The sequence below is a fragment of the Microbacterium sp. JAI119 genome (genome assembly GCF_013410135.1).
GTDB classification, from domain to species: Bacteria; Actinomycetota; Actinomycetes; order Actinomycetales; family Microbacteriaceae; genus Microbacterium; species Microbacterium oxydans.
In genome coordinates, this window is sequence record NZ_JACCCK010000003.1 from 53,018 (window position 1) to 107,970 (window position 54,953).

General features: G+C 69.0%; 58 protein-coding genes (2 of these 58 running past the window's edge). 31 read left to right on the forward strand and 27 right to left on the reverse strand.

Annotated features, from left to right (window positions below; genetic code table 11):
• Both HDC31_RS14680 and HDC31_RS14685 read left to right on the forward strand, forming a co-directional pair.
• Positions 1-241: the 3' portion of a hypothetical protein gene (locus HDC31_RS14680; protein ID WP_147251164.1), read on the forward strand. The gene continues 5 nt to the left of window position 1, outside the view; the window shows 241 of its 246 coding nt (coding positions 6-246); its start codon lies beyond the left edge, outside the window; its stop codon occupies positions 239-241.
• Between the two features lie 101 nt (positions 242-342).
• Positions 343-546, forward strand: a complete 204-nt coding sequence (locus tag HDC31_RS14685; RefSeq protein ID WP_113680285.1) for a hypothetical protein — start codon at positions 343-345, stop codon at positions 544-546.
• Between the two features lie 36 nt (positions 547-582).
• On the opposite strand, the gene HDC31_RS14690 is transcribed toward HDC31_RS14685, so the two are convergent.
• The 4 genes from HDC31_RS14690 to HDC31_RS14705 all read right to left on the reverse strand — a co-directional run bounded on the left by HDC31_RS14690 (position 583) and on the right by HDC31_RS14705 (position 6,104).
• The gene (locus HDC31_RS14690) at positions 583-2,136 is read right to left on the reverse strand and encodes a zinc-ribbon domain-containing protein (RefSeq protein ID WP_147251165.1); all 1,554 of its coding nucleotides are present in this window, start codon (positions 2,134-2,136) and stop codon (positions 583-585) included.
• Between the two features lie 149 nt (positions 2,137-2,285).
• A complete protein-coding gene (locus tag HDC31_RS14695) occupies positions 2,286-3,332 on the reverse strand; it encodes a TniB family NTP-binding protein (RefSeq protein ID WP_179516278.1) in 1,047 nt (348 codons plus the stop codon).
• On the reverse strand, positions 3,329-5,371 hold the full coding sequence (locus tag HDC31_RS14700; protein WP_179516279.1) for a Mu transposase C-terminal domain-containing protein: 2,043 nt from the start codon (positions 5,369-5,371) through the stop codon (positions 3,329-3,331). The genes HDC31_RS14695 and HDC31_RS14700 overlap by 4 nt, the downstream gene beginning before the upstream one ends.
• Positions 5,364-6,104 carry a hypothetical protein gene (locus HDC31_RS14705; RefSeq protein WP_179516280.1) on the reverse strand — a complete coding sequence of 247 codons (741 nt, stop codon included), beginning with the start codon at positions 6,102-6,104 and terminating at the stop codon, positions 5,364-5,366. The genes HDC31_RS14700 and HDC31_RS14705 overlap by 8 nt, the downstream gene beginning before the upstream one ends.
• A gap of 291 nt (positions 6,105-6,395) precedes the next feature.
• On the opposite strand from HDC31_RS14705, the gene HDC31_RS14710 reads away from it, so the two are divergent.
• The 3 genes from HDC31_RS14710 to HDC31_RS14720 all read left to right on the forward strand — a co-directional run bounded on the left by HDC31_RS14710 (position 6,396) and on the right by HDC31_RS14720 (position 9,276).
• Positions 6,396-6,785: a helix-turn-helix domain-containing protein gene (locus HDC31_RS14710; RefSeq protein WP_113680289.1), complete on the forward strand. Its 390-nt coding sequence runs from the start codon at positions 6,396-6,398 to the stop codon at positions 6,783-6,785.
• 2 nt (positions 6,786-6,787) lie between these two features.
• Positions 6,788-7,765, forward strand: a complete 978-nt coding sequence (locus HDC31_RS14715; protein ID WP_113680290.1) for an SRPBCC family protein — start codon at positions 6,788-6,790, stop codon at positions 7,763-7,765.
• 158 nt (positions 7,766-7,923) lie between these two features.
• A complete protein-coding gene (locus HDC31_RS14720) occupies positions 7,924-9,276 on the forward strand; it encodes an NAD(P)/FAD-dependent oxidoreductase (protein WP_179516281.1) in 1,353 nt (450 codons plus the stop codon).
• On the opposite strand, the gene HDC31_RS14725 is transcribed toward HDC31_RS14720, so the two are convergent.
• The 5 genes from HDC31_RS14725 to HDC31_RS14745 all read right to left on the reverse strand — a co-directional run bounded on the left by HDC31_RS14725 (position 9,267) and on the right by HDC31_RS14745 (position 13,069).
• The gene (locus tag HDC31_RS14725; protein ID WP_113680291.1) at positions 9,267-9,992 is read right to left on the reverse strand and encodes a Pr6Pr family membrane protein; all 726 of its coding nucleotides are present in this window, start codon (positions 9,990-9,992) and stop codon (positions 9,267-9,269) included. The genes HDC31_RS14720 and HDC31_RS14725 overlap by 10 nt on opposite strands.
• An 80-nt stretch (positions 9,993-10,072) precedes the next feature.
• Positions 10,073-10,462 (reverse strand): DoxX family membrane protein, encoded by a 390-nt coding sequence (locus HDC31_RS14730; RefSeq protein ID WP_046746984.1) that lies wholly within the window; start codon positions 10,460-10,462, stop codon positions 10,073-10,075.
• 29 nt (positions 10,463-10,491) lie between these two features.
• Positions 10,492-11,220: a ribonuclease H gene (locus HDC31_RS14735; RefSeq protein ID WP_061015394.1), complete on the reverse strand. Its 729-nt coding sequence runs from the start codon at positions 11,218-11,220 to the stop codon at positions 10,492-10,494.
• A gap of 34 nt (positions 11,221-11,254) precedes the next feature.
• Positions 11,255-12,037, reverse strand: coding sequence for an ABC transporter ATP-binding protein (locus tag HDC31_RS14740; protein ID WP_046746936.1), 783 nt, complete (start codon positions 12,035-12,037; stop codon positions 11,255-11,257).
• Between the two features lie 78 nt (positions 12,038-12,115).
• Positions 12,116-13,069 carry an ABC transporter substrate-binding protein gene (locus tag HDC31_RS14745; RefSeq protein WP_058632060.1) on the reverse strand — a complete coding sequence of 318 codons (954 nt, stop codon included), beginning with the start codon at positions 13,067-13,069 and terminating at the stop codon, positions 12,116-12,118.
• A gap of 40 nt (positions 13,070-13,109) precedes the next feature.
• On the opposite strand from HDC31_RS14745, the gene HDC31_RS14750 reads away from it, so the two are divergent.
• Genes HDC31_RS14750 through HDC31_RS20520 form a run of 3 tightly spaced genes read left to right on the forward strand, consistent with a single transcriptional unit; the run spans position 13,110 to position 16,004 of the window.
• On the forward strand, positions 13,110-14,159 hold the full coding sequence (locus tag HDC31_RS14750) for an iron ABC transporter permease (protein WP_061015396.1): 1,050 nt from the start codon (positions 13,110-13,112) through the stop codon (positions 14,157-14,159).
• Positions 14,156-15,205 (forward strand): iron chelate uptake ABC transporter family permease subunit, encoded by a 1,050-nt coding sequence (locus HDC31_RS14755; protein ID WP_061015397.1) that lies wholly within the window; start codon positions 14,156-14,158, stop codon positions 15,203-15,205. Before HDC31_RS14750 ends, HDC31_RS14755 begins: the two co-directional genes overlap by 4 nt.
• Positions 15,198-16,004, forward strand: a complete 807-nt coding sequence (locus HDC31_RS20520) for a siderophore-interacting protein (RefSeq protein WP_061015398.1) — start codon at positions 15,198-15,200, stop codon at positions 16,002-16,004. Before HDC31_RS14755 ends, HDC31_RS20520 begins: the two co-directional genes overlap by 8 nt.
• A gap of 23 nt (positions 16,005-16,027) precedes the next feature.
• Here the strand turns inward: HDC31_RS20520 and HDC31_RS14765 are convergent, their stop codons facing one another.
• From HDC31_RS14765 to HDC31_RS14775, 3 genes are all read right to left on the reverse strand, one after another.
• Positions 16,028-16,273, reverse strand: a complete 246-nt coding sequence (locus HDC31_RS14765) for a hypothetical protein (RefSeq protein ID WP_061015399.1) — start codon at positions 16,271-16,273, stop codon at positions 16,028-16,030.
• Positions 16,274-16,354: 81 nt separating this feature from the next.
• Positions 16,355-16,660 carry a protealysin inhibitor emfourin gene (locus HDC31_RS14770; protein ID WP_061015400.1) on the reverse strand — a complete coding sequence of 102 codons (306 nt, stop codon included), beginning with the start codon at positions 16,658-16,660 and terminating at the stop codon, positions 16,355-16,357.
• The gene (locus HDC31_RS14775) at positions 16,635-17,705 is read right to left on the reverse strand and encodes a M4 family metallopeptidase (RefSeq protein WP_061015401.1); all 1,071 of its coding nucleotides are present in this window, start codon (positions 17,703-17,705) and stop codon (positions 16,635-16,637) included. Before HDC31_RS14775 ends, HDC31_RS14770 begins: the two co-directional genes overlap by 26 nt.
• Before the next feature lie 242 nt (positions 17,706-17,947).
• Between HDC31_RS14775 and HDC31_RS14780 the strand changes: the two genes are divergently transcribed.
• Positions 17,948-18,358 carry a hypothetical protein gene (locus HDC31_RS14780; protein WP_113680292.1) on the forward strand — a complete coding sequence of 137 codons (411 nt, stop codon included), beginning with the start codon at positions 17,948-17,950 and terminating at the stop codon, positions 18,356-18,358.
• A 61-nt stretch (positions 18,359-18,419) separates the two neighbouring features.
• Here HDC31_RS14780 and HDC31_RS14785 read toward each other — a convergent pair whose 3' ends face one another.
• Positions 18,420-18,863: a hypothetical protein gene (locus tag HDC31_RS14785; RefSeq protein WP_230977981.1), complete on the reverse strand. Its 444-nt coding sequence runs from the start codon at positions 18,861-18,863 to the stop codon at positions 18,420-18,422.
• Between the two features lie 161 nt (positions 18,864-19,024).
• Between HDC31_RS14785 and HDC31_RS14790 the strand changes: the two genes are divergently transcribed.
• From HDC31_RS14790 to HDC31_RS14810, 5 genes are read left to right on the forward strand one after another with little or no spacing between them, the layout of a single operon-like run.
• A complete protein-coding gene (locus HDC31_RS14790; protein ID WP_052748624.1) occupies positions 19,025-20,341 on the forward strand; it encodes a sugar ABC transporter substrate-binding protein in 1,317 nt (438 codons plus the stop codon).
• A gap of 2 nt (positions 20,342-20,343) precedes the next feature.
• Positions 20,344-21,306, forward strand: a complete 963-nt coding sequence (locus tag HDC31_RS14795) for a carbohydrate ABC transporter permease (protein ID WP_052748623.1) — start codon at positions 20,344-20,346, stop codon at positions 21,304-21,306.
• Positions 21,303-22,247, forward strand: a complete 945-nt coding sequence (locus HDC31_RS14800) for a carbohydrate ABC transporter permease (protein ID WP_113680294.1) — start codon at positions 21,303-21,305, stop codon at positions 22,245-22,247. The genes HDC31_RS14795 and HDC31_RS14800 overlap by 4 nt, the downstream gene beginning before the upstream one ends.
• The gene (locus HDC31_RS14805; protein ID WP_218867848.1) at positions 22,244-23,881 is read left to right on the forward strand and encodes an amylo-alpha-1,6-glucosidase; all 1,638 of its coding nucleotides are present in this window, start codon (positions 22,244-22,246) and stop codon (positions 23,879-23,881) included. The genes HDC31_RS14800 and HDC31_RS14805 overlap by 4 nt, the downstream gene beginning before the upstream one ends.
• 48 nt (positions 23,882-23,929) lie before the next feature.
• Positions 23,930-24,439, forward strand: coding sequence for a GNAT family N-acetyltransferase (locus HDC31_RS14810; protein WP_113680296.1), 510 nt, complete (start codon positions 23,930-23,932; stop codon positions 24,437-24,439).
• Positions 24,440-24,477: 38 nt separating this feature from the next.
• Here the strand turns inward: HDC31_RS14810 and HDC31_RS14815 are convergent, their stop codons facing one another.
• The 4 genes from HDC31_RS14815 to HDC31_RS14830 all read right to left on the reverse strand — a co-directional run bounded on the left by HDC31_RS14815 (position 24,478) and on the right by HDC31_RS14830 (position 26,855).
• On the reverse strand, positions 24,478-24,750 hold the full coding sequence (locus tag HDC31_RS14815) for a DUF6510 family protein (RefSeq protein WP_113680297.1): 273 nt from the start codon (positions 24,748-24,750) through the stop codon (positions 24,478-24,480).
• Positions 24,750-25,475, reverse strand: a complete 726-nt coding sequence (locus tag HDC31_RS14820) for a ferredoxin reductase (protein ID WP_113680298.1) — start codon at positions 25,473-25,475, stop codon at positions 24,750-24,752. Before HDC31_RS14820 ends, HDC31_RS14815 begins: the two co-directional genes overlap by 1 nt.
• A complete protein-coding gene (locus tag HDC31_RS14825) occupies positions 25,472-26,065 on the reverse strand; it encodes a sulfite oxidase-like oxidoreductase (protein ID WP_113680299.1) in 594 nt (197 codons plus the stop codon). Before HDC31_RS14825 ends, HDC31_RS14820 begins: the two co-directional genes overlap by 4 nt.
• Before the next feature lie 133 nt (positions 26,066-26,198).
• Positions 26,199-26,855 carry a GntR family transcriptional regulator gene (locus tag HDC31_RS14830; RefSeq protein WP_046746915.1) on the reverse strand — a complete coding sequence of 219 codons (657 nt, stop codon included), beginning with the start codon at positions 26,853-26,855 and terminating at the stop codon, positions 26,199-26,201.
• A gap of 149 nt (positions 26,856-27,004) precedes the next feature.
• On the opposite strand from HDC31_RS14830, the gene HDC31_RS14835 reads away from it, so the two are divergent.
• Genes HDC31_RS14835 through HDC31_RS14855 form a run of 5 tightly spaced genes read left to right on the forward strand, consistent with a single transcriptional unit; the run spans position 27,005 to position 34,140 of the window.
• Positions 27,005-29,104, forward strand: coding sequence for a beta-galactosidase (locus HDC31_RS14835; protein WP_113680306.1), 2,100 nt, complete (start codon positions 27,005-27,007; stop codon positions 29,102-29,104).
• Positions 29,101-30,480 (forward strand): aminomethyl-transferring glycine dehydrogenase subunit GcvPA, encoded by a 1,380-nt coding sequence (gene gcvPA / locus HDC31_RS14840; RefSeq protein WP_113680300.1) that lies wholly within the window; start codon positions 29,101-29,103, stop codon positions 30,478-30,480. Before HDC31_RS14835 ends, gcvPA begins: the two co-directional genes overlap by 4 nt.
• On the forward strand, positions 30,477-32,063 hold the full coding sequence (gcvPB, locus tag HDC31_RS14845; RefSeq protein WP_113680301.1) for an aminomethyl-transferring glycine dehydrogenase subunit GcvPB: 1,587 nt from the start codon (positions 30,477-30,479) through the stop codon (positions 32,061-32,063). The genes gcvPA and gcvPB overlap by 4 nt, the downstream gene beginning before the upstream one ends.
• A gap of 5 nt (positions 32,064-32,068) precedes the next feature.
• Entirely contained in the window at positions 32,069-33,331 is a 1,263-nt protein-coding gene (locus HDC31_RS14850; RefSeq protein WP_179516282.1) for an ATP-NAD kinase family protein, read from the forward strand.
• 50 nt (positions 33,332-33,381) lie between these two features.
• Complete coding sequence (locus tag HDC31_RS14855) at positions 33,382-34,140, forward strand: SDR family NAD(P)-dependent oxidoreductase (RefSeq protein ID WP_179516283.1); 759 nt, start codon at positions 33,382-33,384, stop codon at positions 34,138-34,140.
• Here HDC31_RS14855 and HDC31_RS14860 read toward each other — a convergent pair.
• Positions 34,137-34,538 (reverse strand): VOC family protein, encoded by a 402-nt coding sequence (locus tag HDC31_RS14860; protein ID WP_113681689.1) that lies wholly within the window; start codon positions 34,536-34,538, stop codon positions 34,137-34,139. The two genes, HDC31_RS14855 and HDC31_RS14860, sit on opposite strands and share 4 nt — an antisense overlap.
• Positions 34,535-34,816: a helix-turn-helix transcriptional regulator gene (locus HDC31_RS14865; protein WP_171010931.1), complete on the reverse strand. Its 282-nt coding sequence runs from the start codon at positions 34,814-34,816 to the stop codon at positions 34,535-34,537. Before HDC31_RS14865 ends, HDC31_RS14860 begins: the two co-directional genes overlap by 4 nt.
• A gap of 70 nt (positions 34,817-34,886) precedes the next feature.
• On the opposite strand from HDC31_RS14865, the gene HDC31_RS14870 reads away from it, so the two are divergent.
• From HDC31_RS14870 to HDC31_RS14880, 3 genes are read left to right on the forward strand one after another with little or no spacing between them, the layout of a single operon-like run.
• A complete protein-coding gene (locus HDC31_RS14870; RefSeq protein WP_113681690.1) occupies positions 34,887-36,407 on the forward strand; it encodes an SDR family NAD(P)-dependent oxidoreductase in 1,521 nt (506 codons plus the stop codon).
• 32 nt (positions 36,408-36,439) lie between these two features.
• Entirely contained in the window at positions 36,440-38,350 is a 1,911-nt protein-coding gene (locus HDC31_RS14875; RefSeq protein ID WP_147251353.1) for a hypothetical protein, read from the forward strand.
• Positions 38,286-39,311, forward strand: coding sequence for a tetratricopeptide repeat protein (locus tag HDC31_RS14880; RefSeq protein ID WP_179516284.1), 1,026 nt, complete (start codon positions 38,286-38,288; stop codon positions 39,309-39,311). The genes HDC31_RS14875 and HDC31_RS14880 overlap by 65 nt, the downstream gene beginning before the upstream one ends.
• Before the next feature lie 8 nt (positions 39,312-39,319).
• Here HDC31_RS14880 and HDC31_RS14885 read toward each other — a convergent pair whose 3' ends face one another.
• Positions 39,320-39,658, reverse strand: a complete 339-nt coding sequence (locus HDC31_RS14885; RefSeq protein ID WP_113681692.1) for a helix-turn-helix domain-containing protein — start codon at positions 39,656-39,658, stop codon at positions 39,320-39,322.
• 77 nt (positions 39,659-39,735) lie between these two features.
• Between HDC31_RS14885 and HDC31_RS14890 the strand changes: the two genes are divergently transcribed.
• On the forward strand, positions 39,736-40,392 hold the full coding sequence (locus HDC31_RS14890; RefSeq protein ID WP_113681693.1) for an FMN-dependent NADH-azoreductase: 657 nt from the start codon (positions 39,736-39,738) through the stop codon (positions 40,390-40,392).
• Between the two features lie 81 nt (positions 40,393-40,473).
• On the opposite strand, the gene HDC31_RS14895 is transcribed toward HDC31_RS14890, so the two are convergent.
• A complete protein-coding gene (locus HDC31_RS14895) occupies positions 40,474-41,553 on the reverse strand; it encodes a HAMP domain-containing sensor histidine kinase (protein WP_046746905.1) in 1,080 nt (359 codons plus the stop codon).
• Between the two features lie 10 nt (positions 41,554-41,563).
• Positions 41,564-42,235 carry a response regulator transcription factor gene (locus HDC31_RS14900; protein WP_046746904.1) on the reverse strand — a complete coding sequence of 224 codons (672 nt, stop codon included), beginning with the start codon at positions 42,233-42,235 and terminating at the stop codon, positions 41,564-41,566.
• Between the two features lie 87 nt (positions 42,236-42,322).
• Between HDC31_RS14900 and HDC31_RS14905 the strand changes: the two genes are divergently transcribed.
• From HDC31_RS14905 to HDC31_RS14920, 4 genes are read left to right on the forward strand one after another with little or no spacing between them, the layout of a single operon-like run.
• Positions 42,323-42,985 carry a M15 family metallopeptidase gene (locus tag HDC31_RS14905; protein WP_113681694.1) on the forward strand — a complete coding sequence of 221 codons (663 nt, stop codon included), beginning with the start codon at positions 42,323-42,325 and terminating at the stop codon, positions 42,983-42,985.
• Positions 42,982-44,106, forward strand: a complete 1,125-nt coding sequence (alr, locus tag HDC31_RS14910; protein WP_113681695.1) for an alanine racemase — start codon at positions 42,982-42,984, stop codon at positions 44,104-44,106. Before HDC31_RS14905 ends, alr begins: the two co-directional genes overlap by 4 nt.
• Positions 44,103-45,050, forward strand: a complete 948-nt coding sequence (locus HDC31_RS14915) for a D-alanine--D-alanine ligase (RefSeq protein WP_061018644.1) — start codon at positions 44,103-44,105, stop codon at positions 45,048-45,050. Before alr ends, HDC31_RS14915 begins: the two co-directional genes overlap by 4 nt.
• Before the next feature lie 53 nt (positions 45,051-45,103).
• On the forward strand, positions 45,104-45,493 hold the full coding sequence (locus HDC31_RS14920; RefSeq protein WP_046746974.1) for a VOC family protein: 390 nt from the start codon (positions 45,104-45,106) through the stop codon (positions 45,491-45,493).
• A gap of 79 nt (positions 45,494-45,572) precedes the next feature.
• Here HDC31_RS14920 and HDC31_RS14925 read toward each other — a convergent pair whose 3' ends face one another.
• The 5 genes from HDC31_RS14925 to HDC31_RS14945 are packed head-to-tail and all read right to left on the reverse strand — an operon-like array spanning position 45,573 to position 51,510.
• Positions 45,573-46,589, reverse strand: a complete 1,017-nt coding sequence (locus tag HDC31_RS14925; RefSeq protein WP_046746898.1) for an ABC transporter substrate-binding protein — start codon at positions 46,587-46,589, stop codon at positions 45,573-45,575.
• Between the two features lie 10 nt (positions 46,590-46,599).
• Positions 46,600-47,382, reverse strand: a complete 783-nt coding sequence (locus tag HDC31_RS14930) for an ABC transporter ATP-binding protein (protein WP_113681696.1) — start codon at positions 47,380-47,382, stop codon at positions 46,600-46,602.
• Positions 47,379-48,524 (reverse strand): iron ABC transporter permease, encoded by a 1,146-nt coding sequence (locus HDC31_RS14935; RefSeq protein ID WP_197077665.1) that lies wholly within the window; start codon positions 48,522-48,524, stop codon positions 47,379-47,381. Before HDC31_RS14935 ends, HDC31_RS14930 begins: the two co-directional genes overlap by 4 nt.
• Positions 48,521-50,311 carry a prolyl oligopeptidase family serine peptidase gene (locus tag HDC31_RS14940; protein WP_179516285.1) on the reverse strand — a complete coding sequence of 597 codons (1,791 nt, stop codon included), beginning with the start codon at positions 50,309-50,311 and terminating at the stop codon, positions 48,521-48,523. The genes HDC31_RS14935 and HDC31_RS14940 overlap by 4 nt, the downstream gene beginning before the upstream one ends.
• The gene (locus HDC31_RS14945) at positions 50,308-51,510 is read right to left on the reverse strand and encodes a hypothetical protein (protein ID WP_179516286.1); all 1,203 of its coding nucleotides are present in this window, start codon (positions 51,508-51,510) and stop codon (positions 50,308-50,310) included. The genes HDC31_RS14940 and HDC31_RS14945 overlap by 4 nt, the downstream gene beginning before the upstream one ends.
• A 110-nt stretch (positions 51,511-51,620) precedes the next feature.
• Between HDC31_RS14945 and amiA the strand changes: the two genes are divergently transcribed.
• The 4 genes from amiA to HDC31_RS14960 all read left to right on the forward strand — a co-directional run.
• Positions 51,621-51,719 carry a streptamidine family RiPP gene (gene amiA / locus HDC31_RS20320; protein ID WP_017831216.1) on the forward strand — a complete coding sequence of 33 codons (99 nt, stop codon included), beginning with the start codon at positions 51,621-51,623 and terminating at the stop codon, positions 51,717-51,719.
• Between the two features lie 85 nt (positions 51,720-51,804).
• The gene (locus HDC31_RS14950; RefSeq protein WP_179516287.1) at positions 51,805-52,614 is read left to right on the forward strand and encodes a hypothetical protein; all 810 of its coding nucleotides are present in this window, start codon (positions 51,805-51,807) and stop codon (positions 52,612-52,614) included.
• Positions 52,611-53,600, forward strand: a complete 990-nt coding sequence (locus HDC31_RS14955; protein WP_179516288.1) for a CocE/NonD family hydrolase — start codon at positions 52,611-52,613, stop codon at positions 53,598-53,600. The genes HDC31_RS14950 and HDC31_RS14955 overlap by 4 nt, the downstream gene beginning before the upstream one ends.
• Positions 53,597-54,953: the 5' portion of a YcaO-like family protein gene (locus tag HDC31_RS14960; protein WP_113681518.1), read on the forward strand. Its footprint extends 47 nt past the window's final position; only the first 1,357 of its 1,404 coding nucleotides appear in the window; the start codon lies at positions 53,597-53,599; the stop codon falls past the right edge of the window. The genes HDC31_RS14955 and HDC31_RS14960 overlap by 4 nt, the downstream gene beginning before the upstream one ends.

The following is a 54,953-nucleotide window of genomic DNA, read 5'->3' on the forward strand; positions in this document are numbered from 1 at the left end:
TGAGCATCCGACGGCGATGGATCTCGTCCAGAGCGCCCGCAATGGTGAGATGTCGCAAGACGAACTCGTCGCGACGCTGTCGAAATGGCAGTTCGAGCCGACGTACCGCACGACGGGTTTGGCCGATGACTGGGAAGCGCGGCCCAACAGCTTTGACGCTGTCGAGTACGCCTACCTCACCGGACTGCTGGATGAAGACGCCTACCGGTATCTCTTCGAAGCTGTTGGTCGGGATCGTTGACCACCAGCCTGCACGGGTGGTGCGACCTCCAGCCGCGGTTGACCGCGCGCCCGTGCATCGACAGCCGTGTCTCGATTGCCAGTCCTGTGAAGGGAGCACTGATGCCCACCGATGACCCGTCAGACGGATCTGATCGCCTTTACACGCTCGCCGAGGCGGCCGCAGAGTTGCAGCGAATTGCCGACGCGCTCTTCGATAACCCGAGCGACGCTCCTGAACACCTCCTCGCCGCGCTCGACGACCTCCACGCCTCATACATTGCCCCGGGGAGCGAAGAGTCGGACGCCGAGGCAGAGGCGGAGTAGTCGCGACGGTCCGCGTAGCTGTCCCGTGCCTTCCGCCTACTTCGGCCTTCTATAGCGACCAGAGCAGTGCGGGCACCCCCGACCGGCCGAACGGCTATATACCGCGGCTTCCCAGCGATGCCCAGCCGCGCACTGCCAGGCAACCCTTCTGCCTGAGTGGGGAAGTACTTCCTGTGGCTTCAACTCGTTCGAGGCGTCCCATTCCGCCGCGAGATCGGGGCGGACCGTGGCCAAATCGGTGACACCCGCCAAGGCGCGCTTGCGGCTGCAGAACGGACAGCCCTGGCCCGACGAGCGATTGTTGATCGCTGCCTGCCAGCCGTGTCCACACTGACCAACCCACCACACCTTCTTCGCAGACTTTGCACCGACGAACGAAGGCGACGACTCGCCGTTCCGCTCGTAGTCCCATTCGGCCGCAAGATCCGGCATAACGGTCGCCAAGTCCGACTCACCTGGACTCGCCCGGTTGCGCGCGCAGAAGGGGCAGCCCGAGCCGTTTCGGGTGCGGTTGGCGATGCTCGCCTGCCATCGGTGCCCCTGTCCGCACACCCACCGGATGCGACGATTCGACCTCGCGCCGACCCCGTCCGGGTCACCCGCATTCGCTCCTGGAGTTCGGTCCCACTCCGCCGCGAGCTTGGGATACTCGGTACGGAGGTCAGTCTGACCGGGCCACGCCGCTTGTCCGGCGCAGTATCGACACCCCGCGACCGACCGCACGTACGGCGATGTCTCCCAGCGGTGGCCGCGATCGCAAACCCAGCACGCCTTCACGGACGTCCCTTGTTGCCCCCAAGGGTCGCGGTCGCCAGCGTTGCGTGTCCAGTCCCATTCAGCGATCGCCTGCGGAGATCGCTGAATCCACAAAGGGTAGGGGGCAGATACGTCGATGATTGCCGAGGTGTCGACGACCTCCAACGGGACATCGAGGTATTCGATGCGGGTCGCGCATACTTCACGGCGTAGGGGGCGTAGCCACAGCACAATCCGCTCCACGAGAACCTCGATCGGTCCGTCGACAGAGGCCAGAGCGCTCCTGATCGCATGGCGGAGGTCGACCGACGAGCACGCGGCCAGCCGCTGGACTCGTTTCGCGTCGGAAATCACCTCGAGCACAGTGATGGTCTCCGCGTAGAGCGCCGCGCGGCCGCGGACCTCCCGGTCGTCTGCGCAGAGCGATAGTGCTGCGTTCCACCCCTCGGGTCGCGTCAGCCACGCGTTGTCACGCACCATCTCCCATGCCCGAGCGTGCAAGCGCGGGCTGACGTGGCCGCGGGTCACGAGGCGGCGAAACCTGCGCTCGGCTTTAAATAGGGCTCTGTCATGAGACACGATCTGCTGTGTCTCAGTGGTCGTACCTGGACCCACCCAGACCATCTGCCCCGGATGTCGAAGGCACCAGTTCTCGCGATCGTGCGGGATCTGCTCCACCTGATCGCGAGCCGAGCAGAGGCGGCAAAGGAAGCGCTGGGGATAGGTCAAGGAGGGGTTCGGTTGTGCGATATCGCGCAGGCGAAGGTAGTGGCCCTGGGGCCGTCCGGCGGCCGCCTCGACGATTGCGGCGGCCGCACCCTCGTCCTTCCACACCCGGTATATGTATCGCTGCTTCTCGGAGGTGAGCCCTCGCTCCACGTCCTCGAACGGGACCCCCGTAGCTTGGCACTGACGCTGTGCGTACGAGCGTGGTGTCTCCAGTCGGTACCACTTCGGCCGGATCGCCCATGCCCGAGTGTCAGTCACGCCGCCTCAACCAAGTCTTCGATCGTGATCGGGTGCCGAACCGGTGTCGTGTGGCGCAGGCCGTCGAGCACGGTGAAGAGCCGGTGGCGGGTGACCTGCTCGTCGCGCCGGCGGTGGTCGTCGAGAATTGAAGCGACCAGCCGTTCAACGATCAGAGCGAGTACTGCGAGACGCCCGTCGGCGGCCTTCTGCAAAGCCCGGGCATTCCGCGTCAGGGTGCCAGGAGCGTGTTCGCAGAGAGGGAGATTGCGATCGAATGTTGTGACCCAGCGGTCCCATAAAGCGCGCCCGGCATCGGTCTCGTCAGCCCGACGCAGCTCCACCATGTCGCATCGCATCGTGACCTGCAGACCGTCGCCCTTACCGAAAGCCGTTCCGCTGGCGAGGCTGATGCCGACCAAGGCCACCGTCGCTGACGACTCGTTCTGCAACGCCTTGATGATGCTGGAGGGCTCGCTGCCCCCGAGATTGTGAGCCTCATCGATCACGAGAAGCTTCGTGCGGTGGAGGCGCAACAGATCAACGGCGCGGTGCCGGAGTTCGTCTGTGGTGATGCGCGTCGGCAGCGCGATGGTCGGCGTGACGAATCGGATGATCTGCGCGAGCAGGGCCTTACCGGTCGCGTGGTCGGTCATCTCGACCCAGACCACGGGAACTTCGCCGTTGTCGGCGTACTCCGGGTATCGCCTGGCGTGTTCATACTCGACGGAACGAGCCAGAAGCAGGGCAAGTTCGGTCTTTCCGTAGAACATCGGGGCCGAGATCATGAGTCCCCGGCGGGAGTTCTTGCGGCGGGGATTGGAACTGATGAGCTTGGCGAGGATGCCGGCGCTGAGGTCTTGCTCGGGGGTCGGCACCCGCAGCGTCAGTCGCAGAAAGTCATCCCGTGCCTGGTCATACGCTGAGCGATCGTCAGTGGGCAGGGCAGCGTAGTCAGCGAACGAGAGGGCCGGCGGAGGCGGTGGGAGCGAGCTAAAGGCCTCTCGTAGGCCGGGCAGGGTGGTCTTGCGGTCGTGATCCAAGATGAGTGGCTCGACGATCACGAGCGGATGTCCTTGATCGTGACGATGTCGTATGCCGACGAGTTCCAGTCGATGTCGTCTACGTCGACCGGAGCGGCCCACTCTCGCAGTTTGATCGGCGTTGACTCGGCAGATCCTTCAATGGTGTCGCCTGCCATAGCCGGGACGCGTTGATCTCGGAGTTGTCTAGAGCGGGCGCGTTTGTCGCTGCGCGCCCGCCGCTCAACAGAGTCCAAGAACTCTGCAGTCTTCGGAGTCTCACCGCCGTCGCCATCCCCGAACCGCTCAACCAGCTTCACCGCGGTCTCCGCCGCCATCCACGCCGATCGATCATCGAGCGCCGTATCCCAGCACTCGATCCACTCGTTGGTTTCTGGGTGACGTACCCAGACGGCGTTGAGGTTGTACGGGTCGTAACTGATGTCGACCTTGCGGGCACTTCTCGACCCAGGCGAGGCTGTCCCGGTCATCGAGCGCCCCCGGAGATCGGCGAGCAGTTGCGAGTCGTAGGTGCGGTTCTGAAACGCGATGCCTTCGTTGCTGATGACGCGGGGTTTGGTCGGTAGCAGTGCGAAGAAGTCCTCGGCGCGGAACGGCAATTGAACGCCCGGTCCTACCTCGAACAGCGCCGCGTACATCTGGTTCGGCGTCCACTCCCGTCCAGGGAACAGGGGCGATCTCAGTCCGCCGTGTTGAGTGTTGAGGTAGACCGTCGTAATCCAAGTCTCAAACGCGAGGCGCACGGAGTCGAGGGTGAGCGTCGGTGCGTCGCGCTTGCCACGATTGGCTACCGAGTTGCCCGTCGAGCCGGCCAACCATGTCGCGAAGCTCGTCGACGCGGTGCCGAAGTTGCGTTCAACATGCGGCTTCACCGTTGGCGTGTTGGGTGGTGCGAGTACAAGGGTGATGCCGAACGCGCGGCAGGCTGCCTCGAAGGTTGCGGAGCGGTAGTCAGCGCCGCCATCTACGGTGATCGCGTGGGGAAAGATCCACGGGACCGCCAGCGAGTCATCGTCGAGATAGGGGTTGACCCGTTTCATCAGCTCGACCGGGAGCATCGCGGATCCCGATAGTACGGCTGCGGAGGAGCCCGGAATCGCGCGGCGTCCGACGATCGCGCGCGCCAGAAGCAGGGCATGATCGAAACCGTTCGGCGCGTCTGCGTGAATGGCCCACGCGAGGGGAACTCGACTCGCGACGTCGAACAGCACCGTTGCCGTGGGGCGGAACACGTTGCCCTTATCGTCCCAAACCTGCACGTCGAGCTTGGTCGAGTCGATCTCGCAAACCGCGCCGAGACGAGACGCGTTTCCAGAGAAGAACGCGCGATCGGGGCTGTTAGCCGCTGTGCGTCGGGTGGTGGCCTTGGCAAAGCTGTATCGTCCGGCGTCGCGTTCATTTACGTAGCCCTGCAAGGTGCCGTCCTTGATGGTGCAGACAGCATCGCCGGGGTACATGCTTTCCAACGTTCGGCGCACCAGCAACGCGCAGTGGCGTCGAGTGCTGGTCGGCATATCCCTGCGATCGTCGAGTGCGCGATCGATGACGGCAACGAGCCTCGGGTCGGCCTTCGCAATGGCTAGCCGCTTCTTGCTCTTGCGGTGCATTCGAGCGTCAATGCCGGCGGCACCGTGAGTCTGGTACGCGCTCCACAGGTTGTAAAGGGTGCGCCGAGATCGCGCGAGCGACGTGCCCGCTAACTCGGCGGTCTTCGAAGCGATCCGCTGTTCCTGACTCGTCGATGCTGGGTCATAAGGCGGCCGTGGGCTGGTGGCGGTTGCATCCATAGGGACTCCTCGAAAGGCCTCAAGCAGATGCTTCTCCATGTCACGTACGTCACTTGGCCAGGCGCCTTCGCGCGGCCGCAATGGCAGGTCGGTGTTGCGCCGCGCGGTCCCGGCGTGCGAGAGCAACTCCGGGACCGATAGGACTAGCCAGTCGTCGGCGGATCCATCGCGCCGAAGCTTCGCCTCGGTGCCGCGGCGCACTCCCTCCCATACCCAGGTCTCACCGTCGATCTCGACGGCATCGCCTAGCCGAAGCTTGTGATCGTCATGCATTCGCCAACGCTCCTTCCCGGACACGCTCCGAGGTCGTGTAAACGGTGTCGCTGCTGAACGTCGCTGAGAGATCGAGGTCGAGCAGCCCTCGCCACGCGAGGTTGTCGACCCAAGCGCACGCAAGTGGTGGGCACTCCGGCGAGACGATCCGACACAGTTCCCCACGCGTTCTGCCTCCGCGCGCCGCATCCACAATCAGCGTCTCCGCCTGTGCCGTCGGCCTGCAACGGTCGTGACGAGATGCCGATATGCAGTCGAGGTTCCGCGTCGCGAGGGGGTTGTGCCCGGTCAGCACGCGATACTGCCACCCGAGTGCGGCGCAGACCTTCGCCGTCTCGTCGAACTGCAGGCGTGCTCGCTCGTCGACGAGCTCAGCCGGACGAACGTCGAGCAACCCGTAGCTGCCATCGGTGAACTGCGCCAAGAGGTCAGGCACGTGCGAATGCCCGGACAAGCTCGAACCGTGCCCGAACGCGACCGCCATCGGCTGTGACCACAATCGGTCTACCAGGCCGCCGTAGTCCAGCCACAGCACTTCCCAGCGCTCCTCCTGCGACTCACACCACACATGAGTGCGCGAGCGCTGCCAGAAGTAAAGCGCGCCCGTGAAGTAGTGCCGAACGCCCTTTGACGTGCGTACCTGAATCGGATCGATCGCAGCCCAGTCCCGTTCGCCGAGACTTCTGTCGGCGGAGGCATAGTGCTGATGGCCCCCGGCGTGGTCGTCGTTCATACGCGGTATCCAGTGCAGTTCGGTGCGAGCCGAACGGCGCCGGGTTGTGATCTGCTTTGCGATGTCGACCGGTCGCACCTGGATGCCTCCCATCGGGCCCGCAACGCTGCGTGCCTCGTGCTGATGCTTCCGCTGACACAGCGCACTGCTCGGACCCGCGTCGGTGTTTCGCTGCATTCAGTGCAGCGACAACACAGGCCAGTGCAACGAAAAGTGCCTAAATGCAACGGGAACGCGTTCCCGACAAATACTCCTTGACACACCCGCCGCACAGGCATAACGTACAACCAAATGGTTGCACAAAGAGAACTGAGCGAAGCGGAGGTCGACCGTGTCTTCCACGCACTGGCGACGTCGACCCGGCGCGACATCCTGCGCCGGACGATCGAGCGGGAGCAGTCGGTCTCGACCCTCGCCTCCGAATACGAGATGTCGTTCGCCGCGGTGCAGAAGCACGTCGCCGTGCTCGAAGCCGCGAACCTCATCGTCAAGCGCGCCGAGGGACGCGAGCGGCTCGTCCGCGCGAACCCCCAGATGATCGCCCGCGCCAGGGCGCTCCTCGCCCGATACGAAGAGCTGTGGCGGTCGCGCATCGCCCGGCTCGACGATCTGCTGGCCGAGACTCCTCGGTCCAACTCGTCCGACAACAGCGACAGCACGAACACCGAACAAGGAGACTGAACATGCCTGTCACCGACGTCATCACCGATGCCGACAACCTGACCATGACCGTGGTCGCCGACTTCGCCGCCCCCATCGAGAGGGTGTGGAGCGCCTACTCCGACCCGCGGCAGCTCGAGCGCTTCTGGGGCCCTCCCGGATGGCCGGCCACCTTCACCGCGTGGGACCACACCGTCGGCGGTCGTGCGCAGTACTCGATGAACGGTCCGCGCGGGGAGAAGTCGTCCGGGTCGTGGGAGTTCATCTCGATCGATGCGCCGAACGCATTCGAGGTCATCGACTCGTTCGTCGACGAGAACGGCACGCCGCTCGACGGCTTCCCCGCCCAGCGGATGACCTTCGCCTTCGAGTCCACCGCCGACGGCACCCGTATGACCACCACGAGCCACTTCGACTCGGTCGACGCCCTCGAGCAGGTCGTCGAGATGGGCCAGGTCGAGGGGATCAAGATGGCGATGGCGCAGCTCGACACCGTGCTGCAGGATCTCCGCGACTACGCGCAGGGCAAGGGCACGCGACTGGAGCTGCTCGACGACACGCACGTGCGCATCACCCGCCTGGTCGATGGGCCGCGCGAGCTGGTGTGGCGCGCGCACTTCGAGCCCGAGCTCATCCGCAAGTGGATGCTCGGACCCGACGGGTGGGAGATGACGGAGTGCGTCGCCGCCACCGAGGTCGGCCAGTCGTACCGGAACTCGTGGGCGCCGGTCGGCGACACCGAGGGGCAGCCGTTCGGATTCGAGGGGGAGGCGCTCCTGATCGATGCTCCGCGCCGCGCAGTGACCACCGAGCGGATGCAGGGCCTGCCGACCGAGACCCTCAACGATCTGAACCTGTATGAGGAGGACGGCGCGACCCTCGTCACTCTGCTCATCGAGTACCCCGACAAGGAGACGCGCGACATGATCCTCGCCACCGGCATGGTGGACGGCATGGAGTCGTCGTTCGCCCGTCTGGAGCGGGAGCTGCTCGCCGTCTGAGTGTGAACAACTCCTCAGGACCGGCCGGACCCCCGCGGTCCGGCCGGTTCTCCGGCTCTCGGCGCACTGTTCTTGAGGAGTTGTCCACGCGCCGCCTGCCGCACCCGACGCGGAGTCGGCAGGCGGAACCCGATGAGGCGGGATAGGGTGGCGTCACGATGAGGATCACGCGCCGCACTCTGCTCCTCGGCGCCGGAGCCGGTGTCGCTTCGGTGCTGCTCGTCTCCTGTACCCCCGAACCTGCGCCCACGCCCACCCCCACCCGCACGCGTGAGCCGGAGCCTCCGCCCGGGGTTCCCGCCGCGGCAGGGAGCGTGCGCAGCACCTGGACAACGGACCCGTACTCTCTCGGCGCCGTCAGCTTCACCCCGGTCGGTGTGCTGTCCGATACCCGCTCCGCCTTGGCGCGACCCGTCGGCAAGCGGCTGTTCTTCGCGGGCGAGGCGACAGACGTCGACGCTCCCGGCTCGGTGCGCGGAGCCATCGCCTCGGGCACCCGCGCCGCCGAAGAAGTCATGGTCCCGGCGACCTCGGGCGAACGCATCGCGGTGGTGGGCGCAGGACTCGCCGGCGCGACGGTCGCCGCGCTCCTCGCCGAGGGCGGCATGGAGGTCACGGTCTTCGAGGCACGAGACCGTGTCGGCGGGAGGATCCACTCGCGCCTCGACGACTCCTGGCCCGTACCGGCGCAGCTCGGGGCCTGGCTTTTCAACGCGGACGACAGCGAGGTGCTCGATCGCCTGAGCAGCGGGGAGGTCGGGATCGTCGATCTCTCCGGCGAACTCTGGCGTGGAGCCGACGGCGACATCGACCCGGTCGACCCGCAGCCTTTCGACGCCGCGATCACGACGGCCCAGGCTGCTCCCGAAGACACCTCCGTGGCCGACGCGCTGACCGCCGCGGGTATCGACCCTGCTGACCCCGCGACCGCCGCATTGCTCGCGATCCTCGCCGCCCGCACCGGAGCCGGCGCCGACGAACTCTCGAGCTGGTTCGCGCCGCCGTTGCCCACAGGAGACCCGAAGGCGGCGACGGGCGACCTCACGCCGTTCATCGAGAAGACGCTCGACGGCGTCACCGTCGGCCTCAACTCGCCCGTCGCGAGACTGGCGTACGACGACTCGGGGGTGAGCGTGCGTCTCGGTACCGGGGAGGCGCTGTCGTTCGACCGCGTCGTCGTCACCGTGCCGCTCGGGGTGCTGCAGGACCGGAGCATCGAGTTCGACCCGCCCCTGCCCTTCTCCAACCGCGGCGCGGTCTCCGCTCTCGGCATGGGCGCGATCGAGACGGTGTGGCTGCGCTGGGACGAGGCGTTCTGGGACAGCGAGGAGGCGATCTGGCACGCTGTCGGTGCCGATGTGGCGATCCCGACCTGGATCAACCTGCGACCCGCGACCGGGGAGAACGTGCTCGTGGGGATCGTGGGCGGGGCAGCTGCCGCCGACTTCGCGCAACTCGACGAGGACGAGGCCATCGAAGCCGCCCTCGCCTCGCTCTCCCTCTACGTCTGACCGACGCGCTCGTCTGTCGAGGCCTGCACGACCGTCGGAGTCTCCGTGCTCTGCTCGCTCTCCCTGCGCGGCGTTCGCGGCAGCGGCATGCGGCTGATGAGCACGAGCACCGAGGCGACCAGGGCGAACGTCGCGAGGGCGATCGCGGACGACACGAGGAACTCCAGCGGCCCGCTCACCTGTCGCGGGTCGAGGAAGTAGTAGGGGTACCAGCCGATCAGTGGCCCACGGATCATCGTGAACACGCCCCAGAGCACGGGATAGGCGAGCGTCACCGGCACCACCCGCCATGGGACGGAACGGTGCCCGGGGGCGAGTGCCCATGCCGCCACCGTCACTGCGGGCAGCCAGAAGTGGAGCACCTGATCCGACCACGGGACGTCGATGCGGATACCGCGGACCCCGGCCTGCCAGACGAGGATGGCGAACACGAGTCCAGCCGTGATCGTCCAGGTCAGCACGAGAGCCAGCGCGACCGTGAGCCAGCGCGGATCGCGTGCCGTGCGCAGGGCGATCACGCCCGCGATGCTCAACAGCACCACGAACGCGATGTTCGACTGGTTGGTCAGATAGGCGAAGAAGTTCTGGCTGGCGATGGTGTTCGACGCCAGGCCCCAGGCGAGTCGATGGATGAGCGCCACGAGGCAGACGGCGGCGGCGCCGAGGCGGAGCAGGCCGAAGACGGTGCGGGCCTTCACCGCTGCGTCACCACCCATTCCGTCATCCGCCGAGTCTACGGACCGCTCCTCGGAGGAGCCGCCGTGCCGCAGCGGGCGCCCTCACCCGCGACGGTCGCTCAGCGCCGCGGCTCCCGGGTCGACCACAGCGCCAGAGCGACGAGCACGGGCTGGAAGAACAGTCTGACGAAGCGCTTCATGTCGGTGTCGAGACCGAATCCGTCGCGGTGGTGCATCCACTGCGCCACGTTGCCGGGGAACACGGCGACGAAGAACAGGGCGGCGATCGTGCCGACGGTGCGCCGACGGCGGCGTGCCAGCAGCAGAGCGGAACCGAGCGCGACCTCGGCCACGCCGGAGGCCAGCACCGTGGTGTCGGGGTCGAGGGGCAGCGACTCCGGCACCTGCGCCTGGAACTCCTCGCGCGCCACCGTGAGGTGGGAGACGCCGGCGAAGACGAGCGATGCGCCGAGGAAGATACGGCCGATGGTGCGGGCAGGAGTCGACATGGTGCGAGTGTACGCCTCCGCCACTGCGCTCAGATCAGCCGACGGAGTGCCTCTTCGAGCGAGACGCCCTGAGCCTCTGCACGGTCTCGCAGCCTCGCGTGCTCGTCGGACGACAGCGGGATGCGCAGCTCGATCGGGTCGTCCTCCGGCGCATCCAGCCCGTCGAGGAGATCGGAGGCCTCGGCCCACAGGGTCTCTGCGCCGGGCGCCGGTGTTGTGGGAGTGGAGGCCGGAGCCGAGGGGGCGGACGCGGCGACCGCAGCTGAGGCGGCGACCGCAGCTCCGGCATCCGTCGCCATCGTGAAGCCCGGTCCTCGCCGCGGTTCCTGCTCGGCCTGGTACGCCTTCGCTGCCGCGTTCGCCCGCTCGTCGGCGGCCTCGTTCAGGGGGTGACCTGCGTGGCCCTTGACCCAGGAGAACTCGACGTCACGGCCGCGGATGGCTTCGTCGATGCCCTCCAGCAGGTCGCGGTTCAGCACCGGTCCGCCGTCGGACTTGCGCCAGCCCTTGCGCTTCCACCCCGGCATCCACTTGGTCACGGAGTCGATCACGTACCGGCTGTCGCACTCGATCAGCAGCTTCTCGTCGGTGCCGGCCGTCGCGCGCAGCAGTTCCAGCACGGCGCGCAGCTCGCCCTGGTTGTTGGTGCCGTGTGGCGAACCGCCGGCCGCCCAGTTCGCGTCGTCGATGTACCAGGCCCAGCCGTTGGGGCCGGGGTTGCCCAGGGCGGAGCCGTCTGCGGCGGCGGTGATCGTCATCCTTCAACCGTAACGGTGGGGGACGACGCGGAATTCACCGCCGGACCACCATCGGGGTGCCGGTGACCGGATCGGGTGTCACCACCGCGTCGATGCCGAAGACGTCGCCGACGCGCTCTGCCGTGATGAGTTCGGACGGGGTGCCGGTGGCGATCACGTGCCCCTCCTTCATGAGCACGAGGTTGTCCGCATACCGAGCCGCCTGGTTGAGGTCGTGCAGCACCGCGATGACGGTCTTGCCCTGCGTGTTGAGGTCCCGCAGCAGATCGAGCAGCTCGTACTGGTGCGCGATGTCGAGGAAGGTCGTCGGCTCGTCGAGCAGCATCACCGGTGTCTGCTGGGCGAGCAGGAGCGCGACCCAGACGCGTTGCCGCTGCCCACCGGACAGCTGGTCCACGTAGCGCTCGGCGAGGTCGGTGGTGTTGGTCGCGGCGAGAGCCTCGCGCGTGGCGGTGTCATCGGTGGACGTCCACCGCTGCAGTGCGGAGTGGTGCGGATACCTGCCGCGCGAGACCAGGTCGGCGACGCGCATCCCCTCGGGGGCGATGGCGTCCTGCGGCAGGAGTCCCATCCTGCGGGCGAGCTCCTTGGAGCCGTACTCGCCGAGCGCGCGGCCGTCGAACAGTACGTCGCCTGATTCGGGCTTCAGCACCCGGGCGAGGGCGCGCAGCACGGTGGACTTGCCCGAGGCGTTCGGCCCGAGGATCACGGTGAACGACCCCTCCGGCAGCGCCAGATCGACGCCGTCTACGACGACCTTGCCGTCGTAGGCGACGACGAGTCCACGGGCTTCGAGTGCCGGGTGCGGCGTGGTCATTGTTCCTCCGGGTGTTCGAATCGCCCGAATGGTTCCGTTTCCGGGTGGAATGGAACCAATCGAGCGATTCGAAAGGGGTCAGCCGAGCAGGTCTTCGACCTGGTCGATGACAAGGTTGGCACCGATCACGCCGATGCCCACCATCCAGGTGTCGTCCTCCACCTCGAAGGCCTTGTCGCCGGAGGGGCCGGGCTGGGCGCCCCACAGTCCGGTGATCCGCTCCTGCGTGGTCGCGGTGGGGTCTCCGCCGGGGCTCATGTAGAACACCACGTCGCCATCGATCTGCTCGTAGAGCTCGGGGCTGAGCTCCATCATCGAGTACTCGTTCCAGTCGCGGTCGGCTCCCAGGTCGAACCCCATGTCGGTGAGCAGCGAGCCCGAGAACGTGCCGGGCCCGTACAGGCGGAAGTTGTCGGCGCGGAAGCGCACGATCGATGCGGTGGTGCCGTCGGCTTCGACCGCCGAGCCGACCTCGGATGCGCGGTCCTCGACGCCCTTGATGAGCTCGTCCATCTTGTCGCTCTGGTCCACGGCGGCGGCGGTCAGCACGGCCTGCTCGGTCCAGTTGGTGCCGGTGTCCTCCGAGAAGACGGTGGGCGCGATGGCCGACAGCTCCTCGTAGAGCGCCTCGTGCCGCACCTTCGAGCCGATGATCAGGTCGGGGGCGAGGTTCGCGATCGCGTCGACGTCGGGCTCGGCGATGAAGCCGATCGATTCGGTGCCGTCGAGATCATCGGCGAGGTAGGCCGGGAAACCGCGTCCGGCCCCGATCTCCGGTGCGCCGACCGGAGTGATGCCCAGGGCGACCAGCGCGTCCATCTGCGGGGAGTCGAGCACGACGATCCGCTCGGGTACCGACTCGAACTCCGTCTCGCCCATCGCGTGCTCCACGGTATAGCTCGTGTCCGTGGCGGGAGCGGATTCCTCCGCTGCGGGGGTGCTCGAGCATCCTGTGGCGATCAGGGTGATCGCGGCCAGAGAGGCGACAGCGGTGGCGAGCGGACGGAAGCGCGTTCGATGAGGTCTGTTCACGTCTCACAACCCTAGTGATGTTTGGTTAGGCTATCCAAATATGAGTTCCGAACCGGTCGTCGTCGCGCGTCGTCGTGCCCCGCTCGCGGCATCCCGCTTCCCCGTGTGGTTCGGCATCGCCCTGGTCGTGGCCGTGCTGGCGATCTCGCTGGCATTGAGCCTCGCCGTCGGTGCGCGGTTCGTGCCCCTCGGTGAGGTGGTGCTCTCGCTGTTCGGCACGGGGGACCAGAACGTCCTGAACATCGTCGGCGAGCTGCGCGTGACCCGCACCGTCAACGCGGTCATCTGCGGCGTCGCGCTGGGTGCTGCCGGTGTGCTGATGCAGGCGCTCACCCGCAACCCGATCGCGGACCCCGGGATGCTGGGGGTCAGCGCCGGCGCCTCGTTCGGCGTGGTCGCCGGCATGAGCGTGCTGGGCGCCCTCGGCGTCGGCGGCACGATCTGGCTCGCGCTCGCCGGAGCCGCTCTCGCTTCTGCGGTGATCTTCTGGTTCTCGGGCACCCGGTTCGCCTCCGGTTCGCCCGTGCGACTGATCCTCGCCGGCGTCGCGTTCTCGGCCATCCTGGCCGGGCTCTCGCAAGCGATCGTGCTGACGGATGAGACGGTGCTCGACGCGTTCCGCTTCTGGCGAGTCGGCTCCCTCACCGCCCGACCTGTGGAAGAAGCGCTGCCGCTGGTCGTCTTCATCATCGTCGGCGTGATCCTCGCTCTGCTGCTCGGGCCCGCACTGAACCTGATGGCACTCGGCGACGACAGCGCGATCGCCCTCGGGGTGAAGCCCGGTGTCGTGCGCGCGCTCGTGCTCCTCGCCGTCACGCTGCTGTGCGGCACGGCGACCGCGATCGCCGGTCCCATCGCGTTCGTCGGTCTCGTCATCCCGCATCTGCTCCGTCGCCTCGTCGGACCCGACCTCCGCATCGTGCTGCCGCTGTCGCTGCTCGCGGCCCCGGCGATGCTGCTTCTGGCCGACACCCTCGGCCGCGTGATCGGCGGAGGCGGCGAGGTGCAGGTCGGCATCGTCACGGCTCTGATCGGCGGCCCGCTGCTCATCGCCTTCGTGGTCGGCAGGCGGACGGCGGGGATCTCATGAGCCTGCGCACCGTCGCGCTGACGTCCGACGACCGTGTCCTCCGCGGAGAGCGCTGGTCCTTCCGGTTCAGCCATCGCACGGCCCTCGTGTGCGGCATCCTCGCCGGCGTCCTGCTGGTGCTGCTGGTCGCCGCGCTCATGATCGGCGAGTACATCGTCACCCCGGCCGCACTGATCGAGACGCTCCTCGGTCGCCCGCCGGAGCGACTCGACGAGTTCTTCGTCCTCGGGCGCCGCCTGCCGCGAAGCCTCGTCGCGATCGTCGTCGGCGCGAGCCTGGCCGTCGCCGGGGCCGTGTTCCAGAGCCTGACCCGCAACCCGCTCGCCAGCCCCGACGTGATCGGCATCAGCAGCGGTGCCTCGGTCGGCGCGGTGGTCGTGATGCTCGTGCTGGGCGGATCCCTGGCGCAGGCGGCCCTCGGAGCGGTCATCGGTTCCCTCGTGATCGCGGGCGTGATCGTCGTGTTCACCGCGCGTTCCGGGCTCCACGGCGTGCAGCTGATCCTCACCGGTGTCGCGCTGTCGGCCACCGCCATGGCCGTGGTCGACTACGTGCTGACGCAGGTGTTCGTCGCGAGCGCGACCACGGCGCAGACCTGGTTGATCGGATCGCTGCAGGGCCGGGGATGGGGTGATCTGCTGCCTGCGCTGATCGCGTTGCTCCTGATCATCCCGCTCCTCGTCTGGGCGGCGCCGGCTGCGCGGATGATGGCACTCGGCGACAGTGTCTCGACCGCACTGGGCGTGCGGACGGTGCGGGCGCGATGGATCCTGCTCGTCGCCGCGACCCTGCTCGTGGCGGTCGCCGTCGCCACGGCCGGGCCGATCTCGTTCGTCGCGCTGATCGCCCCGCACATCGCCCGGCGTCTGACCGGTGCGACGAGCTTCCTCGCCTCGGGGCTCGTGGGGGCGCTGCTGCTGCTCACGAGCGACCTGCTCGCGCAGAACATCTTCCCGGCGCCGATCCCGGTCGGCGTCGTCACCATCACCGTCGGCGGCGCATTCTTCCTGTGGCTGCTCTGGAGAGAGGGGGCTCGGCGTGGCTGAGCACACCATCGACCGCGTCCGTCCTCCACAGCGTCCTCGCCGTTCCGGAGCTCGCGTCTTCGCCGCCCGCGTCACGGCCGTGCGCGATCTCACCCCGCACATGCGGCGGCTCACCATCTCCGCGGCGGAGTTCGCCGACTACGCGCCCGCGGGACCGGACGAGTACCTCGGTCTGCTGCTGCCCCGCGACGAGAGCGTTCCGCTCGTGCTGCCCGCGAACGATGGGACGGAGAACATCCGTGCGGCTGTCGCGGCCATCCCCGACGAGGAGCGGCCGGATCTGCGGTGGTACACGTTGCGCGACCACCGCCCCGAGGCTCGCGAGATCGACGTCGACTTCGTCGTGCACGGCGACGAGGGCCCAGGAACCCGATTCGCCGGACGAGCGCGCGCCGGGTCGGCCCTCGGCATCCGCGAGTGCACGGCCCTGTATGCCCCACTGCCCGAGACCCGCGCCCGAGTGATCATCGGCGACGAGTCGTCACTGCCCGCGATCGCCCGCATCCTCGAGGCGACGGAAGCTGCGGAGACGCATGTCTTCATCGAGATCGCGGATGCCGCGGAGAAGCAGGATCTCGCGGGCGCCGTCACCTGGGTCGAGCGCCGGGGGGAGTTGCCCGGTGCGCGACTGCAGCAGGCGGTACGGGCTGCTGCGCTGCCCGAGGTGATCGACTATGCGTGGGTGTGCGGAGAGCGACTCGCGGTGCAGGAGCTGCGCCGTCACCTGGTCGACCGTGGCGTCTCGAAGGACCGGATCACGTTCTCGGGCTACTGGCGACTGGGTGAGGCGCGGGGCTGAGGTCGGCGGCTCCGGCCGGTCTGTCAGTCCTTCTCCGGGTCGTCGTCCTGGGGCTCCCGGTTCTCGGTCGCGGTGGCTTCCGGCACGGGAGGGGCGACCGGGAAAAGGACCGAGCTCAGGTCACCGCTGGTCTCTGCGCCGAGTCCGATCGACAGCGGATCGACGACGGGTGCCGTATCGAGGACTTCCGATTCGGAGCGCTCGAGCGGTTCCGAGGGCAGCACCCACTGGTTCTCTTCTTCTTCAGGCTTCTGCTGGAACAGTCCCATGGGGTCCATTGTGACCCCGTGCGGCCGAGACAGGGCCGGATTCACACGCGATTGATCGGATGCCGCCGCGCGCCGGGCGTGTCAGGTGGAGGCCGCGCGCACGGCGTCGACGAGCGCGCGCCAGGGGCCGTCGAGCGCGGAGTCCGGCAGCTCGCGTTCGCGTCTCTCGGACGGCGTGCGCGCTCGGATGCTCCACATGAACCGGTCGGCACCGACGCTGCCGTCCGGTTCCTGGTCCCACGGGCAGCTGTCGATCAGGCCGATCCACTCCACGGCGTCGTCGGGTTCCGCTTCCACACGCCACTGACGGCGGATGCCGGCGATGCCGCCCGTGCGCACCACCGCGATGACGACTTGCGCGTCAGTCGGTGGAGGGGACTCGCTCATCCTCATAGACTCCCACGGTCGTCCACGCCCGTCGAGCGGCTGCGGCTGTGGCGGCATCGATGGTCGTGGCCGCGGCGACGGTGGCGTCGGCGAACTGCGTGAAGTTCGCGGTGCTCGACAGGCCTCCGGTGAGGGCGCGATACCAGACGGTTCCCGCGCGCTCCCAGGCGTTGCCGCCGAGGTCGGTGGCGAAGAGGGCGAACGCACGGTTGGGGATGCCGGAATTGATGTGCACCCCGCCGTTGTCTTCCGTGGTGCGGACGAAGCCGCTCATGTGGTCGGGCTGCGGATCGCGGCCGAGTTCGTCGTCGTCGTAGGCGGTGCCGGGCGCGATCATCGAGCGCAGCGCCGCGCCTTCGACCGCATCGGTGAAGATCTCGGCGCCGATGAGCCAGGTCGCCTGGTCGGCCGTCTGGCCGAGGGCGTACTGCTCGGTCAGGGCGCCGAACACATCGGCGATCGACTCGTTCAGGGCGCCGGGCTGCCCCTGGTACTCGAGGTTGGCGGTGTGCTGCACCACGCCGTGGGCGAGCTCGTGGCCGATGACGGTGAGCGAGCCGGTGAAGTGCTGGAACACTTCGCCGTCTCCGTCGCCGAAGACCATGCGCTCGCCGTCCCAGAACGCGTTGTCATAATCGACGCCGTAGTGCACGGTCGCATCCAGCGGGGCTCCAGCGTCGTCGAGGGAGTTGCGGCCGAACGCCGCCAGGAGCATCTCGAAGGTGGCCCCGAGTCCGTCGTAGGCCTCGTTCACCGCGGTATCTTCGACCGGGGCGTCGTCTTCGCCGCGCACGACAGCGCCGGGCAGCTGCTGAGTGTTGCCCGCGTCGCTGATGGTGCGGTTGGGGGCGTCGGACAGCTGCGCCACGAGGTCGCCGTTCTCGTCGATCGACAGGTCGATGCGGGCGCGGAACGGCGGACGCCCGGCGGTCAGGGTCTGTCGCGCGGCAGCTGCGGCCTTCGGGAAGCGGCCAGACTCGGCCAGACGCGCGAGCAGATAGGAGGGGACCACTCCATGACGTTCTCCGGATGCTGTGCTGCTCATGGTGCGACCCTACGCCGGGGTGCCGACGTTCGGGGGCGTCCGCGGGCGGAGCGTCCTCCCAATCACCGTCACGCGACGACCGCCTCCACCGACGTCTCGCCGTGCTTCATATCGGACAAGGGGCGCAGATTTCCGGGGCGCTGAGGAGATGTCCCCCGAACGGCCGACAGACGCCTCCCCGAGGAGCGGCTACCTTTCGAAGTGTCGCTCGTCGTGTGTCGGGCGGAGGAACGTAGGGGCTCATGCGCATCAAGACACCGGCCGCCAAGGTCGGGTACCTGCTCGTCGTCATCGTCGGGATCACGCTCACCGCGGTTCCGCTCGCAGCCATCAGTTACGAACTCGGATTCGCGTGGGCGACCGTGGCTCTCTTGGTAGTTGTCGTCGTCGCAGCGCGCACCTTTCGAGGCGCCGGCGAATCCGATGCCCCGCGTCCGTGGTGGAAGATGACCAGCACGCGAGGCAGCGCGCTTCTTCTCAGCGCCTTCTTCTTGATCCAGGGAGTCGCCGCGTCATTCGGTGCCTTCGGCATGCCCGATCGGACCTTGGCCCTGGTCGGCGGCGTGGTGGCGCTGGTGATAGCCGGGTTCTACCTGCACTCGGCCCTCCGGGTTCAGCAGCGGGCAGAAGGCGGCGTTCCCGCGGAGAACTGAGCCGAGACGCCTGTATCCGCGAGAGCCCTGCGGGCAGCGCTCGCCCCTCGCGGTCCTCGTCTCAGTCGCGCTCGATGCTCAGCACTGTCGTGCGCAGTCCGTCGGATTCGAACTGCACCGGCATGCCGGGGTGGTCGACAGAGAACCAGAAGACACCGTCGACGGTGTCGTACCTGCGGCAGGTCAGCGCGCCGAGGGGAGTCGTCAGGCTCACCGTCGACACACTCGTGGTCTCGGGATCGAACGCGGAGTGGCCCTGGAGTTCGAGCCAGGTCACCCGGTTCGAGACGACTGCCTTCGGGTCCTCGACCGACCAGCGGTCCAGCGTCGCACCCTCGTCGTCCACGTCGTGATAGCGGTTGACGTGCTCGCCGAGCGGGCCATCCGGACCTTCCAGGAGAAGGTGGATCGTCGTGCCGTTTCCGATGGCGTCGCGGATCTCCGCGGCGGTGAACGGTGTCGGAAGGAGTGCGGGGTCGATCAGGTGCGGATCAGGATCGGTCATGGAGCCAGTCTGCGTCATGCCCCGCTCGTTCGTCACGGGATGGTCTCGATGGCCCGGTCCCCACCACGATTCCTTGACAGGATTGCGTTCTGTATACAGAATACCAGTACGCCCGAAGGGTGTTCCCGACCTGATCTTCCAATGATGAAAGAGGTAGCGAGATGGCACGTGCGAACGTGACGCGGTTTCTGGCACTGGGGGCCGCCGGCGCTCTGGCACTCGGACTCGCCGCGTGCAGCGGTGGAGGTGGAGGAGGCGGTGGAGGCGTCGACGCCGACGGCAACGCCACCGTCGTCTGGTCGACCTGGGGCACGGCCGACGAGCTCACCCGCTATGAGGAGTTCAACAAGGACTTCATGGAGCGCCACCCCGACATCAAGGTCAAGCTGCAGCCCGTGGCGGACTACGGCGACTACCACTCCAAGCTGCTCGCTCAGCTCACCAGCAACACCGCCCCCGACGTGTTCTACGTGGGCGACGACAAGATCGGCCAGTTCGTCGACTCGAACCGGCTCATGCCGCTCAGCGACTTGATGGACTCGAAGGAGAGCAAGACGAAGAAAGACGACTTCTTCCCCGGACTCTTCGGCGCCGCCGAGAACGACGGCGAGGTGTACGCCGCCCCGAACGACTCGAACCCCGACGTGTTCTGGTACGACAAGCAGGCGCTCGCCGCCGCCGGCATCACCGAAGACCCGGCGACCCTGGCCGAGAACGGCGAGTGGACGACCGACAAGTTCCTCGAGATGAACAAGAAGCTCCACGACGCGGGCCTGACGGGAACGATGTACTGGAACTACTGGGCGACGCACTGGAGCTGGCTGTCTTCACAGGGCCTCGACGCCCCGTACGACGACTCCGGTGCGTTCGTCGCGAACAAGGATGCCGACACCGTCGAGTCCGTGCAGCAGCTCGGCGACCTGTTCGAAGACGGCACCTTCGTCGTGGCGGACACCCTGCCGGACGGGGCCGGGGCCGACAGCGTGTTCGTCACGCACAAGGCCGGCTTCTTCGTGCAGGGCCGCTACACGATCGGCACGGTGAGCGCGACGGGCGAGCAGGACAGCTACGACATCGTGCAGTGGCCGACTCCCGACGGCGAAGCCGCTCCGACCGGAGTCGCGACCAGCTTCCTCGCCATCAACGGCAAGACCAAGGTGAAGGACGCCGCGTTCACGTTCTGGACCGAGTTCCTCTCGGCGGAGGGGCAGACCTTCCGTCTGCAGGGCGGCGGCAATGCCGTCCCGTCGATCAAGGGCGCCGATGATGTGGTGCTCGAGGGCGACTACCCCGCGCATGCGCAGACCTTCCTCGACATGCGTGACATCGGATTCGAGGACTACCCCGCCGAGGCGCGCGTGCCTGGCCTGCCGACCGCGATCGCGGACGAGTTCCTGAAGCTCTACCAGGGCAAGACCGACGCGCAGGCCACCCTCGACACGATCGCCGACGTGGTCAAGGACCGGTCGGAGAAGTAGGCGTGAGCACTGTCACCGAGAACGGGCGGATGCCGCAGGTCACCCCTGCGGCATCCGCCCCGCCCCTGCGCAAGGAGGCGCTCTGGCGCCGCCGTGATCGGCGGTGGGGGTACGTCTTCGTCGGCCCGCAGCTGATCGGCATGGGCCTGTTCGTCGTCCTGCCGTTCGCCGCCAGCCTGGTGCTGGCGTTCGCCGACTGGGACGGTCTGTCCGACCTCACGTGGGTGGGGTTCGCGAACTTCGCCGACCAGTTGACGGATCCGCTGCTGTGGCGAGCGATCATCAACACGCTCATCATCGCGATCGTCACGGTCCCCATCGGTCTCGGCCTCTCGGTGATCGTCGCGGTCGCGCTCGAGAAGCTCAAGACGCGCACGCTCTACCTGATCCTGTTCTTCGCCCCGGTCGTGACCTCGACGGTTGCCGTGGCGATGATCTGGCAGCAGATGTTCCGCTCCGACGGCCTGCTCTCCACGACGATCTCGAAGGTCTTCGGGGTCACCCCTCCCGACTGGCTGCAGGATCCGAAGCTCGCCCTCCTGGCCGTCTGCATCGTCACGATCTGGTCGTCGATGGGGCTCAACGTCGTGATCTTCCTCGCCGGGCTGCAGAACATCTCGCCCTCGGTGATCGAGGCCGCGCGCATCGACGGCGCCGGCCCCTGGCGGTTGTTCACCAGCATCCGTCTGCCGCTGCTCTCGCCGATCGTGTTCTTCTCGTCGGTCGTCGCGTTCATCTCCTCCCTGCAGACATTCGACACGGTCTACGTGCTCGTGCAGGACGCGGGCCCCGACAACGCGACCCGCACGATCGTCTACCACATCTTCGATCTGGGCTTCGGGCGGTTCGAGTTCGGTCCCTCCAGTGCCGCGAGCATCATCCTGCTCGTGCTGACCCTCGTCATCACCGCGGTGCAGTTCGGCGCGCAGAAGAAGTTCGTCCACTACGAGGATGACCCCGCATGAGCATCCAGACGCCTCCCCTCACCGGCCACGCTCCGGCGACCGACTCCACCGTCGCGATCACCGCGCCCGGCTACCGTTCGCGTGGCCGTGGTGGTCCTGCCGCCGATCGCGCGCGCCGCCGGCTCGGTTCGACCGCGTTGCACGTCGTGCTCGTCATCGCCGGGATCGCGATGGTGTTCCCGTTCATCTGGATGCTGCTGACCTCGTTCAAGACGCTGCCGCAGCTGCTGAAGAACCCCCTGCAGTTCCTGCCAGACCCCTGGACCTTCGACAACTACACCGAGGCGTGGAACGCGGTGCCGTTCGGGCAGGCCTACCTGAACAGCGCCTACATCGCGATCCTCGTGGTGGTGGGCACCCTGCTCACGGCCTCGATGGCCGGCTACGCGTTCGCGCGCATCCGATTCCGCGGCAGCAAGGTGCTCTTCATCGTCTTCCTGGCGACGCAGATGATCCCGAAGCAGGTGACGCTGATCCCGTTCTACCTGCTGATGTCGAACCTCGGCTGGGTCGACTCGCATCTCGCGCTGATCGTGCCGGGGATCATGGCGAACCCGTTCGCGGTGTTCCTGATGCGTCAGTTCGTGCTGGCGCTGCCGCGCGAACTCGAAGAGGCGGCCATCGTCGACGGCGCCGGCCGCTGGCGCATCTTCTGGAGCGTCGTGCTCCCGAACCTCAAGCCCGGTCTCGCAGCCCTCAGCATCATCGTGGCGCTCGACGTGTGGAATGCCTTCCTGTTCCCGCTGGTGCTGCTGAACTCGCCCGACCTGTTCACGGTGCCGCTGCTGCTGAACGCGTTCGAGAGCCAGCAGGGGTCGGTCAACTACGGACTCGTGATGGCGGCCTCCGCGATCGCCACCGTGCCGATGCTGATCGTGTTCGTGATCGGCCAGCGCAAGATCCTCAACAGCATGGCCGCGTCGGGTCTCGGAGGACGATGATGACGGATGCCGCAGCGCTCGCCGGGCGTCACCTCGACCTCGTCACCGCCCCCTTCACGCTGCCCCGCTCGCGGGTGCTCGTGTTTCGCGCGGAACACGGGGAGGGCGTGCGCGTGCACACCTCGGAGTACGAGAGGCGGCTGTCGGAGTGCCGGGTGCTGGACGCGCTCGTTGTGGTGGATGCCGCGGGAGCGGTGCTTCCGGTGACCGACGTGCACCCGGCGCGGGTGACGTTCGGTGATGCGGCGGCGACGCTGACGTTCGCCGACCCGTCGACGCTGAGCCTCGGGGGAGAACCCGGGTTGCGGGTGCGGTTGCGGCGACCGGACGGGCGTGTGGATGAGCATCCGCTCGGTGACGGGCTTCGACTCCGCATCGATGCCGATCGTGCCGTCGTCGTCGAGCCCGGCGACCATGCTGCCGCGCTCGCCGCGACGGAGGAGATCTGGGCCGACTGGTTCGCGAAGTGCCCGACCGTCCGCGACGACCTGCAGGAGATGACCGCGTTCTGCTGGTGGGTGCTCGGGGCGAACGTCGTCGAGCTGCCCTCTCTCGGCGACGCCAGGGCGATCGTCCCGTCGAAGATCGGATATGTCGGCCTGTGGCAGTGGGATGCGTACTTCATCGCCGTCGGGTTGCGACACGGCGACCCGGAGCTCGCGCGCGAACAGCTCGACCTCGCCTTCCGGTTCGCCCAGTCAGACGGGCAGCTGCCCGACGTGGTGCACGAGCTCGGGGTGCTGGCCACCAGCGATGACCTGCCCGAGAGTGACCGCGCCAACCTGCGTCGCGCCGGCTCGCAGATCGCCGATCCGAGTGCCCCGGTGCCGCTGACGAAGCCGCCGCTCGCCGCCTGGGTGCTGCGCAAGGTGCTCGAGGCCGAGGACGCCCCCGACTACGCGAGGACGCAGCTGGCGCGCATCGTCCGCTCGCAGGACTGGTGGTTCGCGGGAAGCGACCTCGACCACGACGGGATGCCCGAGTACGGTCACCCGTACTCCTCCGGCCTCGACGACAGCCCGATCTTCGACGGTCCGTTGCCGACCGCGGCCCCCGACCTCGGGGCGTACCTCGTGCGCCAGGATCGGGAACTCGCGTCGCTGCTGGAGAGGTACGAGCCGGATGCCGACGTCTCGCGGTTCCGCGAGCGGGCCGAGGCCACGCAGGAGCTGCTGCTGCGCATGTGGGATCCCGAGCGTGCTCGCTTCCTCGCGTTCGGCGGAGGGGAGGTGCAGCTCAGCGACACCGTCGTCGGGTTGATGCCGCTGCTCACGGGCACGCTGCCGACGTCGATCGCCGAGGCGTTGCGCGCAGCCGTCGACGACCCCGAACGCTTCCGCCTGCCCTGGGGTCTGCCCACGGTCGCGGCCTCTGACCCGGACTTCTCGGACGAGCGCATGTGGCGTGGCCCGGTGTGGGTCAACACGAGCACGCTCATCGCGGAAGGGCTCGAGGCTTCGGGCTACGCCGAGCGGGCGCGGGAGCTGCGGGAGCAGACCGTGGCGCTCGTGATCCACGGCGGTGGTCCGCACGAGTACTTCAACCCGCGCACAGGTCAGAAGGCGCGCACGGCCACCACCGCGTTCGGCTGGTCGGCTGCGCTCTTCATCGACCTCGCCGTGCAGCTCAGCTGAGCGCCTTCGGCGTCGTTCCGCCACGCCGGGGCCTGGTTAGCTGTTGTGATGCACGAACCGCGCACGATCACGCTCGAAGACCCGCGCTCGCCGGAAGGTCGAGGGATCCTGGAGTCCTTCTTCGCGGAAGTCATCGGGCGGTACTGGGATCGGCCGGCCACGGCGGCGGAGGTGGAGCAGGAGATGGAGAGCGACCCGAGCGACGACCTCCGGGATGACACCGGGTTCCTGCTCGTCGTTCGAGACGGCGCGCAGGCGGTCGGCTGCGGAGGCGTTCGATTCGTCGGACCGGGAGCAGGCGAGATCACGCGGGTGTACATCGCCCCCGCCGCGCGCGGGCGTGGTGTCGGCCGCTCCCTGATCCGCGAACTCGAATCGATGAGTGCCGAGCGCGGCCTGCACACTCTCCGGCTGACCGTGCGCCGCGACCTCGCCGAGGCACACCGGCTCTACCAGCGACTCGGATATGAACCGGTCGCGCCCTTCTCCGACTCGCCCTACGCCCACCACCAGTTGGCGAAGAAGCTGGATGCGCCGTCCCCGTCGGGAGATCGATGACGGGCTCCCGTCATCGGGAGCGGGGTGCCCCGGGGGTGCTAACCGGAGGAGTGGACCGCGTGCAACAGTCCGACGCGCATCGACGTGCCGTCGGAGGACTGCAGCACGGTGAAGAGCGTGCGGGTGCACGTGCGGCACCGCACGATGGCGGCGTGACGATCGAGCTCGACCACGGTCTCGGCGAGGGGCGCGAGCGCGCCGCAACCGCCGCAGGTGCCGACCAGCGCGGTGACGTCGGCGCCGAAGAGGTCCCAGAGCATGCCGGCGATCGCGTTTCCGTCGACGGTCTGTGCGGGGGCGGCAGCATCCATCACTTTCCTCCGAATCGTTCGGTGCGCACACGTTCCGGCGCATGCCCGAGGCCGACGAGCAGGTCGGCCACATGTTCGACGAACCCGGTGGGCCCGCACACGAAGACCAGGGGAGCGCGTTCCGCTGGCCAGGTGGCATCTCGGAGCACCTCTTCGGTGACGCGTCCGACAGCGCCCGCCCATCCGTCAGGAGCAGAACGGGTGAACGCCCATCGCACATCGGCTGCCGCCCCTGCGGGTGCTGCCTCGAGCTCACTGCGGTAGAGGGCGTCGTGCGGAGCCCGCACCGAGTAGAGCAACCTCACCGAGTCGGTCGCCCCCGCGGCCTGCGCCGCCCGCACCATCGACATCAGCGGCACGATGCCGGATCCCCCGGCGATGAGCTGCACGGGACCGGGGATTTCCGGACGCCACACGAAGTATCTCCCCAGCGGGCCCTTCACCTCGAGCTCATCGCCGACGCGGACGTCCCGCACCAGATAGGGGGAGACCTCCCCGTCGGGGATCTCGTCGACCGCGAGTTCGATCGTCTCGCCGTCACCGAAGGAGGCGAGCGAGTAGGAGCGGACCGCCTGGTAGCCGTCTTCGGCGGTGAGCCGGATATCGACGTGCTGTCCCGGGTCGCTCCCCGGCCAGCCCGGCACGCTGAGGCTGATCGTGCGGGCCGAATCCGTCTCCGCGTGCGCGCCCGTCACCCGCGCCTCACGCCAGCCGCCGACCGTCACCAATAGCGTTCCTCCGTCCACGGATCGCCGTGCATGTTGTAGCCGTTCTGCTCCCAGAAGCCCGGGGCGTCCTCCTCCATCAGGGTGAGTGCCCTGAGCCACTTCGCGCTCTTCCAGAAATAGAGGTGCGGCACGATCAGCCGAGCGGGGCCGCCGTGCTCCGGGGCGAGCGGCTCACCCTCGAACTCGAATGCGATCCAAGACTGCCCGCCCAGCAGATCGTCGAGGGGGATGTTCGTCGTGTATCCGCCGTAGGAATGGGCCATCGCGAAGGAGGCGGCGGTGTCGATCCCCTCGAAGAGCGTGTCGAGAGAGACTCCGCGCCAGGAGGTGCCGAGCTTCGACCATCGCGTCACGCAGTGGATATCGGTGTGCACGTCTTCGATGGGCAGCTCGTGCAGTTGATCCCACGTCCAGGAGACGACCTCGCCGGCCTCGTTGCGGATGCCGAAGCTCCACTCCGACATGTGGATGTTCGGTGTCGGCCCGGCGGAGAGCACGGGGAAGTCCTCGGTGAGGTACTGCCCTGGCGGGAGTTCCGGGGTGCTCTCCCTGCGTCGAGCACCGAAACCTCGGGAAATCACGGCCATGATCTTGCTCCTGTCGGTGGATGCGACCCTGCGCGTCAGGCGTAGTGGTTCAGACGGTACTCCGCGGAGGGTGCCCAGGGCGAGGAAGAGTCGCGTCCGGATGGGAACGGAAGGACGTGCGGGTGGAGCAGGACTACGCCGTGAAGTAAGAGCTCGTGGCGTTGTCGAGGATGCGCTGCATGCCGTGCATCCAGTTGAGCTTGAGCGCTTCGACGGCGCCGGGGACGTCGCCGTCGGCGAGGTGCCGGGCGATCTCGGCGTGCTCGGCAGCGACGCGTTCGACCTTGACGTCTTCGGGCACGAGGAGCGACTCGTAGCGGTGGAATGAGCTGCGCACGTTGTCGATGACGGCGAGCAGGCGGGCGTTGGGGCAGGCCGACAGCATCATGCTGTGCCACTCGTCGTCCTTGGTGATGACGAGCTGATGCTCGACGAGCTCGTCGGCGAAGGCGTCGGCCATCTCCTTGAGCTGCGCGCCGATGCGACGCAGCTCGTCGGGCGGACTCAGCTCGAGTGCGAGGCTCTCGAGGGCCGCCATCACAGGGGCGAGGTCGCGGAACTCCGAGGCGCTGAGCGGGACGAAGCGGAAGCCCTTGCCGTTCTCGCTCTCTATCTGTCCTTCGGATTCGAGGGCGATGAGCGCCTCGCGGAGCGGGGTGCGGCTGACGCCGAGTTCGGTGGCGAGCTGCACCTCGTTGATGCCCTCGCCGGGCTGTACGAGTCCGGCGCGCATGCGGGTCAGCAGCTCCTGCCGAACCTGCGAGCGCAGGTTCTTGCGTTCGATCGCCATGCATCCCCTCTTCTGCCGCCTGCCCGTCAGCCTATGGGTTGACGGGCCTCTGACGACGTCTTAGTGTGTGTATACAGAATACAGCCGATCCCGGATTTGCACCAGTGCCCGGTCGGGATCAGCCGGTGATGACTCAGAGAGGAGACTTCGTGCCCGCACCCGGTGGCGACCAGCCCACCCGACGCGTCCGCCTCGACGCCCTCGCCTACGGCGGCGACTACAACCCCGATCAGTGGTCGGAAGAGACCTGGCACGAAGACATCCGTCTGATGCGTGAAGCCGGCGTGAACATGGTGAGCCTGCCGATCTTCAGCTGGCCCCAGCTGGAGCCGGAGCCCGGCATCTTCGACTGGGCCTGGCTCGATCGCATCATCGACCTGCTGTGGGAGGCGGGCATCGCGATCGACCTCGCCACCGCCACCGCGACTCCGCCGTCGTGGCTGCTGCGCGCGCACCCCGAGATGGCGCCGTGGGACGCCGACGGCCACCGGCTCGAGTTCGGATCCCGCCAGACCTACTGCCCCTCATCCCCGATCTGGCGCGAGAACGTCGCCCGTATGGCCAGAGCCATGGCCGAGCGCTACGGCGAGCACCCGGGGCTCGCGATGTGGCACATCTCGAACGAATACGGCGACCACACTTCGCGCTGCTGGTGCCCCGAGTCGGCCCGCCACTTCCGCCGCTGGCTGCAGAACCGCTACGGCGACCTCGACGGGCTGAACGAGGCCTGGGGCGTGAACGTATGGGGTCAGCGCTACACCTCGTGGGAGCACATCGAGACGCCGAAGAAGGCTCCGGGCCCGGTCAACCCCACCAAGCTGCTCGACTTCGAGCGCTTCTCGTCGGATGCGCTGCTCGAGCTGTTCCAGGTGGAGATCGACGTGCTGCGCGAGGTCACACCCGACATCGCGGTGACCACGAACTTCATGAGCATGTTCCGCGATCTGAACTATTGGGACTTCGCCGCCGTCGAAGACGTCGTGACCGATGACGCCTACCCCGAGCCGGCCGACCCGACCTCGCACGTCGGCGCCGCGCTCAACTACGGGCTGATGCGCTCGCTCAAGGACGGGCAGCCGTGGCTGCTGCTGGAGTCGTCCGCGAGCGCCACGAGCTGGCGCGACGTGAACGTGCCCAAGGCTCCTGGCAAGATCCGCGTCGAGAGCCTGCAGGCCGTCGCCCACGGCTCCGACGCCGTGATGTTCTTCCAGTGGCGTCAGGCGAAGTACGGCCAGGAGAAGTTCCACTCCTCGATGCTCGGCCACAGAGGCGAGCGTTCGCGCAGCTTCCAGGAGACCAAGGCGCTGGGCAATGAGCTCAAGAAGCTCGAGCCGGTGCGTGGGACCCGCGTGCGCTCGCGTGTCGCCCTCGTCGTGGACTGGGACTCGTGGTGGGGCACCGGCGCTGCGGAATCGCTGCCCTCGCAGCGGTTGCAGTGGGCACAGCAGGCCCGCGCCTGGCACCGGGCGCTGTACACGCTCGGCCAGCCGGTGGATGCGGTGCGTGCGACGGGACCGTTCGACCGCTACGACGTGGTCGTGGTGCCGAACCTCTACATCGTGGAGCAGCCGCAGGCCGAGGCGCTGCAGGCGTTCGTCGAACGCGGAGGGCACCTCGTGGTCGGGCCGTTCTCGGGAGTGGTGGATGCCACCGAGAAGGTGCACGACGGCGGAGCGCCAGGACTGCTGCGCGACCTGCTCGGCATCGAGGTCGACGAGCAGTGGCCGATCGCCGACGGGCTGACCGAGAGCATCGACTTCGCGGGCGAGCTCCTGACGGTGCCCTCCTGGAGCGAATGGCTCGAAGCGGATGACGACGTCGAGGCGCGTGCCACGTATGCGAGTGGTGAGCTCGACGGCCTGCCGGCGGTGACCCGTCGCGCGGCGGGGGAAGGGTCGGCCTGGTATGTCAGTGCGATGTTCGAACCGGACGGTCTGCTCACGGTGTTCCGCGACGTGCTGCGCACTGCCGGCCTTCCCGCTCGCGAGCGGACGGACGTCGACGTCGAAGTCGTCACCCGAGCAGACGACGCCACCGACTACACGTTCTATCTGAATCACGGGCGCTCGCCCGTCGCGTTCGAGATCCCGTCGCCGGGCGTTGACCTGCTCACCGGCGTGCGTCATGCGGGCCGTCTGGAGCTCGAACGCTTCGGCGTGGCGGTGCTCGCCGCTCCCCGCGCCGACACCCTCTCTCTTGCCACCCTGACCCCGCCTTCGGGCGCTGATGATGTGAAGGAGGACGCATGACCACTCCGTTCGTGCATCCGTACATCCCCAACACCGCCCCCGAGTCGAGGGCGGCGATGCTCGCGGCCGTCGGCGCCGCGTCGGTCGACGAGTTCTACGCCGATGTGCCGGCGTCGCTGCGACTCGGCCGGGCGCTCGATCTGCCGGCACCGTTCGCGGCCGAGCAGGACCTCGCCCGTCACGTGCGCGGACTGCTCGCCAGGAACCGCTCGACCGAGGAACGACTGAGCTTCCTCGGCGCGGGCACCTACAACCACTACGTGCCCGCCGTGGTGGATGAGGTCATCGGCCGCAGCGAGTTCCTGACCGCCTATGCCGGCGAACCCTACGAGGACCACGGCCGCTTCCAGGCCCTGTTCCAGTACCAGTCGCTGATGGCGGAGCTGTTGGAGATGGACGTCGTGAACGTGCCGGTCTACGACGGCTACCAGGCGACGGCGACCGGTCTCACGATGTCGGGGCGTCTCACCGGCCGCGTGCGCGTGCTGGTCGTCAGTGACGTGCTGCCGGCGAAGCTCGCGAAGGTGCACGACTACGTGCGGGCCCACCTGACGCTCGAGCACGTGCCGCCCGTGAACGGCACGGCGGACGTGGAGGGGATCAGGACCGCACTCGGCGACGATGTCGCCGCCGTGTGGGTCGAGACGCCCAGCGCCACCGGCGCAGTGGAGGCGGCGCTGCAGGAGATCGCGGATGTTGCGCACGCTGCCGGCGCCGTGCTCGTGGTCGGCACCGATCCCATCGGCTACGGGGTGCTCACCCCGCCCTCGGTCTCCGGTGCCGACATCGTCACCGGAGACATCCAGTCCCTCGGCCTGCATCAGTGGTTCGGCGGAGCCCACGGTGGCTTCATCGCCGTGCACGACGACCCCGCTTTCGTGATGGAGATGCCCTCGCGCCTGTTCGGGCTCACCACCACCGACGTGCCCGGCGAGTACGGCTTCGGCGACGTGGCCTACGACCGCACCTCGTTCGCACACCGCGAGGAGGGGAAGGAATGGGTCGGCACGGCCGCGGCCCTGTGGGGGATCGCCGCCGGTGTCTACCTGGCCCTCATGGGTCCCACCGGCATGGCAGAGCTCGGCGAGGTGCTGCTCGCCCGCACCCGGTACGCGCAGCAGGCCCTCTCCGCTGTTCCCGGTGTCTCTCTCGATGACGACGCCGTGCATCTGCGCGAATTCACGGTGACCCTTCCGGTGCCAGCGGCGGAGGTCGTCACGGCGCTCCGCGCCCGGGGCATCGAACCCGGCGTGGTCGTGGGCGAGCACCGCCTGCTCGTCTGCGTCACCGAACTGGTCTCCCAATCCGACATCGACGTCCTGGCCGGCGCGCTCGCCGCAGTCGTCGCCCCCGAACTCGCAGAGGAGCAGAAGTGAGCCTCCCCGTCGCGCCCAAGCCGGCGCTCCGCCGATTCCAGCAGGCCCGCTGGGACGAGCCGATCATCTTCGAGCTGACCACACCAGGTGAACGCGGCGTGCTGGTGTCGCAGGTCGAGCCGGGCGTGCGCGAGGCGGTGGGCGATGTGGTCGCCGCGCTGCCGGCTTCCCTGCGCCGCGCCGCGAAGCCGAAGCTGCCCGAGATGGGGCAGATGCGCGTGCTCAAGCACTACCTGCGTCTGTCGCAGGAGAACCTCGGTGCCGATTTCAACGTCGACATCGGACAGGGCACCTGCACCATGAAGTACGCCCCGAAGATCAACGACCAGCTCGCGAACACCCCGCAGCTCACCGCGATGCATCCGCACCAGGATCCGGCCGATGCGCAGGGCGTGCTCGAGATCGTCTGGCAGTTGGAACGGGTGCTCGCCGAGATCTCCGGCATGGACGAGGTGTCGCTGCACACGCAGGGCGGCTCGGCGGCGATCTGGTCGAACATCGCCATGATCCGGGCCTTCCATGAGGCGAACGGCGAAGGCGAGCAGCGCCGCGAGGTCATCACCACGATCTTCAGCCACCCCTCGAACGCGGCCGCGGCGAAGGCGGCAGGCTATGAGGTCATCACGGTCTACCCCGACTCCGAGGGCTATCCGTCGCTCGACGCGCTCAAGGCCGCGTTGTCGCCCCGCACCGCGGCGATCATGGTCACGAACCCGGAGGACACCGGCATCTACAATCCGGCGATCCGGGAGTGGGTCGACGCCGCGCACGCGGTCGGAGCCCTCGCCTCGTACGACCAGGCCAACGCGAACGGCATCCTCGGGGTCACGCGCGCCCGCGACGCCGGCTTCGACGTGTGCCACTTCAACCTGCACAAGACCTTCGGCACCCCACACGGCAGCGGTGGACCGGGATCCGGTGCGAACGCCGTGAGCGCGGCACTGGCTCCGTTCCTGCCGGGACCGCGCGTGGTGCGCGACGATGACGGGACCTTCGGGGTGGTCGAGGCGGGAGAGCTGTCGATCGGCGCGGTCGGCCCGTTCTTCGGCGTCATCCCCGCGCTCGTGAAGGCCTACTCCTGGATCATGGCACTGGGGGCTCCGGGGCTGCTCGCCGCCGCGGAGACCGCCGTGCTGAACAACAACTACCTGATGGCTCGTGTGCTCGCGATCCCCGGGGCCTCGGCGCCGTACGCCACCGGACGCCGCCGCATCGAGCAGGTGCGCTACTCGTGGGAGGAGCTGTACCAGGAGACCGGCATCTCGTCGGAGGAGATCGGCGTGCGGATGTCCGACTTCGGGATGCACTACTGGACGAGTCACCACCCCTACGTGGTGCCGCAGCCGTTCACGCTGGAGCCCACCGAGTCGTACTCCATGGCGGAGCTCGATGAGTATGCGGCGACCCTCGCCGAGGTGGCACGTGAGGCGCGGGAGACCCCCGAGGTGGTGCGCACCGCCCCGCACAACCAGACCGTGCACCACACGCACCATGACGATCTGGACGACCCGGAGCGGTGGGCGATCACCTGGCGCGCATACCAGCGGAAGTACGCGGTGGAGCTGGCCGCACTGGCGGACTGACCGCGATGCTCGGACTCGTCGTCAACCCTGTCGCCGGAGTCGGAGGGCCCGCGGGGCTCGCCGGCTCCGACGGTGCGGACGTGCAGCGCCTCGCCCTCGCGCGCGGCGCCCGTTCGCGCGTGCAGGAACGGGCGGTCCTCGCCCTGACGACGCTCGCCGAACGGCATCCGGGACTCGTGGTCGCGACGGTGCCCGGTGCCATGGGCGCCGATGCGGTGCGCGCCGCAGGTCTCGTGCCGTGCGTCGTCGGGGCCGGCTCGAGCGATGCGGGCTCGATCGATGCGGGCTCGCGCGGGGCGGGTGTGACCGAGGTGACGCAGGCGGCGGATACCTCGCGTGCGATCGCAGCGTTGGCCGCGGCGGGGGTCGATCTGATCCTCGTCGTGGGAGGCGACGGCACCCTTCGCGACGCGGTCACGGGGCTCGGCGCCGTGGCACGTCCGTCGGGTGAAAAGCCCGATGGCGGAAGGTGCGACGACGGATCCGCGCTCGACGCCGAAAGCTGTCGAGAGGTGCACGGTCTGCCGGCCGTGCTCGGAGTTCCGGCAGGCGTGAAGATGTACTCGCCCGTGTTCGCGGTCAGTCCGCGGGCGGCGGGATCGATCGCCGCGGACTGGATCGAGCACGACGGACTCCCGACCGAGGAGCGTGAGGTGCTCGACATCGACGAGGCCGCGATGCGGCGCGCCCGCGTCGACCCCACGCTGTACGGAATGCTCCGGGTGCCGCATCGTGCGGGCCGCACTCAGGCACGCAAGGCGCCGACGCCGGTCACCGAGGCGGCTGCGGTCGAAGCTGCGGCCCGCGGGGCTGTCTCCCGCATGCGACCGGGCGTGCGCTATCTGCTCGGCCCCGGCGGTACGACCGCGGAGATCGCTCGGCAGCTCGGCGTCGAAGGATCGCCACTCGGCGTCGACGTCGTTCTCGACGGTGCCGTCCTCGTCCACGGTGCGAGTGAGCAGGAGCTGCTCGCCCAGATCGCCGAGGGCCCGGCGCGGGCCGTCGTCACCGTGATCGGCGGGCAGGGGTTCCTGCTCGGGCGCGGCAACCAACAGCTCTCGGCACCCGTTCTTCGTGCGCTCGGCGACGACCCGCTCCTCGTCGTCGCCCCCGAGCAGAAGCTCATCGACCTGCAGGGTCGGCCGCTCCTCGTCGACACCGGCGACCCGGAACTCGATGCGAGACTCGCCGGGCATGTCCGCATCATCACCGGCGTCGGCACCACGAGTCTCTATGCCGTGACCGCACCCGAACTCTCCCTCACCTGACACATCCCGACCCCGACAGACCCGTCTGCACGTACCCGAAAGGACACCCCATGCGTCTCGAGAACAAGAAGGCCATCGTCACCGGAGGTGCCGGCGGCATCGGTCGCGCCACGTCACTCGCACTCGCTGCCGAGGGCGCGGCGGTCGCCGTCGTCGACCTGAACACGGAGGCGGCCGAAGCCGTCGCGGAGGAGATCCGTGCGGCCGGTGGCATGGCCATCGCGATCGCGGCGGATGTGGCGAGCGAGTCCGACATCGAACGGGTGGTCGCCACGTCGGTGGCCGAACTCGGCGGAGTGAACGTCGTCTTCAACAACGCCGGGATCATCCGTCGCACCACCGCCGTCGAGACGACCGTCGAGGAGTGGGACCGCGTGTTCGGCGTGAACGTGCGCTCGATCTTCCTGATGTGCAAGCACATCGTTCCGGTCATGGAGGCTGCGGGTGGAGGCTCGATCATCAACACCGGGTCGGGCTGGGGCCTCAAGGGCGGTGGCCAGGCCATCTCCTACTGCGCCTCGAAGGGCGCGGTCGTGAACATGACGCGCGCGCTCGCGATCGACCACGGTCCCGCCGGCATCCGCGTGAACTCGGTCAACCCCGGCGATGTGAACACCGGGATGCTGCGGGAGGAAGCGCGTCAGCTGGCGCAGGACACCAACGCGTTCCTCGCCGAAGCCGCCGATCGCCCGCTGCGCCGCATGGGCGAGCCGAGCGAGGTCGCACAGGCGGTCGTCTGGCTGGCGAGCGACGACTCCTCGTACGTCACCGGCTCGGCCCTCGTCGTGGACGGCGGCGGGATCGCCTAGCCCTGTCCGTCGGCCTTCATCTGGATCAGCTGGATCAGGTTGCCGCACGTGTCGTCGAGAACCGCGACCCAGGCGGCACCGATGTCGGTCGGCGGCTGGGTGAACACGACGCCGAGCCCGGTCAGGCGTGCGTGTTCGGCGGCGAGGCCGTCGACGGCGAACTGCGCGAGTGGGATGCCGTCTTCGACGAGCGCGTCGCGGTAGGGCTTGACCGCGGGGTGCTCCGAAGGCTCGAGCAGGAGCTCGGGTCCGCCGGGCGCTTCGGGCGAGGTCACCGTGAGCCAGGCGGCATCGCCGAGGGGGATGTCATGGTGCTTCGTGAAGCCGAGCACGTCGGTGTAGAAGGAGAGGGCCTTGCGCTGGTCATCGACGAAGATGCTGGTCAGTTCGATTCTCATGGGGTGCTCCGTGTGGTCGGCCACCGCTCGGCGATGCGGGCGATGGGTTCCGGATGGAAGAAGTGGAACTTGGAACGGCCTTGTCGTTCCGTGGAGATCAGTCCGGCGGATTCGAGTACCGCGAGGTGCTGGGAGACCGCCTGCCGGGTCAGCGTCACACCGTGCTGCATCGTCAACGTCGAGCAGATCTCGAAGAGCGTCTGTCCGTCCCGCCGCGACAGCTCATCGAGGATGAGTCGCCTCGTCTCGTCGTCGAGCGCGTGGAACAGATCGGCCATGGGATCACGATAGGCAAGTGGATGCTTGCATATCAAGCCTGTCCCAGGACACTCGCGTAAAATCGGGACAATGACCGACGCCCCCTCCGACGCTGCACCCGACCTCGGACCGGGCGTCGACCCCGAAGATCTCGCCACCACGCTGCGCGTGCTGCGCGAGCTGCACCGGATCGACAACGAGCACCCCGATTTCATCGCGGTACGCCAGGCCACCGCGGCGATGTTCAAAGACGTGAAGCGGGTGCGCCGCAAGCAGATCCGTGACGCGATCGCCGAGGCCGACAAGGCCGTGGTGGCCCGCACCGCCACGGGTGCCCCCGACCGCATCGACGATGAGACCCGTGGCAACGATCTCGCCACCAGCGTCGTCGACGCCCCGATCGCGGGCGAGCTGCTGAAGCCTCGCAACTGCTACATCTGCAAGCAGCCGTACACACAGGTCGACGCTTTCTACCACCAGCTCTGCCCGGACTGCGCCCGCTTCAGCCACGGCAAGCGCAACGCCCGCACCGACCTCACCGGCAAGCGCGCCCTGCTCACGGGTGGCCGCGCGAAGATCGGCATGCACATCGCGCTGCGGCTGCTGCGTGACGGCGCGCACACCACGATCACGACCCGCTTCCCGCGAGACGCCGTGCGGCGCTTCTCGGCCCTGCCCGACTCGGCCGACTGGCTGCACCGCCTGCGCGTGGTCGGCATCGACCTGCGCGACCCTGCTCAGGTGATCGGCTTGGCGGACTCGGTCGCCGCTCAGGGCCCGCTCGACATCCTCATCAACAACGCCGCACAGACCGTACGCCGCTCGCCGGGTGCTTACTCCCTGTTGGCGGATGCCGAGCTGCAGCCCCTCCCCGACGGGCCCCTGCCCGAGATGGAGACCTTCGGGCACACGGCCGACCCGCACCCGCAGGCGCTGCAGGCCTCGGTCGATGCGCATCCGCTGCTCTCGGTCGCGGCCCTCGGCGGCACGGTCGCCGAGCAGGGTGGTCAGGCACTCACGGCCGAAGATCTCGCGCGCCTCGCGATGGCGCCCGGATCGTCGTCGCTCGAGAAGCATGCCGACGGCACCGCGATCGACGCCGGCGGCCTCGTGCCCGACGTGAACCGCGTCAACAGCTGGGTGCAGTCGATCGAGCAGGTCGATCCGCTCGAGATGCTCGAGGTGCAGCTCGCCAACACGACAGCGCCGTTCCTGCTGATCAGCCGTCTGCGCGCTTCGATGGCCGCGTCCGATGCGCACCGCAAGTACGTGGTCAACGTCTCGGCGATGGAGGGACAGTTCTCCCGCCGCTACAAGGGCCCTGGCCACCCGCACACGAACATGGCCAAGGCTGCGCTCAACATGCTCACCCGCACCAGCGCGGGGGAGATGCTGGAGAAGGACGGCATCCTCATGACCGCCGTCGACACGGGCTGGATCACGGACGAGCGTCCGCACTACACGAAGGTGCGCCTCGCCGAAGAGGGTTTCCATGCCCCGCTCGACCTGGTCGACGGTGCCGCCCGCGTGTACGACCCGATCGTGCGTGGCGAGGCCGGCGAGGACATCCACGGCGTGTTCCTCAAGGACTACGAGCCCAGCCCCTGGTGACTCCGAAGGTGCGCGCTCGATAGCATCGACCCGTGGATCTGATCTCGGGCGCGGCCAACGTCGTCGGCATCGCCGGCGCTGCTGCGCCCCTCATGCGTCGTGGAGCAGTCGAGCGCGAGGTTCACGAATGTCTCACCCGGGCGCTGACGCAGGGCTTCGCCGAACAGGGTCTCGACAACGACCGAGGCGCGAGCGCCTCCCTCGTCGCTGATGCGGTCAAACCGAAGCGGGCATACTCGCTCCTCGCTCAGCACGACGAGCAGCTCGCGGCGCCCGACCGCGTGGAACGGTGGTCTCGGGTGCTGCAGGAGGTCATCCCCGCCCTCGACGTGCTCGATGATCGAGCGGTCGACATCCCCCGTCTCGCGCGGCAGACCGCGCGTCTGCTGGCGACCGAGATCGACGTGGCGGCCCGACGGCCGGGGAGCGACCTCGCGATGGTACTGCTGCTCGCTCGGTCGGCCCAGACCGCGGCGACGCCGGCGGACACGCGATCCGGTGCGCCGGAGGAGCAGTCGACGTTCGTCCGGTCTTCTTCTGGTGCGGTCTCCAACATCGCGACGCTCCCGTTGAGCGAGCAACCGGTGCCGCGCCCGGAGCAGGGCATCGTGGAGAAGCGCCTCTCCGAACATCGCATCGCCGTCATCGCGGGCGGGCCGGGCGCCGGCAAGAGCGTCCTCGCGGAGATGACCGCGCACGCGCAGGGCACGCGCGACCCGCGTGACCTGCTGTGGTGGGTGAACGCGAAGACCCCGCAACATCTCATCGAGTCATGTGAGGAGATGCTGCTGGAGTTCGGCGAGCAGCCGACGGGAGACCTTCCGATGCAGGTCAGGGCGGTGCTCGCCCGCGTCGAGACGTGGCTCGTCGTCGTCGACGATGCACCGGAGTTCGACGCCATCCGCACGATGATCCCCGCGGAGCATGCGGGCGGCGTGGTTCTGGTGACGACGCGCTCGGCCGCGTCGTTCCCCCGGTACGCGGTCGTGCAGCTCGACACAGCGGAAGACGCCACGCTGCGCGAGATCGCCCGCCGGCGACTTCCGGAGGTGGTGTCGGAAAGGGACATGGACGAGCTGCTCGGTGCCTGTGCCGAGAACCCCCTGATCGTGTCCACGGCGTGCGGGTACCTGGCGGAGACGGGCATCTCCATTCCTTCGATGGTCGCCCTGATGCGATCGAGCCCTACACGCGTCCTTGCTGGAGGGTCGGCGCACTCCGGCTTCGTCGGCGTCCTGTCGGCGGTGCGGGACAATGCCCGCGAACCGCTCAGCTGGGACCTGCTCGTCGCGGTGGCCGTCAGCGGCGGCACCGGTGTGCCCAGGCAGCTGTTCGAGGAGGCGTTCGGAGGGGGCGCCGATGCCTCGACGCGGGTCGACGGCGCCTTCCGCGAGCTCATCGGTATCGGTGTCGTGCGCATTCGCGATTCGCTCGTCCAGAGTCATGCCCTCACGGCTACGGTCGTGGTCGACCTCGCCGAACCGGTGCTGCGGGCCGAATCTGCCGGTCTGCTCATCGAGGCGATTCTGAGCCTCGTCGAGGTCCCCGGCCGGCGGCTGCTCCCCGGCCTTGCCGCAGTGATCGATGCTGTGGAGTCTTCGTTGCCGCCCGCGCATCCGTCCCGTGTCCTGGCGAGGATCCTGCTCGCCGAACGTCGAACGTCTCGCGGAGCAGGGGCTGAGTCAGAGCGCCTACCGGCAGATGGAGATCGCGCGAGCGGTTCCGTTCGTGAGCGGGAGTCCGGATGTTCAGCAAGTCATCCTGCAATCGGAGGCGCGCGTGCATCTGCTCGCCGGCGATTCCGTCGGGGCGAAGCGCGCTGCGGAACGTGTCGCGGCGGATTCGACTGCGCCACGCGCGCTCCGGGCGGCAGCGCACGTGACCCTGGCCTGGGCTGCGGATGCACTCGGAGACCGTGCGGGAGCCCAGGCCAGCATCGCTGAGACGCTGCGTCTCGTGCCGGATGAGCCCGGCGTGCAGGCGTTGCACGATCACTTCTTCATCCTGGACGCTCCCGCCACCGAACGCGTGGACCGTTACCTGACGCTCGCCGAGGAGTCGACCGAGGAGATGCGCGGCCATTTCCTCACGATGGCCTCGCGCAGCTGCATCGACGCAGGCCGACCCGCCGATGCCGTCGCGATCGCGCAGCGCGCCGTGAGCGTGGACCGCGCGGTCGGGGGCGAACGCAGCCTGCACGTCGCTCGCGACCTCAACGATCTCGGCATGGCGCTGATCGCCCACGGACAGCTCGCAGAGGCGGCGGCCGCTCTCGAGGAGTCGATCCAGATCTATCGCGAGGAACACGAGGCGCACAGCCACGTCGCGTTGCCGCTCCTTCATCTCGGCCGAGTGCTCACGCAGCGCGCCCGGGAGACGGACCCGCCGGATGCGGATCTCGTCGCGAAGGCTCGCGGAACTCTGGACGAGGCGATCGCACTCCAGCGCCTTGCGGCGCCGGACAGCGATGATCACGCCAGCCTTCTTTACGCACGCGGAGACGTCCTCTTGCTCTCCGGTGACAACGAGGGCGCGCTGGAGGCATTTCTCGAAGCTGCTCGGATCGATCGAGATGTCTACGGCGACGGACATCCAGAGGTCGGCATCGACGTGGCAAGGGTGATGGACACCCAGCTGATGATGGGTGACCCGGCCGCGGCGCTCCGTTCTCTCGAAACGGTGCGAACCTCTCTGCAGGCGTGGGAGCAGCACCACTCCGACCTCGTGCTCCGCATACTCTGCATGCAGGTGCTGGCGCGGTACGCGCTGTCCGCGGGGCTCGACGCGGAGGCCATCGAGACCGTCGGGCGGATCGAGGTCCTGTCGACCAGACCGGAGATCGCGGACGATCCTCGGTCGTTGGCCGAGAGCATCATCGCCTGGGCGCGGCGCGGGGGTCGGTAGGGTTCGCGTCAGTGAGCGCGCTCGGCGAGGTTCGCCGAGGCCCACTGCCCCAGCTGGTTCAGGATCGGCAGGAGTCCTTCCCCCGCTGGCGTGAGCGCGTACGACACGGTCACCGGCGGGCCGGCCTCGACCGTGCGCGCGACGAGTCCGGCGTCGGCGAGTTCGGCCAGGCGATCGGAGAGCACGGTGTCGCTGATGCCGTCAACGGCGCGGCGCAGCGAGACGAAGGTCATGGGTCCGCCCCCGAGCGACGACACGATCATGCCGTTCCACCGCTTCCCGAGCACGCTGAAGGCCAGTGTGACGGCGGCGTCGCACACCTGACGCCCTTCGGCGGTCCCGGACATCCCCCCATCCTACCCGTGCTACGTTAACCGATGTCGCTAAGAAAAACAGAGCGACTACGAAAACGAGAGGTAGGCCCATGTCCCTGTTCCGCCTGGATGCCAGCATCCTTCCCGCGTCGTCCGCCAGCCGTGCGCTCGCCGACATCGTCGAGGCCGAGTGGACCGCGTCGCACCCCGATTCGACCGTCTTCCGTCGCGATCTGGCGAGCGACCCCGTGCCCGCGACCGCGTGGGCGGATGCCGTGACGGGTGGATTCGTCGACGAGGCCCAGCGGACCCCTGCGCAGAACGAGGCTTGCGCCCTCGCGACGCAGTTCGCCGACGAGCTCATCGGCGCCGACGCTCTGCTGTTCGCGGTGCCGCTCTACAACTACGGCGTCTCGCAGCACTTCAAGACCTGGTTCGATCTCGCCTACACCGACGCACGCATCGATCCGACCGGCACCGCGTTGAACGGCAAGCCGGCGACCCTGGTCACCGTGCTCGGCGGCAACTACGCGCCCGGTTCGCCCAAGGAGGGCTGGGACCACTCGACCGGCTGGCTGCGACGCGTGCTCGAAGACGTCTGGGGTCTCGATCTGCGCGTCGTGCAGCGTCCGTTCACGCTGGTCGGCGTCAACCCGGCGCTCGACGCGTTCGCCGACACCGCGCGCGAGCTCAAGGAGAACGCCGAAGCCGACGCCCGCACCTACGGCCGCGAGCTCGCCGCGACACGCGACCCGCGGGTGGCCTGAGCCCCGTCTTCGAATCGCGCAAATGGTTCCTTCTGGGCCCCGCATCCGACCGTTTGCGCGATTCGAAACACCTGCGGACAGTCAGCCGGGAAGGCCCGTCGGGTAGGGGTGCGGCAGCCACACGGTCACGATCAGACCGCCGTCCGTCCGCGGGGTGAGGACGAGCGTGCCGTTGTGCGCCTGCGTGATGCGGTCGACGATCGCAAGGCCGAGCCCCGCCCCCGCATGGTCGTCGCCGCGGGTGCGCTCCGCCCCGCGCTGGAACGGCTCGACAAGGGTGGCGACCTGATGTGCAGGCAACTGTTCACCGGTGTTCTCCACGACCAGCGCGACCGCGTGCGGCATCGAGTGCGTGCGCACGGCAACGGCCCCGCCGGTCGGAAGGTTGTGCACGATAGCGTTGAGGACGAGGTTCATGACCAGCTGCGGCAGCAGCGCCGCCGACCCGAGCACCGACGCGGGGACGCCGCCGACCTCCAGTGCGACTCCTCGACGGTCGGCGAGGGGAACCAGCGCCTCGACGGCCTCCTCGGCGAGAAGGGAGAGATCGACGATCTCGCGCGGGAACGTCCGGCGATCCGCCCGGCTCAGCAGCAGCAGCGCCTCCGTGAGGTCGATCGCACGCGTGTTCACCCGCTGCAGTCGGGCGATCAGCTCGTCCACGTCGCGGTCCGGGTCGTCACGGGCGACCTCGAGCAGCGCCTGCGAGATCGCGAGGGGAGTGCGCAGCTCGTGCGAGGCGTTCGCGGCGAACCGCTGCTGCTCGGCGACGTGGGCTTCGAGCTGCTCGAGCATCGAGTCGAAGACATCGGCCAGATCGCGGAACTCGTCGCGAGGGCCGGGCAGCGCGATCCGGTGCGAGAGCGAGCCCTGCGCCGCCAGTCGCGCAGCGTCGCCGATGCGTTCCAGAGGTGCCAGCATGCGTCCGGCCAGCAGCCATCCGCCGCCGAGGCCGATGGCCAGCAGTGCCACCATGACCGTCGAGGCGACCGGCACGAACGCCCTGATCAGGTCGGAGCGGTTGGGAACGCGGATGTCCGCGGAGATCTGCACGTCGGGCACGTAGCGCAGCAGGTACAGGGCCACTGCGGCGAGCAGCAGCAGTCCGGAGACCACCACGATGCCCGCATAGCTGAGGGTGAGCTTGAGGCGAGCGCTCATCCCACGGCGCCTAGGCATCGGCATCCGTTCCGATCCGGTATCCGACACCCGGCACGGTGAGGATGATCCACGGCTCGCCCAGGCGTTTGCGCAGCGAGGAGACCGTGATGCGCACGGCGTTCGTGAACGGGTCGGCGTTCTCGTCCCAGGCGCGCTCGAGCAGCTCCTCCGCGCTGACGACACCGCCCTCGGCGTCGACGAGCACCTCCAGCACGGCGAACTGCTTGCGGGTGAGCGCCACGTAGCGGTCGTCGCGGTACACCTCCCGGCGGAACGGATCGAGGCGAAGGCCGGAGACCTCCAGCACGGGAGGCCGACTGCGCTGGCGGCGACGGTCGAGGGCCCGCAGACGCAGCACCAGCTCGCGCATCTCGAACGGCTTGGTGAGGTAGTCGTCCGCACCGATCTCGAAGCCGCTCGCCTTGTCGTCGAGGCGGTCGGCTGCGGTGAGCATGAGGATGGGGATGCCGCTTCCCGACGCGACGATCCAGCGGGCGATGTCGTCGCCGGAGGGCCCGGGCACGTCGCGGTCGAGCACGGCGAGGTCGTAGGAGTTGATGCTCAGCAGCTCCAGCGCCGTGTCGCCGTGGCCCGCGATATCGGCCGCGATCGCCTCGAGGCGCAGCCCATCGCGGATCGCCTCGGCGAGGTAGGGCTCGTCCTCGACGATCAGCACACGCATGGCAGCGATCCTACGCACCCCGGCATATCGCGAGCATATGGAAAAGCGCATACGCCCTGGCAACCGGCTCCCTTCTTCACTGGGAGCATGAACACCAACAGCTCGTCCCTCCCGCTGCGGGCACGTCGTCGCCGTCGGGCCGCCGGCGCCGTGGTCGCGCTCGCCGCCGCCGTGATCCTGGCGTTCGCGGTGCAGCAGTCGTTGTCCGTGGCTTTCGCCGACACGGCGAAGACGTTCCCCACGCCCGTGCCGACCCCGGTGCCCGACGAGGTGCAGCCCGTCGACGTGCCGGGCGACGCCGACGGAGCGATTCGTGACGGGGATCAGCCCACGGTGTTCGACGTGGACCGCGTCGCGGTCGGCAACCTCGACCCCGCGCTGCTCGACGCCCTGCAGCGGGCGGCCTCGGATGCCGAGCGCGACGGCATCACGTTCCTGGTGAACAGCGGATGGCGCTCGCCGGGGCTGCAGGAACGGATGCTCCAGGACGCGATCGTCGATTACGGCTCGGAGGACGAAGCGCGGCGATGGGTGGCGACACCGCAGACGTCGGCGCACGTGTCTGGCGACGCCGTGGATGTCGGTCCGCTGCCCACGCTCGACTGGCTCGCCCAGCACGGCTCCGACTACGGACTGTGCCAGACCTACGCGAACGAGTCATGGCACTACGAGCTGCGCCCCGAGGCGATCGATCAGGGGTGCCCCGAGATGTATGCCGATCCCACCGAAGACCCGAGGATGCAGCGATGACCACCATGACCGCCCCTCGTCCCGCGATCGCCTCGCGCCTGCACGCGCCGACGCTGACCACGCTCCCCGACGCCGTCGCCGAGAACCTCCGGATCGTCAGGGCGGCGACTCCGGTGCCGATCATGGCCGTCGTGAAGGCCGACGGCTACGGGCACGGTGCCGTCGTCGTGGCAACGGCTGCGGTCGCGGCGGGCGCCGAGTGGCTCGGGGTGACGCAGGTCGCCGACGGCGTCGCACTCCGCGACGCCGGACTCGCGGTGCCCATCCTCTCCTGGCTGAACCCGGCGGGTATCGACGCCGAGGCGGCGGCGGAGCATCGCATCGACATCGCGGTGGGCTCGGCCGAAGAGCTTCGCCAGCTGAGTGCTGAGACGTCGGGCCCGGTCAGGGTGCACCTGCATCTGGACACCGGGATGGCCCGCGGCGGGTCTCCGCTGGACGAGTGGCCCGAGCTGTTCCGACTGGCGCGCGCCGGCAGAGGGCGGATCGAGGTCGTGGGGGTCATGGGTCATCTACCGCGTTCCGACGAAGGGGATCCAGGCGCGAACGCGGCGGCCGTGCTGCGCATGCGGCAGGGCAGGGATGCGGTCCTGCGTGCCGGCCTCGGACCGGTGCTCGTGCATCTGGCGGCGACGTCCGGGGCGCTGACCGATCCCGCGACCCATTTCGGGATGGTGCGGATCGGCGCAGGACTCGTCGGGATCGACCCCTCGGAGACGACGCCACTGATCGGGGCTTCACGATGGACCGCGCCCGTCGTGCATGGGGCTCTCGCCCCGGCAGGGACGGCTGTCGGGTATGCGGGAACGCATGTCAGCCGTGCGGAGACGCACCTCGCGGTGGTGGGCGTCGGCTACGCGGATGGGATCCCGCGAGAGCTCGCGCCGGGCGCCGGCGTCGAGATCGGCGGCGTGCGGTATCCGATCGTCGGACGGGTGTCGATGGATCAGATCGTGGTGGACACGGGTGCCGCGCTGTTCCCGCGCGGCACGATCGCGACCGTGTTCGGGCCGGACGGGGGCGCGGTGCCCTCGGTGCAGGAGTGGGCGCGGTGGGCGGGGACGATCCCGCACACCATCGTCACCGGGATCGGAGCGCGAGTGCGGAGGAGCGCGGCATGACGAGGGTGCTGGTCATCGGGGGAGGGCAGAACGCCGAGCACGACGTGTCGTTGGCGTCGGCGGCCGCGGTCGGTGCAGCCCTGCGGCTGGGCGGTCACGAGGTGACGTGCGTGACCATCGATCGAGACGGCATCTGGCGCGTCGACGGGCGCCCGAACGGGGGATCCGCCGCCGAGTCGCTGGCGCTCGCGCTTCCGCTGCTCACTCGCACGGACGTGGTCTTCCCGGCCGTACACGGTGCGCTCGGCGAGGACGGGGCGCTGGCGGCTCTCTGCGCCCTCGCCGGAGTGCGCGTGGTGGGCTCGGGGCTGCGCGCCGGTGCGATCGGCATGGACAAATGGACGACGAAGCTGGTGGCGGACGCGGTGGGGATCGGCACCGCCCGCGGGCGGCTGATCACGGCGGACGACATCGGGGATGTGGAGTTCGACGGCGAGGTCGTGGTGAAACCGGTCTCGGCGGGGTCGAGCCACGGCGTGAGTCTCGTGACCCAGGAGGAGGATCTGCTCGCCGCGCTGCACGAGGCCGCGCGCTTCGACCGGCGCATCCTCGTCGAGGAGGTCGTCAGGGCGCGCGAGATCGACGTGGCAGTGCTGCGCGAGAAGGGGGGCATCCGGTGGGCGGCTCCGCCGCTGGAGATCCACGCGACCGGTCTCTTCGACACGGCGACGAAGTACGACGGAAGTGCGCGTTTCACGGTGCCGGCGCAGCTCGACGCGGGCGAGGCGGCGGCCCTCAAGCGCGCTGCGATCGCGATGTTCGACGCCCTGGGGTGCGACGGCGTCGCGCGGATGGACTTCTTCCTCACGGACAGGGGTCCCCTGCTGAACGAGGTGAACACGATGCCGGGGCTGACCGCGGCGTCGCAGGTGCCGCGGATGTTCGCCGCGGCGGGAGTGGATTACGTCGACCTGGTCGGCAGGCTCGTGCGCGCCGCGGGGTGAGAGGGAGCCGAGAAGGCATCGACAAGCGCGCCGAGGAGGCGGATGCTGGAGCCATGGCAGCTTTCACAGCGGACAACGCGTTCAGCGGATTCAGCGTCGACGACATCGACGCGGCGGAGGAGTTCTACGGCGCGACGCTCGGGCTCGACGTCGAGCGCAACGCGATGGGGTTCCTCGACCTGCGCCTGCCCCGTGGCGGCTCGATCCTCGTGTACTCGAAGCCGAACCACACGCCGGCGAGCTTCACGATCCTGAACTTCCCGGTGGCGGATGTCGACGCCGCCGTGGACGAGCTCATCGCCCGGGGCGTCCAGACGAAGATCTACAGCGACGAGGAGTTCCCCTCCGACGAGCGCGGCATCGTCCGCGGGAACGGGCGAGGGCCGGACATCGCGTGGTTCCGCGACCCCGCGGGCAACGTCCTCGCCGTCATGCAGGCCTAGCGCGGAGACTGCACCCCCGGGAGCACAAGAGCTTCCCGGGGGTGCAGCCACGCGGGGGTGCGGGTGGAGGAAGTGATGCTCAGTCGAAGACGACGTCCGGGTGGAGGCCCTCGGCGATCAGCCGCACGGCCGAGACGTTCCCGAGTGTGCCGGGGAACAGGTCGGTCGACGGCACCGCGATCAGTCGACCGTCGCGCACGGCGGGCATGTCGGGGAACGTCGCGGCGAGGTAGGAGCGGACGGCCGCCTCGTGCGCGGGGTCGGACACCGCGAAGACGATCGCGTCCGGTGCCTCTGACGCGAGCGACTCCGGGGTGATCTCGGCGGCGAAGAAGTCGGCGAACGCGGGATCGTCCGGCGTGAAGACGTTGTCGGCACCGGCGCGCTTCAGGATGTCGTACTCGATGCCGGCACCGATCGCGGTGAGGGTCGTGCCCTCCACGAAGACCTGGGCGACGCGGGGGCGATCCTTGCCTTCGAGCGCCGCATCGACGGTCGCGAGCTCGGCCTTGGACGACTCGATCAGGTCGTTCGCCTCGTCCTCGACGTGGAAGATCTCGCCGAGGTTCTCGAGGTCGATGAAGAGGTCGTCGACCGTGCCCTCCATGCGCCGGTCGAAGCATCCGCCGGTCGCGGTGTACGCGGCGACGCCGGCCTCGGAGAGCTGCTCGATGCTGGCGAAGCCCTGCTCCGCGGTGAACTCGTAGGTGGTCGGCGAGTAGACGAAGTCGGGTTCGACGGCGAGCAGTTCCTCCCGGCTGGGCGGTGCGTCTCCGCCGATGACGGGCACATCGGCCGCGAGGTCTGCGACATCGCTCGGCAGCTCGTCCGCGGTGGCCTGCGCCTGTCCGACGAGCGAATCGGCGAGGCCCAGGCGCAGCAGCAGCTCGGTCTGCGAGGGGTGCAGTCCGACGACGGCCGTCGGCGTGGCCGGGATCTCGACCGTGCGGCCGCAGTTCTCGATGCTGATCGCCTCTCCGGAGGAGGCGGGCGCTGCTCCCGTGGAGACTCCGCTCCCGCAGGCGGTGAGGGCGATCGCGCCGAGGCCGACGGAGACGGCGGCGAGCAGGCGGGTGGGTCGGGTACGTGGTGTCATTCTTCTTCTCCTAGGTGAGGGGTCGGGGTTGTCTGGGGTGGAAGGTCATCGCGCGTGCTCCCGTGTCGACCTCGACGGCGATGCGGGCGGTCACATGGAAGACCTCGTCGACGAGCGCGGGGGTGAGCACGGTGTCCGGAGCGCCGAAGGCGACGATCCTGCCCTCGTCGATCACCGCGACGTCATCGCAGAACGCGGCGGCGATGTTGAGATCGTGGAGGGCGGCGATCACGGTCGTGCCGAGTCCGCTCACCACACGCATGAGATCGAGCTGGTGCGCGATGTCGAGGTGGTTCGTCGGTTCATCCAGCACGAGGATCTCGCCGCTCTGCGCGAGGGCTCTGGCGAGCATCACCCGCTGGCGCTGACCGCCCGAGAGTCGACGCACCAGCCGGTCGCCGAGATCGTGCACGTCCGCGGTGCGCAGGGCCTGGTCGACGATGTGCTGATCCTCCGGGGTGTCCCGGCTGAACGGCAGACGGTGGGGTGAGCGGCCCACCAGCACCGTCTCGCGCACGGTCAGATCGAACTCGGACGGGGCGTCCTGGAGCATGACGGACACGGTGCGCGCGAGCGTACGCGGCGGCAGCTGCGAGACGTCGACCCCGTCGATCAGGACACGCCCCCGCTGCGGACGCTGACCCGTGAACAGGGTGCGCAGCAGGGTGGATTTGCCGCTGCCGTTCGGGCCGAGGAGCCCCACGATGCGGCCTGTGCCGACCTCGAGGTCGACCCCGTGCAGCACCGTGCGGCCACCGCGGGCGACACTCACGCCGTCGAAGTTCACGCTCATCGGTCGAACCCCGCCCGATCGCCTCCGCTGCGCATCAACCACAGGAAGAACGGAGCCCCGACGAAGGCGGTGAGGATGCCGAGCGGGATCTCGGTGGGCATCGCGACCGTCCGTGCGAGCAGGTCGGCGACCATCAGGAACAGTGCACCGCCGAGGATCGTGATGGGCAGCATCCGCCGATGGTCGGAGCCCACGAGGAGTCGGGCCATGTGCGGCACGACGAGCCCGACGAATCCGATGCCGCCGCTCACGGCGACGATCGCTCCGGTCAGCAGCGAGGCGAGCACGAGCAGCACGCCGCGCACCCGGGTCGTGCGCACTCCGACGGCCATCGCCGACTCGTCGCCCGCGAGCAGCGCGTTCATGGAGCGGGAGAGTCCGAACACCGCGATGCAGGCGATCGCGAGCGCGACCGCAGGGATCAAGAGCGTCGACATGTCGGCGGCCGACACGCTCCCGAGCAGGAAGAACATCACGCTCACGACGTTCTGGGCGTCGGTGGTGAGGGTGAGGTAGCTGGTCACCGCGCTCAGCAGGGCGCCCAGCGCGACCCCGGCGAGGATCATCCTGGTCGGGGACAGCTCTCCGCGAATGCGTGCGAGCATGGCCACCAGGAGGCAGGCGACCATAGCCCCCACGAACGCCGCACCGCTCATCGACAGACCGAGGAAGGTGGCACCGCCCGAGACGATCACCAGCACGGCGCCGACGCTCGCGCCCGAGGAGACGCCGAGGATGTAAGGCTCGGCGAGGGGATTGCGCACGACGGCCTGCATCATCGCTCCGGCGAGAGCCAGTCCCGCTCCCGAGAGTGCGGCCAGGAGCGACCGGGGCACCCGGAACTGCCACACGGCCTGGTCCTGCAGCGGGGTGAGCGTTCCGTCCGTCATCCAGGGCATGCCGGGGATCAGGTGGCCGATCACGATCTTGGCGGCATCGAGGGGGGAGACGGCGACGGGGCCGGTGGCTGCGGAGACCACGAGGACGAGAACGGCGAGCACGGCGATCGTCGTCACGGTCGGGCCTACCGGGAGCACCCGTCGACTTCCTCTGCGGGGCAGAGTGCGCTGTTCGCTCGGCTGCCGTCGGAAGGGCAGGCGTCTGGCGCGTCGTTCGGTGAGAACGGCCGTCGAATCGCTCATCGGGTGCCTCCGGTCGTGCTGCCTGACGCGATGCGCTTCGTGGCCGTGACCGTGACCGATGCTGCGAAGTCGAGCACTGCGAGGCCGAGGTCGTGCAGGGCGACGGACTCGTTCGCGCCGTGGCCTGCCCCCGCTGCCGTCCATGAGCGGGCCGAGCCGCCCGTTCGACGCAGCGACTCGACCATCCGATGCGTGTCGCGTGCGAGGACCCTGCTGTCTTCGCCGAGCACCACTCCCAGGTAGGAGGGGACCGGCGCACCGACCGGAAGCGACTCGGCGCGTGCGAGCGGAGACAGCGCGCCGAGCCGGGCACGGGACGCGGGTGTGCCGTCGTCGCCGAACTCTGCACGCCAGCTCGACCCGAGCGGATGATCCTCGAGGGCGAGCAGGTCGAGCGGGGCCGCTGTGGTCACGAACCCCGCGCACAGCTCCGGATGTTCGAGCGCGCACGCGGCGGCGACGACCCCGCCCAGCGAGGCCCCGGCGAGGACGAGCAGATCCGGGCGGGTGACACCGGCCGCGATGAGACCGCGGGCGACGTCGGCGAGGTCGGCGACCGTGCGGTGCTTGCGCTCGCCGTATCCTGCTTGGCGCCAGGCCTCACCGCGCTCGCCTCCGCCACGGAGCTGTGCGGAGGCGTAGGCACCTCCGAATCCGACCCATGCGGGCACGGTCGGTTCGAACACGGGCAGGTGCGGCACGCCGAAGCCGCCGTAGCAGGTGAGGATCAGCGGCAGCGGGCCCGTCGTCCCCGCGCCCGGGATCCCCTCCGCGGCACTCGGCGACGTCACGTGCACCGTGAGGGTCGCGCCGTCGCCGGCCGGGATGTCGTGGCGCACGGTGGTCGCGCGGGAGGAGGAGGGCGGCAGGATCGTGGTGCCGAGCTGTGCGCGCTCGACGATGCGGGGTGGCGTGAGGGGGCCTTCGACGCCCAGACGCAGTACGCCGTCGTCGACGCCGATCATCGTCGTGGTGAGCACATCGGCGTCGGAGGAGGCAGGTTCTGTGCGGCCGACCTCGATGCCGTCGTCGAGGTCGATGAGCACGCTCCGCCCTTCCGTGACGGCGAGCACCACCACCCGGTCGTCCTGCACCGCGACGTCGACGATCCGTATATCGGGGTCGTGCCAGTGCCAGGGCGCGCGGTCATCTGCCGCATCGGCTGCGGCGTCGATCAGCACGGCATCCAGACCCCGGTCATGCCATACGAGCACCCCGGTGCCGAGTCGCCAGGCGCGGAACAGCGCGGACCACCGTCCCAGCGGCGTCCCCGTCGCCCGGTCGGTCAGAGTGGTTCCCGCACCGGCGGAACTGAGGGCGCGCAGGCCGCTCTCTCCTCCGGGGAACAGTCGCAGCCGGCCCTCGCTCGGCAGGGGAGCCACCTCTGTCTCGCCCGTCTCCACGTCGAGGGTCACGAGCCGGCGGTCGCGGCTGGCGACCACGTCGAGGCTCCGCGAATCGGCCGCCCAGAGCACGGTGTCGTAGCGGAGACGGATGTCGGGGTGGAGGCGCAGTGTGCCGGCGGCGACATCGACGAGGCCGAAGACGGCATTCTCGTCGGCGGTGGGTGCCCATTCCACCGCGATGCGGCTGCGGTCGGGGGAGGGGAAGATGCGATGGAGGTGGCCGTCCGGCTCGATCACGGTCGAGCCGTCGAGGCGATGGATGCCGCGGCGGCTGCGGTCGGCGGCCCGCCCCAGGGTGAAGCCGCCGACCGGGAGCCCCGGCCGACCGTGGCGTTCGGCGCGCGCGAGGGCATCGTCGAGCACGGCCCGATGCGCGTTCATCGGCCCACCAGGTCGTCGACGCGGTCGCCATCGGACGCCCAGAGCAGATGCCCGCCCTCGTCGAGCGGGGTGGGGAGCTCGACCGTCGAGATCTCGGTTCCGTCGAGGAGGAGGATCGTGCCGTCGCCACCGCTGGTGACCGCGATCGTGCCGCCGACGGGGTCGATCGCAATCGACCGGCGCTGCGCGGGGCGACCGTCGACGCCGTCCCACGGCAGCCGTCCGGCGCGAGGGGGATGCGTCATCGCCGGGATCGGCACGACCCGGGAGGCACGTGCCTCCTCGCGATCGATCACGAGCACCGCGTCTCCGTCGGGGTGGATGACCGAGACGGCCGCAACACCCGCAGCCAGCGCGAACCGGAACGCGAGCCCCGGCGGCAGCGGCACGGCGCGGGAGGTTCCGGATGCGAGGTCGATCTCGACGAAGGTGTTCGTCCATTCCGGCCACGATCCCGGCGAGGCCGGCCCCCCGCGCACGATCCCCGTCACCCGCCCGGTGTCACCGGCGAGACGCAGGTAGTACGCCCGTCCGTCGACGGGCCAGGGGACGATGCCGATGGCCCGGGGCGCACCGCCGTCGACGACGAAGCGCTCGAGGCCGCGGCTCGTCGCGATGCCGAGGATGCCGGAGGCGGGGTCGATCACGTCGCCGTGGCCGTCTGCGGCGAGGTCGGTGAGGAGGCCTCCGCGGAGTACCGGCGCGTGGGGGCCGACCGCGAGCGCCGCGGCGAGGGGGATCGTTTCGACGGCTCCCGGTTCGCGGTGACGGAGCACGATCGTCGGTTCGCCCGAGGCCTGGTCGGGAGCCACGACGACCCCGGGTTCGCCGACACGGGCGCGGAACCGCGTGGACGAGTCGGTCGCGAGATCCACGACGGTCACCAGGTCGCTCCAGGCTTCGTCGTTCATGCCCAGGCCGGAGGTGACGACCACGTGACGACCGGACGGGTCGCAGGCGAGGTGCTCGGCGGGGATGGCGATCGGGATGCGTCGTACGGTGCCGCCGCCGACGACCAGAGCGCCGCCGCGGTCGTCGGCGAACGCCCAGCGGTCGTTCGCGCCGGAGGGCAGGCGGAGGAATCCGGCGTGCTCGGCGAGCCAGCTGTCGGCCACCGCGACACGCCGGGAGTCGCCATGAATCTCGAAGACGGTCCCGGCCCGGTGATCAGCGGCGAGGAGGGGGAGGGAGGAAGGCATGTTCGCCAGACTAGTAGATATTGAGAATCATTATCAATTAGGGTCGATCTCGTCCCACCGTGGACCCGCTCCGCACACCGCGGGTCGGAAACTCACTGAAGGAGAACGAAATGGAAAAGCAGATCCTCGCCGAGATCGAAGAGTCCGAGCAGCTGGCGCACCTGTCGGCATCGCACTCCAACGCACTGGTCGAGAACCCCTTCGACTGATCGCGGATCCTTCCGCCGCGCTTTCGAGCGCACTCCAGTCCGGCCGGGCGTTCGCGCCCGGCCGGGCCCTTCACCGAGAGACTCCATGACTTCCGAATCCCGCATCCTGCCGCTCCCCGACTCGGGAGCCCATCTCGTCCTCGGCGCAGACGGTCGCCCCCGGATCCGCCTGCGCACCGGACGGTTCGCCCTGATCGACGCACCACCCGCCGAGCTGTTCGACGCCCTCGAGACTCCGGACGGTGGTTCGGACGGCGCGGCCTCCGCGCTCCTCGACCGCCTGATGCTCGAGGTGCAGGAGCGCGAGTCGGTGGACGCGCTCCGCCGCTGGCCGGACGAGCGCCGCGACGTCTGCGTGCTGGGAGCAGGCGCGTTGGTCGACGGGCTCGAACGCGTCCTCCAGTCCTGGGGTGCGCGGGTCACCGTCCTCGATCCGGAGTCCGCACTGCCCGATGACACCTCCCTCGTCGTCGCCTACGCCGACGACGCGCTCGACCGCCGTCGGTGGTCCGACCTCGACATGCTTCCCCTGCAGGGTGTCGCCTGGCTGCGTGTGCACCGCGAGGGCGAGAGCATCCTGATCGATCCGCTCGCGCTCGACGAGCACGACCCGACCTCGGCCCAGGTATCAGCGCGACGGCTGGCCGCGAGCAGCGCGCCGGCTTCGACCGAGGCATGGCAGCAGTCCGGGCCTGCCCCGGCCACGCCCGTCGACGACGCGGCCGCGGTGCTCGTGCTCGCCCGGCTGCTGCAGGTGATCCTCACCTGGGCGCGAGCCGACGCCGACCTCGACCACCTGCGCACGACCCTGTGGAAGCTGGTGCCGTCGACCGGATCGGTCACCGAGCACACGGTGCTCCCCTTCCCCGCGGCACCGCCGAGGCTGCTCCGATGACCCCGCCGCGCGATGCCCGTCCTCATGTCGTCGTCGCCGATGACGGCGCCCTGCTGCGCGGATGGGCCTGGTCGCCCGCAGAGACGCGAGGCGTGGTGGTCATCCGCACTCCCTACGGGGCCTGGCGCCACGCCGACACCGCGCGGGCGTGGGTGAGGCGCGGCTACCGCTGCGTGATCCACGACGTGCGCGGCCGACACTCGTCCGACGGCGAATGGCACCCCTACCTCTCCGAGCGTGCAGACGGCCGCGCGGTGGTCGATGCTGTCAGGGCCGAGAGCCCCGGGCTGCCGCTCCTGCTCTCCGGCGGGTCGTATGCCGCCCACACCGCGCTCGAGGCGGCGAGGTCGGTCGACGTCGATGCACTCGTGCTCCTCGTTCCGGCTCTCGGGCTCGCCGAGACCGCGTGGGACGAGAACGGGCGACCACACCTGCGAGACCGGATCGGGTGGTGGCACCAGCACGGTCGCGGGGCGCGTTCCCATCCCCCGCTGAACGATGAGGAGCTCGAGGCCAGGGTGGCGCGGGCATCCGAGGTCGGCGTGCACCGGGCCGCTGCGGAATGGGGGTGGTCGCGGGAGGTGCTCTCCGGCTGGCGTCGCCTGTGGTCAGCGCCCGCCGTCGATCTGCACCGTGCATACGGCGACCTCCGCGTACCCCTGCTGCTCATCCGCGGCGACCACGACTTCTTCTTCACGGATGCGGGCCGGCTCGCCGATGCCTGGCGTGGGCCGCTGCACCTGGTCGACGGGCCCTGGGGCCACCGGCTCGCCGCCGACATCGACGATGACGACGTCCGCTCCCGGCTGCGCAGCGCGGGCGGCATCGGCGGGGTGCTGGACACCTGGCTCACCGAGACCGGTCTGCCATCGGCGGGAACAGCGTCGGCATCCGAGCCCGCAGGCGTCGATCGGCATCCGACCCGCCGCACCAGATCGGCCTTCGAACCCGAGACCGGTCGCTGGCGCTACGAGAGGACAGCATGAAAGCGCACGACACCCCGAATCACCGCACCGCTCGAGCGACCCTGCCTGCCGAGGCGCTCGTCGACGCGGAGGCCGGCATCATCCGCTCCGTGCGCGAGGTTCCGCATCCGATCGGCGCTCCGCACCGGTATCTGGCTCTCACCGCATCGGTGGCCGATGCCCGCCTGCTCGGCGAATGGCCCGCTGATCGGGTCTCGCTCGGCACCTCGTTCGGAGACCCCGCGCAGGCGCGCATCGCGGCCATCGGCGAAGGCGTGGAGCGGTACTGCGGCAACTGGCTGCCCGACGTGCTGCCGCCGCACGACCTCCGCGTCGCCTCAGCGGAAGAACTGCGCGCCGACGGGGAGGCCGTCATCGACGACGCGGATCTTCCGCGCTTCGCCGATTGGCAGCTCTCCCGTCCGGGCTTCCCCTATCAGCGGCTGGAGGCGTCCACGCCGACGCTGTGGGCGCGCTGCGACGATCTCGACGGGGGCTCGGTGTGGATGCCGGATTCCCTCGTGCACCTGAACTGGCGGCAATCCCGCTTCCGCTCCCTGCCCCGCACGCATCATCTCAACTACGCCGGCATCGCCACGGGGGCGGGTTTTGACGATGCGCGCGACCGCGGGGTGATCGAGGTGATCGAGCGGGATGCGCTCGAGGTGTGGTGGCACCTCGACGGGCCGACGTTCGGCATCGACCCTGCGACGGTCCCGGGCCTCCTCGATGATCTGGAGGGGAGCAGCCTGCGTGTGTGGCTGGTCGCCATGCCGTCGGAGTTCGCCCCGGCGATCGGTGCTCTCGTGCATGATCCGGAGCGCGGCCTCTACGCCGCGGGGTTCTCGGCCGCACTCGATCCTGCACGTGCCGCACGGAAGGCCGTGCTGGAAGCCGTGCACACCTGGATCTACACGCAGGGCTGCACGACGGCGGACGGATGGGTGTTCCGCGCCGTCGCCGAGGGATTGATGGCCAAGGGACTCACCCTCGAGTTCCGTGCGGACGCCGACTACACGACCGCGGCCGGAGTCGAGTTCGAGAAGGTGATCGACCTCGGCGCACACGTGCAGGTCTGGCTGGACCCGACCGTGCACGGAGAGGCGCGCCGGTTCCAGGATCCGGTGCAGGGGGTACTCCCGTTGAGCGCAGTGGAACCGGTGACGATGGACGAGGTCTATGCGCGCCTGGCTGATCGCGGCCACCGCGTGCTCACGCGCGACCTCACGACCTCCGACGTGCGGCGCACCGACCTGCGCGTGGTGCGCTCGATCGTGACGGGGCTGGTCCCCAACGCACCGGCCGCGTTCTCGTACCTCGGCATGCCCCGGTTCCGAGAGGCGGCGCAGGAGCGCGGCTGGCGGACGACCTGGA

Coding starts and splice junctions, on each gene's coding strand:
- HDC31_RS14685 (WP_113680285.1), top strand. CDS start 343: ATGCCCACCGATGACCCGTCAGACGGATCTGATCGCCTTTACACGCTC.
- HDC31_RS14700 (WP_179516279.1), bottom strand. CDS start 5,371: ATGCATGACGATCACAAGCTTCGGCTAGGCGATGCCGTCGAGATCGAC.
- HDC31_RS14705 (WP_179516280.1), bottom strand. CDS start 6,104: ATGAACGACGACCACGCCGGGGGCCATCAGCACTATGCCTCCGCCGAC.
- HDC31_RS14710 (WP_113680289.1), top strand. CDS start 6,396: ATGGTTGCACAAAGAGAACTGAGCGAAGCGGAGGTCGACCGTGTCTTC.
- HDC31_RS14715 (WP_113680290.1), top strand. CDS start 6,788: ATGCCTGTCACCGACGTCATCACCGATGCCGACAACCTGACCATGACC.
- HDC31_RS14720 (WP_179516281.1), top strand. CDS start 7,924: ATGAGGATCACGCGCCGCACTCTGCTCCTCGGCGCCGGAGCCGGTGTC.
- HDC31_RS14725 (WP_113680291.1), bottom strand. CDS start 9,992: ATGGGTGGTGACGCAGCGGTGAAGGCCCGCACCGTCTTCGGCCTGCTC.
- HDC31_RS14730 (WP_046746984.1), bottom strand. CDS start 10,462: ATGTCGACTCCTGCCCGCACCATCGGCCGTATCTTCCTCGGCGCATCG.
- HDC31_RS14735 (WP_061015394.1), bottom strand. CDS start 11,220: ATGACGATCACCGCCGCCGCAGACGGCTCCGCCCTGGGCAACCCCGGC.
- HDC31_RS14740 (WP_046746936.1), bottom strand. CDS start 12,037: ATGACCACGCCGCACCCGGCACTCGAAGCCCGTGGACTCGTCGTCGCC.
- HDC31_RS14750 (WP_061015396.1), top strand. CDS start 13,110: ATGAGTTCCGAACCGGTCGTCGTCGCGCGTCGTCGTGCCCCGCTCGCG.
- HDC31_RS14755 (WP_061015397.1), top strand. CDS start 14,156: ATGAGCCTGCGCACCGTCGCGCTGACGTCCGACGACCGTGTCCTCCGC.
- HDC31_RS14765 (WP_061015399.1), bottom strand. CDS start 16,273: ATGGGACTGTTCCAGCAGAAGCCTGAAGAAGAAGAGAACCAGTGGGTG.
- HDC31_RS14770 (WP_061015400.1), bottom strand. CDS start 16,660: ATGAGCGAGTCCCCTCCACCGACTGACGCGCAAGTCGTCATCGCGGTG.
- HDC31_RS14775 (WP_061015401.1), bottom strand. CDS start 17,705: ATGAGCAGCACAGCATCCGGAGAACGTCATGGAGTGGTCCCCTCCTAT.
- HDC31_RS14780 (WP_113680292.1), top strand. CDS start 17,948: ATGCGCATCAAGACACCGGCCGCCAAGGTCGGGTACCTGCTCGTCGTC.
- HDC31_RS14785 (WP_230977981.1), bottom strand. CDS start 18,863: ATGACCGATCCTGATCCGCACCTGATCGACCCCGCACTCCTTCCGACA.
- HDC31_RS14790 (WP_052748624.1), top strand. CDS start 19,025: ATGGCACGTGCGAACGTGACGCGGTTTCTGGCACTGGGGGCCGCCGGC.
- HDC31_RS14800 (WP_113680294.1), top strand. CDS start 21,303: ATGAGCATCCAGACGCCTCCCCTCACCGGCCACGCTCCGGCGACCGAC.
- HDC31_RS14805 (WP_218867848.1), top strand. CDS start 22,244: ATGATGACGGATGCCGCAGCGCTCGCCGGGCGTCACCTCGACCTCGTC.
- HDC31_RS14810 (WP_113680296.1), top strand. CDS start 23,930: ATGCACGAACCGCGCACGATCACGCTCGAAGACCCGCGCTCGCCGGAA.
- HDC31_RS14815 (WP_113680297.1), bottom strand. CDS start 24,750: ATGGATGCTGCCGCCCCCGCACAGACCGTCGACGGAAACGCGATCGCC.
- HDC31_RS14825 (WP_113680299.1), bottom strand. CDS start 26,065: ATGGCCGTGATTTCCCGAGGTTTCGGTGCTCGACGCAGGGAGAGCACC.
- HDC31_RS14830 (WP_046746915.1), bottom strand. CDS start 26,855: ATGGCGATCGAACGCAAGAACCTGCGCTCGCAGGTTCGGCAGGAGCTG.
- gcvPA (WP_113680300.1), top strand. CDS start 29,101: ATGACCACTCCGTTCGTGCATCCGTACATCCCCAACACCGCCCCCGAG.
- HDC31_RS14850 (WP_179516282.1), top strand. CDS start 32,069: ATGCTCGGACTCGTCGTCAACCCTGTCGCCGGAGTCGGAGGGCCCGCG.
- HDC31_RS14855 (WP_179516283.1), top strand. CDS start 33,382: ATGCGTCTCGAGAACAAGAAGGCCATCGTCACCGGAGGTGCCGGCGGC.
- HDC31_RS14860 (WP_113681689.1), bottom strand. CDS start 34,538: ATGAGAATCGAACTGACCAGCATCTTCGTCGATGACCAGCGCAAGGCC.
- HDC31_RS14865 (WP_171010931.1), bottom strand. CDS start 34,816: ATGGCCGATCTGTTCCACGCGCTCGACGACGAGACGAGGCGACTCATC.
- HDC31_RS14870 (WP_113681690.1), top strand. CDS start 34,887: ATGACCGACGCCCCCTCCGACGCTGCACCCGACCTCGGACCGGGCGTC.
- HDC31_RS14885 (WP_113681692.1), bottom strand. CDS start 39,658: ATGTCCGGGACCGCCGAAGGGCGTCAGGTGTGCGACGCCGCCGTCACA.
- HDC31_RS14890 (WP_113681693.1), top strand. CDS start 39,736: ATGTCCCTGTTCCGCCTGGATGCCAGCATCCTTCCCGCGTCGTCCGCC.
- HDC31_RS14895 (WP_046746905.1), bottom strand. CDS start 41,553: ATGAGCGCTCGCCTCAAGCTCACCCTCAGCTATGCGGGCATCGTGGTG.
- HDC31_RS14900 (WP_046746904.1), bottom strand. CDS start 42,235: ATGCGTGTGCTGATCGTCGAGGACGAGCCCTACCTCGCCGAGGCGATC.
- HDC31_RS14905 (WP_113681694.1), top strand. CDS start 42,323: ATGAACACCAACAGCTCGTCCCTCCCGCTGCGGGCACGTCGTCGCCGT.
- alr (WP_113681695.1), top strand. CDS start 42,982: ATGACCACCATGACCGCCCCTCGTCCCGCGATCGCCTCGCGCCTGCAC.
- HDC31_RS14915 (WP_061018644.1), top strand. CDS start 44,103: ATGACGAGGGTGCTGGTCATCGGGGGAGGGCAGAACGCCGAGCACGAC.
- HDC31_RS14920 (WP_046746974.1), top strand. CDS start 45,104: ATGGCAGCTTTCACAGCGGACAACGCGTTCAGCGGATTCAGCGTCGAC.
- HDC31_RS14925 (WP_046746898.1), bottom strand. CDS start 46,589: ATGACACCACGTACCCGACCCACCCGCCTGCTCGCCGCCGTCTCCGTC.
- HDC31_RS14930 (WP_113681696.1), bottom strand. CDS start 47,382: ATGAGCGTGAACTTCGACGGCGTGAGTGTCGCCCGCGGTGGCCGCACG.
- HDC31_RS14935 (WP_197077665.1), bottom strand. CDS start 48,524: ATGAGCGATTCGACGGCCGTTCTCACCGAACGACGCGCCAGACGCCTG.
- HDC31_RS14940 (WP_179516285.1), bottom strand. CDS start 50,311: ATGAACGCGCATCGGGCCGTGCTCGACGATGCCCTCGCGCGCGCCGAA.
- HDC31_RS14945 (WP_179516286.1), bottom strand. CDS start 51,510: ATGCCTTCCTCCCTCCCCCTCCTCGCCGCTGATCACCGGGCCGGGACC.
- amiA (WP_017831216.1), top strand. CDS start 51,621: ATGGAAAAGCAGATCCTCGCCGAGATCGAAGAGTCCGAGCAGCTGGCG.
- HDC31_RS14950 (WP_179516287.1), top strand. CDS start 51,805: ATGACTTCCGAATCCCGCATCCTGCCGCTCCCCGACTCGGGAGCCCAT.
- HDC31_RS14955 (WP_179516288.1), top strand. CDS start 52,611: ATGACCCCGCCGCGCGATGCCCGTCCTCATGTCGTCGTCGCCGATGAC.